This window comes from Mycobacterium sp. E2238, from assembly GCF_001672665.1.
Classification (GTDB): Bacteria; Actinomycetota; Actinomycetes; order Mycobacteriales; family Mycobacteriaceae; genus Mycobacterium.
Genome location: NZ_LZKF01000148.1, coordinates 1 through 54,263 on the forward strand (window position 1 = coordinate 1; position 54,263 = coordinate 54,263).

The window sequence follows — 54,263 nt, forward strand, 5'->3', positions numbered from 1 at the left end:
GCGCAGGCGATGGCGACGCGCTCACCCATGTCGATGCGGTCGGTCACGGCGCCGCCCTCGACGATCCGCTCGAACTGGTGGGCCAGCGTCATCGAGGCCCAGACCGCGCCGTCGGCGTCGAGCGCGATGCCGTCGGGTGGCCCGTCCAGGCCGTCGGCGAAGACGCGGCGCTCGGCCAGCCCGCCATCCGGACCGATCGTGAACGCGGTCAGCCGCCGGCCGACCGACTCGGCGACGATCAGCTTCTGCCGGTCCGGTGTGATCACCATTCCGTTCGGAAAGTCGAGGTCTTCGGCTACGACCACGGCGCTGCCGTCCGGATCGAGCCGGATGATGGCGCCGCAGCTGAAAGCCTGGCAGCCGATGTACGCACGGCCGGCGTCGTCGATGACCATGTCACCGAGGTTGACCGGTGTCAGTTCGAGCGGATCGTCGAGGGCGGCGCCGTGACCGACCGCATCGACATGGGTGAGCGCGTCGCCATCGCCTGCGCGCTCGGCGGCCCCGAACGCCGCACGCTGTTCTTGTTGTCCAGCACCGACGCGTTTCCCCGGCGCCTGGTCGGCACCCGGCTGTCCCGGCTGGATGCCGTCACGGTGACCACGCCCGGCGCCGGACTCCCCTGACGAGAGGTTGATGATGACGGACTCCTACTACGAGCTCATCGACGGCGCCGACCCGTTAGGCGAGAAATTCCGCGCCACCGACCTGGCGCGCGGCACCTGGTCGGCGGCGATCCAGCATGGCGGGCCGGTGTCGGCGCTGCTGGTGCGGGCGCTGGAGCGATGCGAACAGCGCGACGACACCCGCCTGTCCCGCGTGGTCATCGACTTGCTGGGCGGGGTGCCCGCCGAGGGCGACCTGTGGGTCAGCTCGCAGGTGCAGCGGGGCGGGAAACAGATCGAACTGGTCAGCGCCGAGATGCTGGCGCCGGGTCCCGATGGCGAGCCCCGGCCGGTGGCCCGGGCCAGCGGATGGCGGTTGCAGACGCTGGACACGCGAGCGGTGGCTCACGCCGCGCCTGAAATGCCCGGGCCGCGCAGCCAGGCGCGCAACCGCAACCTCAAGGCACGGGACTGGGACCGCAACTACGTGCACAGCCTGGACTGGCTGTGGCTGACCGAGCCGCTGAGCGAGGGTCCGGGCGAATCGTGGATCCACCCGAACGCGGACCTGGTCACCGGCGAGAGCATGACACCGCTGGAGCGCCTCTTCTCGGTGGCGGACTGCGCCAACGGCATCGGCAGCAAGCTGGACATCAGCCGGTGGACGTTCCTCAACACCGACCTGGCCGTACACGTGTTCCGGGTTCCCGACGGCGACTGGATCGGCATCCGCGCCGAGACCAGCTACGGCCCCGACGGCATCGGGACCACGATCGGCACACTGTTCGACGAGCAGGGCGCGGTCGGTGCCATCCAGCAGTCGGTGCTGGTGCGCCCGCGCCCGGGCAAGTCGGGCCGGGAAGCGAAATGACGTTGAAGCACTTCGTAGAGTTGCAGATATGAGCCGTCCGGCCCAGACCGCAGAGCCTGACACCTCGACGCGTCAGCGCATCCTCGACGCCACCGCAGAGGTCCTCGGCCGCAACGGCAAAACCAAGCTCAGCCTGTCCGACGTCGCCGCCCAGGCCGGCGTTTCGCGGCCGACGCTCTACCGCTGGTTCGCGTCCAAAGAGGAGTTGCTGTCGGCCTTTTCGAGCTACGAGCGGCAGATCTTCGAGAGCGGCCTGGTCCGCGCGACCGCCGGTCTGAAGGGGGTCGACAAGCTCGACGCCGTGCTGCGGTTCATCGTCGAGTACCAGCACTCGTACTCCGGCGTGCGCATGGTCGATGTCGAGCCCGAGCACACCATCGCCCAGTTCTCCTGGGTCATCCCGCAGATGCGCGAGGGCCTGCAGCGGCACCTGCCCGGCCCCAACGCGGCGGTGAAGGCGGCGACCGTGATCCGGATCGCGATATCGCACTACATCGTCCGCAGCGACGACGCCGACCAGTTCCTGGCCCAGCTGCGGCACGCCGTCGGGATCAAGGCGCCTTCGGATTAGTCGAGCCGCACCTCGACCTTGACGCGGCCCTTCTCATCGCGGCTGGCGATCGCATGGCCGGTGCGGTCGGCGCCGTCGAAGTTGAGCAGCGTGATCGGACCGCCCTCGCCGAGGAAGTTTCGCCACCATGTCTTGCTATCGGGCGACATGACGTTGATGACGATGCCGTCGCCCGAGCGGCGGTACCCGACCGGGGTCTGGATCGTCTTACCCGAACGCCTGCCGACGTAGCGAATCTTGATCAGCCCGCGTCGTACCAGTGGCCCGACGACGGGCGCGTCGATCATGCCATTGAACAAATTGTTGACGATTCCGACGATGGGCGTGCTGAAGATCCCGGATGCCATGGAGCCCAGCGTATGTCAGACGGCGCAAGAACGATTAGTCGAACAGCACCGCCGCATTCAGGTAGCCGGTCGGGTCCAGCGCGGCCTTGATCGTCCGCATCGCCGCGACGTCCGCCGGTTCGCGTGACATGCCCAGGTAGTGCCGCTTACGGGTGCCGACGCCGTGTTCGGAGCTGACGTTGCCGCCGGATCGCGCGATCAGTTCCATCATCGGTTGGTACAGCGCCTTCTCCCGCTCGACCGGGCAGCGCAACACGTTGAGATGCAGGTTGCCCTCGCCGATGTGGCCGAACAGCAAGGGCAGCGCCCCCGGCGCGAGCGCCCCGACCAAATCGACTGCCGCCTTGGCGAATTCGTCGATCGACGACAGCGGCAGGGAGATGTCGAACTTCAGCGGCGGCCCGTACACACCCAGTACCTCGGCGAGTGATTCGCGCACCTGCCACAACCGCTGCTGCGCGCCGACATCCACCCCGACCGCGGGTTCGGAGGACACCCGCACGCCGTCGAGCAGTTCGGCGAGCCGGTCAGTCTGGTCGTGGTCAGCGGCGAGCTCCACCAGCAGCAGCCAGTCGCCCTCGACCGGTGCGCCGACCCCGAGGTGCTCGCCGGTCAGCGCGGCGGCCCGGCCGTCGATCAGTTCCAGCGCCGCGATGCCGTCCACGTCCCGAAACGCCCGGCCGGCATCCACGAGAGCATCCAGCTCGGCGAATCCGCAGATCGCCGTCACCTGCCGCGCCGGGGTGGGGTGCAGGCGCAGGTCCAGCGCGGTGATGACGCCCAGGGTGCCCTCGGCGCCCACGAACAGCGACGACAGGTCGTAGCCGGTGTTGTCCCGGCGCACCCGGCTGTGCCGGTGCAGCAGCGACCCGTCGGGGAGTGCCACCTGCAGGCCGAGCACCTGCTCGCCCATGTTGCCGTAGCGGACCGTGCGCAGGCCGCCGGCGTTCGTCGAGGCCATCCCCCCGACGGTCGCGGTGTCCCGGGCAGCCAGGTCCACGCCGAAGAGCAGGCCCGCGGCGCCCGCGGCCCGTTGCACCGCCGCCAGCGTCGCCCCGGCGCCGACCTGGACGCGTCGCTCGACGGTGTCGACGTCATCGAGGGCGTGCAGCCGCTCGGTGGACAGCAGCACGTCGTCGTGCTCGGGAACGGTGCCGGCCACCAGCGAGGTGCGGCCGCCCTGCACCGTCACGTGCGCCCCGGCGTCCCGGCACAGCCGCAGCACCTCGGCGACCTGCTCGGGTGATCCCGGGCGCACCAACGCGCTGGCCCGCCCCCGGTACCGACCCGTGTGGTCGACGCTGCGCCCCGCGAGCACGTCGGGATCGGTGACGACGTGGTTCGATCCGACTACGTCGGCCAGGCTGCGCAGCATCGACACCATCCCCTACGCCGAACGTGCACTGACGGCGAAAAATAAGCCCAATTCTCGCCGTGAGTGCACGCTCGGCGACGAACCGCCGCTAGAACTCCTTGTGATTCACGTCGGTGATCAGGCCACCGTCCATTATGAATTCGCTGCCGGTGGAGTAGGACGACTCGTCACTGGCCAGGAAAAGGATGAACGTCGCGACTTCCCGAACCTCGCCCGGACGCCCCAGCGGGATCGTCACCATGTCCTCGGGCAGGTGGGCGGTCATCGGCGTGCGGATGAACCCCGGGTGCACGGAGTTCACCCGAATGTTGTGCGGCGCCAGCTCCAATGCCGCCGACTTCGCCAGTCCGCGCACGCCCCACTTGGACGCGACGTAGGGGTGCACCATGGGCGCGCCGCGCAGGCCCTCGATGGAGGACACGTTGATGATCGAGCCGCCGCCCGCCGTGATCATCGGCTCGACCGCAGCCCGCATGCCCAGGAAGGTTCCGGTCAGGTTGACGTCAATCACCTTCTGCCACTTGGCCAGATCGAAGCTTTTCAACGGGCCGAGCGCGACGGTGCCGGCGTTGTTGACCAGCACATTGAGCTTGCCGAATTCGCCGACCGCGGTGGCGACGGCGGCGTCCCACTGGTCGGGCTGGGTGACGTCGAGATGCACATAGCGCGCGGAGTCGCCGATCTCGTCGGCCAGCGCCTTGCCCTGGTCGTCGAGAATGTCGCCGATGACGACCTTGGCGCCTTCCTCGACGAGCAGGCGCGCGTCTTCGGCTCCCATACCGCCAGCGCCGCCACTGATCAGCGCTACCTTGCCGTCTACCCGACCCACGCGGGTCTCCTTTCGTTTAGGTGGTCACCAAAGTGCTTGGTGCGTAAAGGCCCTTGCCGGTTACCAGCGGCAGGTCGAGGGTGCTCCGGATGCCCGGCGGTGCCGCGATCACCGCCGGGATGGCGTTGACGATGCGGCCCGCGGCGCCGGCGATCGCGGCGTGGTTGTGGTCGCCCTTGCGACTGCTCGGGACGATGTCGACGGCGTACGACGGCTCCCCGGTGATCTCGACGCGGTAGGAGCCGTCGCCCGCGGCGGGCTGGGGTAGGTCGGGGCGCAGGTCCGGCCGCAACCGGGTGACGTGTTCGATGACGATGGCGGGGTGGCCCTTGACGATGCCGCGAATCTCGAACTGCAGTACGGCCACCGTGCCCTTGGCCACGTGGCCGACCGCGATGTCGAAATCCTCGGGCGCGGGCTCGCGCTGGTAGGACTCGGTGATCTCGTCGACCTCGATGCCGAGACCGGCCGCCAGCTGACGGATCGCGGTTCCCCAGGCGATGCTGAGGATGCCCGGCTGCAGCAGCATGGGGATCTCGTCCATGGGCTTGGCGAATCCCATGTAGTCCATGACCTCGGTACCGTTGTACGACGCGTAGTCGTGAATCTCCATGCAGCGCACCTGATCGATGCGCTGGCAGGTCCCGGCCAGCACGAACGGAATCAGGTCGTTGGCGAATCCCGGGTCCACACCACTGATGAAGATGCTCGAATTGCCTTGCTTGGCAGCGTCTTCCACGCGAGCGATGTACTTGTCGGGCATCACGCCCCACGGGTATTGCAGGAGCCCCGGCGAGGAGCCGACGACGTTGATGCCGGCGGCCAGGATGCGCATCACGTCGGCCATCGCGTCGGGCAGCCGGGTGTCGCCCATGGCGCAGTAAACGACGCACTCGGGCTTCGCGGCGATGATGGCATCCAGATCCGCGACGGCCTTGACGCCGGTCACGGCGCCCGCATCCAAGCCGACACCGCACAGCTCGCCGGCGTCCCTGCCGACCTTCTCCGGGGTGGACACGCAGACGCCCGTCAGCTCGAATTGCGGGTTGGTGATCAGTTCGGCCAGGGCTAACCCTCCGACGTTTCCGGTACCGACGTGCGCGACGCGGATCGCCATGAGAGTCTCCGTCCTCTGAGCGCTCAAAACTTTTCTAGACACTAGTCCACAAAATTTGTGGCGCATACCGGCGGACCGACCCTCGACTCCTCGGGCAGAATTACTCGCCGATGACAGAACGCGAAGACGTCCAATTCCCCTCCGGTGGCGATCTGATCAGCGCCTGGCTCTACCGGCCCGCTGGCGCCGATCCCGCCCCGCTTCTGGTGATGGCGCACGGCCTGGGCGGGGTGCGCACGATGCGGCTCGACGCCTACGCCGAGCGATTCAGCGCGGCGGGTTACGCCTGCCTCGTGTTCGACTATCGCAATTTCGGCGACAGCGAGGGCCGGCCGCGCCAGGTGCTCGATATCGGGCTGCAGCTGGCCGACTGGGCCGCGGCGGTCGCCTACGCCCGCACCCTCCCCGGAATCGATCCCAAACGAATCGCGTTGTGGGGCACTTCTTTTGCCGGCGGACACGTGATCGCCACGGCGGCCCGGCTGCCGGGTATCGCCGCGGCGGTCGTCCAATGCCCCTTCACCGACGGCCTCGCGTCCGCGCGCACCATCAGCAACCCGTTGATCACGGCACGCATCACAGCGCGGGCGGTGCGCGACGCCGTCGGGGCCCGGTTGGGCCGCGCCCCGGTTATGGTCGCGACCGCGGGCCGGCCCGATGAGGTCGCGTTGTTGAACGCTCCCGACGCGTATGCGGGCTATCTGCGCCTGGTTCCCGACGGTGTGGAGCTACGCAACGAAGTCGCCGCCCGCATCGCGTTGCAGGTCTTCACCTATCGTCCGGGACGTCTCACGCCCAAGATCACCTGCCCGATCCTGTTCTGCGTGTGCGAAGCCGACTCGGTGGCTCCGGCGGCGGCGACGCTGCGCCATGCGGCCAAGGCCCCTCGCGGTGAGGTCAAGCTTTATCCCGAGGGCCATTTCGCGATCTACGTCGACGAGGCGTTCGAGCGTGTCGTGGCCGACCAGCTCGCCTTCCTCGACAAGCACCTGAAGGGCGCGGCGTCGCCGGGCTAGGGGCGATCGCGAGCGCGGCGTAGTCGGGCGAAGCGGGTCGCCCCCATGGGGCTAGGGGCCGAGCGGAGAACTCGTGCGGATCGCTTCGTCGCGGATCAGGCCGCGCAGTAGTGCGGTGCTGAACTCGGCCGCGATCTCCTTGGCGCTGCGCCGACCACTCGGCCGCAGCCACCGGTAGGCGCCCAGCGTCATGCCGATGTATCCGAGCGCCAGGACGTGGGAGTCGCACGGGTAGAACTCGCCGCTGGCGATCCCGCGGTCGATGAGGCCGTGCACGTGCTGGTAGACCTGGGCTTCCTTCTCGCGGACCTCGGCCACCTGTTCGCTGGTGAACCATTCGGTTATGTACGGCTGCTCTTGGAAGTACACGGCGGCGCGCTCGGGATCGCTTGCGATGCCGGTGAGCAGGCGGACGGTGTACTGGTAGAGCGCCTCGCGGGCCGTCCAGGACGGGTCGTCGTGGACGGCGGCCAGCGTGCCCTCGGCGGCCTGCCGGTAGATGTCGAACAAGATCAGGGATTTGCTGGCGTAGTAGTGGTAGACCGTCGCCTTGTTCAACCCGATCACGTCGGCGACGTCGTCCATCCGGGTCCCGTGGTAGCCACGGGCGGCGAACAGCTTGGTCGCAACAGCCAGCAACTCCTCGCGCCGCGTAAGTCCGCTCTCGGATGGCATCTGTTCTCGCTATCTTCAATGCCGGGCCGGATGTCGGGTGCCAGGCAAGGCCCATTATCAATCAACTGGTTGGACAGTCTAGGCAAACGCCAGGTGTCGTCCCGACGAGGATGGGACTAGACTCGCTTCACGAAAGCTCAAGTCGCGACTGGAGGGGTGGCCTCATGGATCCGAACCCGGACTACGACGCTAGCGACGAAATCGAGTTCTTCTTCCGCTACGTGCCGTGGGGTCTGCGCGGCGTCGTCGACGGCAACGGCTACCCGCCGCCCGCCTACCCGCCGGTCTAGCCGGCGCCGCTAGAGCGCTTTCAGTTCCTCGGCGACCTCGGTCACCGACTTCTTCGCATCCCCGAACAGCATCGTCGTCCCGTCGGCGTAGAACAGCGGGTTGTCGATGCCCGCGAACCCGGAATTCATCGACCGCTTGAGGACGATCACCGACTTGGCTTTGTCCACGTTCAGGATGGGCATGCCGTATATCGGACTCGATTGCTCGTTGCGGGCCGCCGGGTTGGTGACGTCGTTGGCGCCGATGACGATCGCGACGTCGGTACGGGAGAACTCGTCGTTGATGTCATCCATGTCCTTCATGGCGTCGTAGTCGACTTCCGCCTCGGCCAGCAGCACGTTCATGTGACCGGGCATCCGCCCCGCGACCGGGTGAATGGCGTACTTCACCGGCACGCCCTTTTCCTCGAGCAGGCTGGCCATGTCCTTGACGGCGTGCTGGGCCTGCGCGACCGCCAGCCCGTAGCCGGGCACCACGATCACCTGGTTGGCGTACGCCATCTGGATCGCGGCGTCGGCGGCCGAGGTCGCCTTGACGTGTTTGTCGCCGCCGTCCCCGCCGGCGCCCGGGGCCACGCCCCCACCACCGAAACCGCCGGCGACGATCGCCGGGATGGAACGGTTCATCGCCTTGGCCATCAGGTTGGTCAGGATCGAACCGGACGCGCCGACGATCATGCCGGCCACGATCATCGCGGTGTTGTTGAGCGCCAGACCGGCCGCCGCGGCCGACAGCCCTGTCATCGCGTTGAGCAGCGAGATGACCACCGGCATGTCGGCGCCGCCGATGGGCAGCACCACCATCAGGCCGAGCACACCCGCGGCGACGAGGAGGCCGATCATCCACCAGAGCGACGCGCCACCTGTCCCGGGATGGGCGTGGATGCCGACGATGACCGCGGCGGCCACCGCCGCCGCCAGCAGCAGCAGGTTGATCGGTTGCTGAACCTTGCCGAAGCCGATCGGCGAGCCGGAGATGATCTCCTGCAGCTTGCCGAAGGCGATGATCGATCCCCAGAACGAGATCGACCCGATGATCGCGGCGAACAGCGACGCGACCACGATGTGAACGGTCGGCGACTCCCCGTGTTGGAACGCCGAAAATCCTTTGGTCTCAATGAATTCCGCCAGCGCGATGAGCGCGACGGTGCCGCCGCCGACGCCGTTGAAGAACGCCACCAGCTGCGGCATGGCGGTCATCTTGGTCAGCCGCGCCGGCGGCACACCAAGCACGACGCCCACGACCAGGCCGGCGATGATGAGCACCCACGACTCGGTGTGCCGGATCTTGATCAGGGTCGCGGCGACCGCGATGGCCATGCCGACCGCGGCGATCAGGTTGCCCCGCACCGCGGTCTTGGGCCCGGTCAGGCCCATCAAGCCGTAGATGAAGAGGGCGAACGAAATGATGTAGAGAACGGTGACCAAATAGTTCATTTCGCCGCCAGGTCTTCGGTCTTCACGGGCGCGGCCTTCTTCTTGCCTTTGAACATGCCCAGCATCCGGTCGGTGACGATGAAGCCGCCGATCACGTTGAGCGTCCCGAACACCACCGCGACGAACAGGATGATCTGCACCGCCAGCGATGGATGTTCAACCTCACCGAAGACCACCAGCGCGCCGAGCACCACGATGCCGTGGATGGCGTTGGTCCCCGACATCAGCGGCGTGTGCAGCGTGTTGGGCACCTTGGAAATGACCGCGAACCCGACGAACCCGGACAGCACCAGGATCGCCAGATTGGCCAACAGCTCGTCGTACATGTCTAGGAGTCCTCTTTTCCGGCCCGCGTGACACAGGCCGCCGCGACGACCTCGTCGTCGAAGTCGGGGGCCAGCTTGCCGTCTTTGATCAACAGGTCCAGGAGCGCCGTGATGTTTTTGCTGTAGAGCTCGCTCGCGTGCTCGGGCATGGTTGCCGGCAGGTTCAGCGGCGAGGCGATGGTGACGTCGTGCTTGACGACCGTCCGCCCCGGTTCGGTCAGTTCGCAGTTGCCCCCGGTCTCCCCCGCCAGGTCGACCACCACGCTGCCGGGCTTCATCGACTCCACCGCCGCGGCGGTCACCAGCCGCGGCGCGGGGCGCCCCGGGACCAACGCGGTGGTGATCACCACGTCGAACCCGGCGATCGCCTTCTCCAGGGATTCCTGCTGCTGGGCGCGTTCTTCCTCGGTGAGCTCGCGGGCGTACCCGCCCTCACCGGCCGCGTCGATGCCGATGTCGAGCCACTGGGCTCCCACCGAACGGACCTGGTCGGCAACCTCCGGGCGCACGTCGTAGCCGGAGGTGCGCGCGCCCAGCCGCTTGGCCGTCGCCAGCGCCTGCAATCCGGCCACCCCGACGCCGAGCACCAGCACGCTCGCCGGCTTGACGGTGCCGGCCGCGGTCGTCAGCATCGGGAAGAACCGGGTCGACTCGGACGCCGCCAGTAACACGGCCTTATAGCCGGCGACGTTGGCCTGCGACGACAGCGCATCCATGACCTGGGCGCGCGAGATCCGCGGGATCGCCTCGAGCGCGAACGCCTGCACCCCGGCCTCGGTGAGCGCGCCGATCGAGTTGTCGGCGTTGCGCGGCGCCAGGAACCCGATCAAGGTCTGCCCGCGGCGCAACCTGCCGACCTCCTCTTTGGTCGGCGGCGCCACCTTGACGACGACGTCGGCGGCCCAGGCGTCCCCGATGCTGGCGCCGGCCTCGGTGTAGAGCTGGTCAGGGAGCAACGCGCCCTCGCCCGCGCCCGACTCGACCACCACGGCCACACCGCCGCTGATCAGCGCCGCCACCGCCTTGGGTACCAGCGCGACCCGTCGCTCGTCGGACCCGGACTCGGCGACCACCCCTACCGTCGTCTGCGCATCTGTCATGGCGCGTACATCTGCTTTCCCGCACTTTCCTGCCGTTTGATGTGCCGCTGGCTGGCCGCACGCTTCGCTACCTTAACGCCTGCCGGGTTTCGCCCCGGACGTGCGATCGACCGGGCGGGACACCGCCGGCGCGGCAGATGGACTCCCGTCGATGGTTCGTTACCCGAGGCGCACGCAGTAGCGGCCGCGGCGTTGTGGACCCACAAGACCGCGTTGTGGCCGGTTGGCTACCAGAGCGGGATGTCCTGCCCGTGTTCCGCCGCCGGCCGGGGCCCGAAGTAGCGGCGTTCGGACTCGTCGATCCGCACGTCGTTGATGCTGGCCTCGCGGCGCGCCATCAACCCCGACGGCGAGAACTCCCACAGCTCGTTGCCGTAGCTGCGATACCACTGGCCGCTGGCGTCGTGGCACTCGTACTGAAACCGCACGGCGATCCGGTTGCCGTGGAAGTCCCACAAACTTTTTCGCAACGCGTAGTCGAGCTCGCGCTGCCACTTGCGGGTCAGGAACGCCACGATCGCTTCCCGACCCACGACATGTTCGTCGCGATTGCGCCACTGCGAGTCAGGCGTGTACGCCAGGCTGACGCGGTGCGGATCGCAGGTGTTCCACGCGTCCTCGGCGGCCTGCACCTTCTCCAGGGCGGTCTCAGCGGTGAACGGGGGGAACGGCGGACGGGATTCGGTCATGGCGTCCATCGTGCGCCGTCGCGATCGCGGACCACACCTCGAGCCTGCAATCAGGCATACTCCTCGCGGCGTGTCGTGTGCGTGGTTTCAGTGTCGCGAAGGTGACCAATAAGGCTCGGCCATATGGGCCGTCGCGGCACGTGTCCTATGGTGGCGGCATGGACTTCGCGATGTCGGCCAAAGCCAACGATTACCACAAGCGATTGACCGACTTCATGACCGAGCACGTCTTCCCGGCCGAGGCCGAATACGACAAGTACCGAGACGAGGCCGGCCCCAACGATCACACGGTCCCGCCGATCATCGAGGAGCTCAAGACCAAGGCCCGGGAGCGCGGCCTGTGGAACCTGTTCCTGCCGGCCGAGTCGGGTTTGACCAACCTGGAATACGCGCCCCTGGCCGAGATCAGCGGCTGGAGCCTGGAGATCGCCCCCGAGGCGCTCAACTGCGCGGCGCCCGACACCGGCAACATGGAGACCCTGCACCTGTTCGCCACCGAGGAACAGCGCAAGCAGTGGCTGGAGCCGTTGCTCAACGGTGAGATCCGCAGCGGCTTTTCGATGACCGAGCCGGCGGTCGCCAGCAGCGACGCCCGCAACATCGAGACCTCCATCGTGCGCGACGGTGGCGACTACGTCATCAACGGCCGCAAGTGGTGGACGTCGGGGGCGTCCGACCCGCGCTGCAAGATCCTCATCGTGATGGGCCGCACCAACCCCGAGGCGGCAAGCCACCAGCAGCAGTCGATGGTGCTGGTGCCGATCGATACGCCGGGCGTGACGGTGGTCCGCTCCACCACGGTGTTCGGCTTCCAGGACCAGCCGGGGCACTGCGAGATCATCTACGACAACGTCCGGGTGCCCGTCACCAACCTGCTGGGCGAAGAGGGCGGGGGCTTCGCGATCGCGCAGGCGAGGCTGGGCCCGGGCCGCATCCACCACTGCATGCGTGCGCTGGGCGGCTCCGAACGGGCGCTGGCCCTGATGGTGGACCGGGCGCAGAACCGGGTGGCATTCGGCCGCCCGCTGGCCGAGCAGGGCGTGGTGCGCGAGGCGATTGCCAAGTCCCGCAACGAGATCGATCAGGCGCGGCTGTTGTGCGAGAAGGCGGCGTGGACGATCGACCAGCATGGGAATAAGGCCGCGCACACGCTGGTCTCGCAGATCAAGGCGGTCGCGCCCCAGGTGGCGTGCAACGTGATCGACCGTGCTATTCAGGTGCACGGGGCCGCGGGCGTCAGCGAGGACACGGTGCTGGCCCGCATGTACGCCTGGCACCGGGCGATGCGCCTCTTCGACGGTCCCGACGAGGTACACATGCGGACCATCGCGCGCGCCGAGCTCGGCCGGGAGAAGTCCCCGCTCGCCGCGGCGGTCACCTCGCATGACTGAAACACTGCGGGAGCTGTCCGGCGCGTGGAACTTTCGCGATGTCGCCGATGAGACACCCGGGCTACGGCCCGGACGGCTGTTCCGGTCCGGTGAGCTGAGCCGCCTCGACGACGAGGGCCGCGCGACACTGCGCGAGTTGGCCATCACCGACGTCGCCGATCTGCGCGCCGCACGCGAGGTTGCCCGCCGCGGACCGGGATTGGTTCCCGACGGCGTCGACATCCATCTGCTGCCCTTTCCCGACCTTGGTGACGCAGAGCAGACCGAAGACGACGCGCCACACGAGACCGCGTTTCGGCGGCTGTTCGCTGGCGATCCCGACCAGTCCGACGAGGCCGTCAACGAGGCGGCCGTCCGCCACATGATCGACGAATACCGGCAATTCCCGTTTCGCAACGGAGCGCAACGCGCTGTGCACCATGTCTTTTCGTTGCTGGCGGCCGGGCGTGCGGTGCTCACCCACTGCTTTGCCGGCAAAGACCGCACCGGCTTTGTGATCGCCACGGTGCTGGAGACGGTCGGCATCGATCGCGACACCATCGTCGCCGACTACCTGCGCAGCAACGCAGCGGTACCTCAACTGCGAGACCACATCTACGAGATGATCCAGCAGCGCTCCGACGTCGAGCTGACCCCGGAGGTCGTGACGTTCACCAAGGCGCGCCTCGCCGACGGTGTCCTCGGCGTCCGCCCGGAGTATCTGGCGGCCGCGCGCCAAGCGATCGATGAGACGTACGGCTCGCTGGACGCCTATCTGCGCGACGCAGGCATTGCGCAGACGGTTGTGGACCGCCTGCGCAACGAACTGCTCGTCTGACCCGGCCCGCTACAGCTTGAAGTTGGCCTGCTTGGCCGCCGACAGGTCGTCGATCTCCGACCAGTGTGAGGCGACGTCCTCGACCGTCGGCGGCTTGTCGAAGTTGGCGCCCTCGTTCTGGAACAGCGCCACCCGCTGCACCTTGCCTCCGCCGACGACGAAAACCGAAGCGGTGTTCGGGTTTTCCTCGGTGCACAGGTAGGCCACCACCGGCGCGACATACTCGGGCGTCAGCTTCTCGAGCACCTCCTTGGGCAGGATGTCCTCGGTCATCCGGGTGGCCGCGATCGGCGCGACGGCGTTGGCGTGGATGTTGTACTTCGCCCCCTCCTGCGCCAGCGTGTTGATCATGCCGACCAGGCCCAGTTTGGCCGCGCCGTAGTTGGTCTGCCCGAAGTTGCCGAACAGGCCGCTGGTGGAAGTGGCGACGACGACCCGGCCGTAGCTCTGCTCCCGGAAATGCGGCCAGGCGGCGCGCAGCACGTTGTACCCGCCGTACAGGTGCACCTTGAGCACGGCGTCCCAGTTCTCGAACGTCATCTTGTGGAAGGTGCCGTCACGCAGGATCCCGGCGTTGCTCACCACGCCGTGCACGGCGCCGAACTCGTCGAGTGCCGTCTTGATGATGTTCGCGGCGCCCTCGGGCTCGGCGACGCTGTCGTAGTTGGCGACCGCCCGGCCACCGGCGTCCTTGATCTCGTTGACGACCTGGTCGGCCATGTTGTGGCCGGCGCCCGTGCCGTCCCGGGACCCGCCGAGGTCGTTGACGACGACGTTGGCCCCCTCGCGGGCCAGGGTCAGGGCGTATTCACGGCCCAGCCCCCCGCCGGCTCCGGTGACGACGATGACACGATCCTGCACTCCGGGCATCAGGTTCCTCTCTGAAGTGAAAACTACGGCCTAGCAAGCGAATTGGAGCAGTGGTCAGAACATCCGGCGGGCCATCTTGAAGGCCCGCGCCGTGTACGGCGGGTAGATGAAGCTGGACAGGTCGGGCCGGGTCGGCTTGGTCAACACCGACTTGCGGTGGCTGAACTCCTCGAAGCCGTAGCGCCCGTGATAGGCGCCCATGCCCGATGCGCCGACACCGCCGAAAGGCAGCTTGGCCGTCGACACCTGGAAGGCGAGGTGATTGACGAGCATGCCGCCCGCCGGCACCTCCTTGATCACCCGCTCGCGGGTCTCGCGCGTCTTGGTGAACAGGTAGGCGGACAACGGCTTGGGCCGCGAGTTGATGAAACGTATTGCGTCATCCAGGGATTGGACGGTGATGACCGGCAGCACGGGACCGAAGATCTCGTTCTGCATCAGCGGTCCGTCCGGGTCGGGGTCGACCACGACCGCGGGCTGGATGCGCAGGCTCGACGGGTCACATTTGCCGCCGACGACGACCGTGCCGTCCCCGCCGGCCAGGTAGCCGCTGATCCGGTCGAACTGACGCTGGTTGACGATCCGCATTCCGTCGGGCTTGTCCGACGTGAACTTGGTGATGGCCGCGCCGATCTTGCTCACCAGTTCGTCGCGGATCTTGGCGTCCGCCAACACGTAGTCGGGGGCCACACACGTCTGGCCGGCGTTTAGCAGCTTCATCCAGGCGATCCGCTTGGCCGCCACGTCCACGTCCGCGTCGGCCGCCACGATCACCGGGCTCTTGCCGCCGAGTTCCAGCGTGCACGGCGTCAGATGCGGCGCGGCGCCTTCGTAGACCTTGCGACCGATCTCGGTGCCGCCGGTGAACAGCAGGCGGTCCAGGCCCTGCGCGATGAGTTCCTGGCTGACCGAACCGTCGCCCTCCACCACGGCGATCGCGTCGTTGTCGAGGTATTCGGGCACCAGCTCGGCCATTAGCTGCGCGGACGCGGCGGCGATCTCCGAGGGCTTGAGGATGACGGCGTTACCCGCGGCGATCGCGCCGACCGCCGGGCCCAGCGTCAGATAGAACGGGTAGTTCCACGCACCGATGATCAGCACGGTGCCGTAGGGCTCGTATTCGATCCAACCGCGGCCGGGGAGCTGCGGCATCTCGAGCAGCTGATACCTGCGGCGCGTCCACTTGCGAACCCGCTTGGCCGCATACTTCGCTTCGCCTGCCGTCGTTGCGATGTCGGCGATGAACGCCTCGAACGGGCTGCGGTCGAGATCGGTGGCGAGAGCGTCCGCGATGGCCGCCTCGTTCTCTTCCATCAGCTTGGCCAGCTGCAATAACTGGCGTTTGCGCCACTCGACGTCGCGGGTGCGCCCGCTGGCGAAGGTCTTGCGCAACCGCGCCACGGTCGCGGGGATGTTCGCCGGCTGAGGTGCCGGCGCGCCATTGGCGGCGGATGTCGTGGGTGTAACCGATTCGGTGGTCATCGTTGTCCTTCCCCTGCTTCGGCCATCCCCGTGCGCCCGCTGCTCGTCTCACGAGCGCTCATGGGTGATAACCGCGATCCTAACCATCCGGTTGGGAGAGCAGTAGAAAGGATCTGACCCGGCGAACCGGCTCAGGGTTTGGCCGCCGTCAGGAAGCTGTTCGCGAACGGCCGGTCCGCCGGTTGCATCACCGCGGTGGCGCCGACGCTGGTGGCGACGTCCCAGGAGTCGTCCAGCGTGCGGGGCATTACAGCCGCTCGGCGATGACGAAGTCGGAGAAGGCGTCCTTGTCGTCGGCCAGGGGGACGTTCTCGATCCAGCGGCCCAGCCGGCGCATCTCGTCCGTCGAGCGCTGCGCCCGAGCACGCCAGCCGTGGTTGTTGAGCCAGTCGGTGACGTTCGCCCGGTGCTCGTCGCGGTACATCAGCTCGCCGACGTCGACGGTCTCTTCGATGCCCAGTTCGTCGGCGACCCTCCTGAACCGCTCGCGCATCTGCTGCCGGCGCTCGTCGGCGTGTGCGGGCGCGGTCTCCGCCGAGACCCGGCTTCCGGCCGGGCTCAGCTCGCCGATCTGGGTGAACAACCGGTCTTGTGCCTCGGCCGGCAGGTACATCAGCAGGCCCTCGGCCAGCCACGCGGTCCGCGCCGTCGGGTCGAAGCCCGCGTCGCGCAGCGCGGCCGGCCAGTCCTGCCGCAGGTCGATGGCCACCGCGCGGCGCTCCGCCGAAGGCGCCACGCCGTTTTCCGCCAGCGTCGCGGACTTGTACTCCAGGACCTGGGGCTGGTCGATCTCGTACACCACGGTGCCGGCGGGCCAGTCCAGGCGGTATGCCCGCGAATCCAGGCCCGACGCCAGGATTACCACCTGCCGGATTCCGGCGGCGACGGCGTCCTTGAAGTAGGTGTCGAAGAAATGGGTGCGCACCGCCTGATAGCCGCGCATGTGCTCGAGCTGCGCCGCGGAGTCGGCGTCGAGGGATTCGATCTTGGCCGCGACGTCGGGGTCGAGCATGTGCTCCCACAAGACCCCGGCACCGGCGTTGGTGACCAGAAGTTTGGCGTACGGGTCGCGGATGAGGGCGTCGGTCCGTTCGGTCTCGACGGCCCGGGCGGCGGCGACCATCACCGCGGTACTGCCGACGCTGGTCTTGATGTCCCAGGTGTCGTCGTGGGTGCGCAGTGAGCTCATTGGGTTGCTCCTTGATCCTCGGAAGTCAGGCGGTCGGCTCGCCGAGGTGCGCCCGCAGCAGCGCGCTGCGCACGGCGTCTTCGGCCAGGTCTTCGGGTACCGGGCGGCCCAGCCGGGCCATTTCGTCGCGGTTGTCCACGGCCTGCACCTGCCAGCCGTGGTCGGTCAGCCACTGGGCCGCGTCCGAGCGGTCCGGCTCGTGATAGGTCAGCGCCTGCACGTTGACGTCCAGGCCGAGCCGCTCCCGCATCCGCAGCCAACGCTGTGAATTGCTTCGCGAGTTGAGGCCGAACGCCTCGATGGCGACCCGGCTGCGCGGGGCGCTGAGAGCCGTGAACATCTCGAACAGGCGGTCTTGCGCGTCACTTGGCAGGTACGGGAGCAAGCCCTCCGCGAGCCATGCGGTCGGTTGCGTGCGGTCGAAGCCCGCCGCGGCCAACGCCGCGGGCCAGTCGTCGCGCAGGTCGACGGGGACCGGGCGGCGGCTGGCGGCGGGGGCGGCGCCGTGCTGCTGCAGAATTTCCGTCTTGTATTCGAGCACCTTCGGCTGGTCGATCTCGTAGACCGCGGTGCCGGCCCGCCAATCCAGGCGGTAGGCCCTCGAGTCCAAGCCGGCGGCCAGGATGACAACCTGGCGAATCCCGGCCTTCACGGCGTCGGCGAAGTACTCGTCGAAGAAGTGGGTGCGCACGGCTTGGTAGTCGATGCCGATCCGATGCGCGCGGCGGCCCTGCTCGTCGCCGTCGAGCCAGGCCAATTCGGGGTCGGTGAGCCGGGCCCATGCCGGGCCAGCCGACGAGACCAGGACGCGAGCGAACTCGTCGCGGATCAAGGGGTTGCTTCCCGCGGTTTCCGCCGCGCGCGACGCGGCGACGCCCAGCGCGGTGGCGCCGACGAGTTCGGTGATGGCCCAGCTGTCGCCGGCGGATCTCAAGGAAGGCGGTAACGACGCGTCCAGATCAGTCATGACGGGCGCCATGTTACCGGGATAAGTTAGTTAGCCTATACGCTTTGTGCGCAACTTCACTGTCCGCGCGAGGGGCTAAGCTCCCGGCCGCAGAAGTCCGCCTTCCATCAGCTGGCGCAGCATTCCGGTCACGGCCAGCATCTGCTGGGGGCTCTCCACCCACCCCGCGTACAAGCCGACGCCGCACATGATGACGACCAGCGACTCGATCAGCGCCGACGCGTCGATGTCAGCGGCGACCTCGCCGCGCTCGATCGCGTCCCCGACGACTCGGTCCAGAAATTCCCGGACCGCCCGGACTGACTCGTTTTCGGTCTTGTTCCATTCCGGGTGCCGCTGCGACTCGAGCACCCCGGAAATTATCAGCGCCGACCCGGCGGGATTCTCGGAATTCGCTTGCACCGCGGCGGTGATGAATGCCGTCAGCTGCGCCGCCAGTGTGGTTTCGCGGTTGGCAACTTTGATGCCGGTTCCGATGATGGCTTCGTTGGTTTGCTCCAATACCTCGCGATACAGGGCGCGCTTGCTGGAGAAGTAATGGTTGATGGCCGGGCGCGTCAGATCGGCGCGGGCCGCGATAGCCTGGAACGTCGCGCCGTCGTAGCCGCGCTCGCTGAACACCAGGCGGGCGGCCCGCATGATCCGCTGGCGCGTCTCATCCGCCTTTGCGGCAGGGGGGCGTCCTGGCCTGCGACCCGCCCCTGAAGACATCGTTAAAGTGTGCCACCGCCACGGTGCGGCATTAGCGCATTTGGCGGAATGCTGCCAAACTTCCCGGCCTGGTAGTCCTGCACCGCCTCGACCAATTCCGCGCGCGAGTTCATTACGAAAGGCCCGTAGTGGAATACCGGCTCGCGAATGGGTCGGCCGCCCAGAATCAGCACATCCATCGCGGTGGTGCGCGACGATTCCTGCGCCGGGTCGGCGCCCACCGTGATCCGATCCCCGGGGCCCAGCACCGCCAATTGGCCCTCGCGAATCGGGTGAGCGACCGGGCCGACGTATCCGCTGCCGGACAACACGTATACGAGCGCATTGAAATCGCGTAGCCACGGCAGGTTGAGTCGGGCGCCGGTTTCGATCGTGGCGTGGGCGAGCGTGATCGGCGTGTGAGTGATCCCTGGGCCGCGATGACCGCCGATTTCGCCCGCGATGATGCGGACCAGCGCCCCGCCGTCCTCGGACGAGATCAGCTTCGCGTCGCCACCTTCGATGGCCTGATACCGAGGCGGCGCGAATTTGTCTCGCTTCGGCAGATTCACCCACAACTGGATGCCATGAAAGAGGCCTCCGCTATCGACCAGTTCCGCGGGCGGCGTCTCGATATGCAGGATCCCCGAACCGGCGGTCATCCACTGCGTCGCGCCGTCGGTGATCAGGCCGCCACCGCCATGGGAGTCCTGGTGGGCGAACTTGCCGTCGATCATGTAGGTGACCGTCTCGAACCCGCGGTGCGGGTGCCAGTCCGTGCCCCTCGGCTCGCCGGGCTCGTACTCCACCGCGCCCATCTGGTCCATGTGCACAAAGGGGTCCAGGGCGGCGGCGCCGACCCCGGCGAAGGCGCGGACGACGGGAAAGCCCTCGCCCTCGTAGCCGCGCGGTCCGGTGGTGATCGACCGGACCGGGCGCTCGGTGTCGGCGGGTGCGGCGAAAACGACGCGGGGCAACGTCAACGTGTTGGCCGTGACAGCGGGCATGTGACCTCCAGAAATGAGAACTACCCCGCATAACCGGACTACGGTCCAGTTATTCCCCGGCGCTGCCGTCGCGGCGAATAGTTGCGTAGTGCAATATTTGCTGCAGTAGATGGTCGCAGCGGCGTGCCCGATCCGGAGGCGGTCGACAAGCAAAGTGGGGCCGTCGGGGGAAGGATGCGTGGATGGGGCAAAAAGTGGCGGCCACGGGTACGGTTCGGCCGATCCGGCCCGTGTCCAGAGCCGTGGGCCAGTTCGCCGGTTGGCTGCGCGCGAACCGGCTCGGGCTGTTCTGTGTGGCGATCGTCGTCGGGCTCGGCGCCGGCCTCGGCGCGGTGGCGTTCCGCTACCTGATCTACGGCTTCACCTGGTTGGCGACCGGACACGACGAATTCGGCCAGGACGGTTGGGTGGGCAGCGACCATTTACCCTGGCTGGGAATTGGCTTCTTCGTGATCATCCCGGTCATCGGCGGACTGCTCTACGGGCCGCTGATCTCGCGGTTCGCCCGGGAGGCTCGCGGCCACGGCGTCCCGGAAGTCATGATCGCGGTGGCGGAGAACGGTGGCCGCATCCGTCCGCAGGTGACCGTCGTGAAGGCGCTGGCCTCCGCCCTGTGCATCGGTACGGGCGGATCGGTCGGCCGTGAGGGACCCATCGTGCAGATTGGCGCGGCGCTCGCCTCCGGTTTCGGCCAGTGGGTGCGGATGCCGGAAAACCGGCTGCGGGTCCTGGTGGCCTGTGGCGCGGCGGGCGGCATCTCGGCCACCTTCAACGCCCCGATCACCGGGGTGTTCTTCGCCGTCGAGCTGATCCTGCGCGAACTGTCCGTCGAGGCGATCTTCACGATCATGCTGTCGTCGATGGTCGCCGACGTGGTTGCCCGTGTGTTCTTCGGCTCGGCGCCCTTCCTCACCCAGTTGCCCGCAGGCATCGAGCTGAATCACATAGCCAACTACGTGCTGGTGGCGCTCCTCGCGGCGATCGCCGGACTGATCGGGATCCTCTTCAAGAATGTCCTGTACAAGACCGAAGACCTTTGCGACCGAGTGTGGGGTGGCCGCCCGGATTGGGCACGGCCGGCGGTCGGGGGGATCGTGCTCGGCCTGCTGCTGCTCGCGGTGCCGCAGCTCTACGGTGTCGGCTACCCGGTGATGTACGCCGCCTTCGCAGGCCACTACGCGCTGTGGCTCTTGGTGGTCCTCGCCGCCGGCAAGATGCTGGCCTGCAGCCTGACCATCGGGATCGGCGGCTCGGGCGGGGTGTTCGCTCCCTCGCTGTTCGTCGGGGCCACTTCCGGCATGGCCTTCGGCCTGTTCGTGCAGCACACCATCGGGACGGCCGTCGGGCACCCCGCCCTGTACGCCATCGTCGGCATGGGCGCCGTGTTCGCCTCCGCGGCGCGCGCCCCGCTCACCGCGCTGGCGAGCACGGTCGAAATGACCGGCGATTTCAGCCTTACCCTGCCGGTCATGTTGGCCGTGGCGGTCGGCACCACCGTGTCACGGGGGGTTTCCTACGGCACCATCTACACGACGAAGCTGCTGCGCCGGGGCATCGACATCGACCGCCCCACTCCCACCCATGCGTTCGCCGACCTCACCGCGGCCGACGCCATGCACCCGTTCGCCGTCCCACTGGACCTGACCCGGCCCGTCGGCAGCGCCGGTCCGGACTTGACGGCCTTGCTCGGCCCCGTCACGCGCATGCGCGAACCGCAGGCACTATTCGCCAACGACAGCCTCGCCCAAGCCCTGCGCCAGCTCGTCCTCTACGGGCGCGACGGATTGCCCGTCATCGACACCGAGGCCCGGTCTGTCCAGGGGTGGCTGACCAATCAAAATGTGCTGCGGGCGGTCGCGACCCACTTCACCGACGTCCAGCCGGACGTCGCCGCAACTAACCCGGCTGCGGATTGGGTCGAGCCGCGACCCGCCGAACACGACCCGCACAGTGAGCTTGACGGGTATTGCATCGTCGAATACACCCTGGCCGGCGACTCGACTGCCGTCGGCCGGATTCTCGGCGATCTCGACTGGCCGGACGGTCATTTCCCCGTCTCGGTGCTGCACAATCGGCGACTCATCGACGCCGACGCCACCTTAAAGCTGAGCGCCGGCGACCGCGTAAACGTTCTTGCACCCAAAAACGGTGCGCAGCAATCGGATTCGGAAGACCGTTAGGTGCTGCGCGCGCTGCTGGCGGCGTCCTGCTCGGTGGTCGAGCCCTCGTGGGTCAACTGACCACCCGCGCTCTCCAGGTGCGCTCGGACGAACCACTGGAACTTCTCCAGGTTCCCGGCCTGATCGATCAACAGATCCTGGGTGACCGGGTCGAGCTCCTCGGTCTCCTCGATGTACTTGCGGATGTCCTCGATGACGCCGGTGTAGACGAGATCCAGTGCGGCCAGATGCGCCTGGACGGTGTCGCGGCCGACGGAGTAGTCGTCCCAGGTGCGGTCTTTGATGATCGCCCCGGGCGTGCCCTGCGGTGACCCGCCCAGGGCCGCGATGCGCTCGGCGACATCGTCGGCGAAACCGCGGACCGCCTCGACCTGCGGGTCGATCATCTCATGCACGCCAATAAAGTTGGGCCCCACCACATTCCAGTGCACATGCTTGAGCGTCAGGTGAAGGTCGTTGTAGGTGCTCAGTTGCTTTTGCAGCAGTTCGGTCAGCCGCGCTCCCTGTTTGTCGGTGAGCCCCGGGATGGTGAACTGTGTCATCGATTGCCTCCGTTTCGCACACGTCACTTCCCGGGTTGGTTACCCGAAGGCGGTTGCTGAAAACCCGGGCCCGACGAGGCGATGACCACGTTTAGAGCTCGGCGATGTGCTGCACCGGTAGCCGGGCACCCCGCCGCGGTTCGTACGCCAGCCCGCTGGCCTCGAGCAACCGGACCACCCGGTGGCGGTGCGGCCGCATCGGCTCGAGCAGCTCGAGCATGCCCGCGTCGTCGACCGGGCGGCCCGCCAGCGTCCAGCCGATCATCTTCGGGATGTGATAGTCGCCGACCGAAAGTGCGTCCGCGTCACCGAACGCCCGTTGCGCGGTCTCGGCGGCGGTCCACTCGCCCACCCCCGGCAACGACATCATCGCCGCGCGCGCCTGCGCGGGCGGACGGGACGCCAACCGTTCCAGCGAGGCGGCCCGTCGCGCACACGTCACCACGGTCCGCGCACGCCCCGGGTCGACGTTGGCTCGATGGAATTCCCACGACGGGATGTGCCGCCACTCGTCGGCCGACGGCGGCACCCGCATCCGCGCCGGCGCGGGCCCCGGCGCCGGTGACCCGTACTTGGACACCAGCAGGCGCCACGACCGAAACGCATCGGCGCCGGGCACCCGCTGCTCGATGATCGCCGGGATGAGCGCCTCCAGCACGAGCCCCGTACGGCCGAGGCGCAGATGCGGTACCCGCCGGTGCGCGGCGGCGACGATCGGGTCCCGGGGGACGAAATCGGAAGCGTCGTCCTCGTGGCCGAGCAGCGCGGGCAGCCGTTCGACGAACTCCGGTGCGCCGCTGCCCCACGCCACGCAGTGCGCGGCGTTGGCGGCCACCCGGCTGATGCGCGCGGCGACGGGCCCGGTCGGCAACAGGCTGGTCCGCCAGATCGTGCCGTCACCGGAAGACTGGAAACACGGATCCCCCAGACCCCGGCGAAGCGGCGCCAACGTGTGCCCGAAGCTGACCGCCCCGGGGAACGTGACGGTGCGCGTGCTTTCCACCGACCAACTCTCCGATTGACCGTTAACGATGTGCCAAGTCAATATTGCGATGTGATGACGCCGTTCGATGACCCGCAGGGCGAACTGGCCTGGATGTTCCTCCAGAGTACGAGCGACGGGGGCGACCTCGACGAGGGCTTCTCACTGCTCAGCGACGACTTCAGCTACTGGTCGCTCGTCACCCGGGCCTCGTGCGACAAGGAAGGTTTCCGCCAAGTTGTCGAGCGACGCAAAAAGGATCTCGAGCTGACCATCGACCTGGTGCGCTGTGTGAACGAGGGGGAAACCGTGGTGGTCGAGGCGAACGCCAGCGGCACCACCACCGCCGGCGTCGAATATGACAGCCCGTTCGTCTGCATCTTCGACACCCGCGACGGCTTGATCGTCTCGATGCGGCTGTACAGCGACACCCGGGCCCACGAGGCCGCGCTGCCCGGGTGGATTTGCTAGGACGCCGACACGCTGATTTCGGCCTTGTTCGGGTAGAACGCGACATGCCCTGCGATGGCCGCGACCGCCGGATAGGGCTGCTCGTAGGTCCAGATCACGTCCTCCACGGTTTCGCCGGCCGAGGTGGTCACGCTGTAATAGCTGGCCTCGCCCTTGAAGGGGCAATACGTGCTGGTGTCCGTGCGGGTCAGCCGGTCTTGCACCACGTCGCTCATCGGAATGTATTGCACCGCAGGCAAAGTCGCTTCGCGCAGTTCCAGCGCGGCCGTCGTGTCGGCGACCACCTCGCCGTTGACGCGGACCTGGACCCGCCCCTTCGTCGGCTCGATGGTGATCGGGTGGCCGGCACTGGGTTCTTTGATTTCGGGATGGCTCATGGTTTCCTCCTAGACGCCGATAAGGGTTTTAACACGAGCCGGCGCCCGACACTTCCCGATCAGGGCGACCCGAATGCGTAGCGGTGATACTGGGACATATTGGCCATGGCCGGAATCAGCGACATGGCCCTGCCCATCACGTGGTATGCGCGCGGAAGCCGCTCGTAGGTGTCGGATTCAAACCATCGCACCCAGGCAAGCAGTCGCGTGCCGGGCACCGCCGTGAGTATCTCGTCCGGGCCATCGATGCCCCAGCTCAACTTCGATCCGGACCGGCGCACCACCGCGTTCATCCACTGAGACTTGATACCCACTCGGTTGAACACGTCGAATTGCAGCTCGCCGCGGTCAAAGCGATCAACGACCCGCCGCAGCAGCGCGATGCCGTCCTGTTCGCACAGGTACATGGTCAGGCCTTCGGCGATCATCAGCGCGGGCCGGCTATCGGGTATCTCCGCCAGCCAGGCGGGATCGGTTATCGGCGCCGCGACGACGTGGCAGTGCTCGGTGGCCGGATAGAGCCGCGCGCGCAGTTCGGCGACGTCGGGGTAGTCGATGTCGTACCACTCCACCCCCGGGCCCGGCTGGAGCCTGAAGTATCGGCCGTCCAGTCCGCAACCCATATGCAGGACAACGGCGCTCGGATGCGCGTCAAGGAATTGGCGAGCCCAGATGTCGAAGTGCGCGGTGCGGGTCGTCACCGAGGCTGAATTGCGTGCGGTGATCGCGGTCTTCGTCCAGTCGTACTCGATCCGCTCGGCGACCTCTTTGGCATAGCGGTCGCCCAGAATCGGGTTCGGCAGGTCTGCGTCCAGGGCCTTGGCGTAGAGCGTCGCCAGCATCGTTTGCGGCGGCCCCTCGAGATCGACGTGTATGCGGTCCACGGGCCCGGCGCCTATTCGGGCTGTGCGGCCGGGCTGGCCTTTCGCGGACTGCGCATGGCGGCCCAGAACCGGGCCGCCTCGCGGATCGACTCCTCGACCGGGCGCGGCTGCCAACCCAGTTCGCGTTTGGCCTTGCCGCTGTCCACGTTGGCCTCGGCGCGCATCATGCGCACCGACGCGAGGCTGAGTTCGGAGTCCTTGCCGGTGAGCCGGGCCTTCAGGCTGCCGAGCGCGGAGAGGGCGTAAAGCATCGGGACCGATATCGAGCGTTGCGGCGCCGGCACCCCGGCCTCGTCGGCCGCGATGCGGACGACGTCGTTCAACGCGATCATCCGCTCGGAGACCAGGTATCGCTCACCGATGCGGCCGCGCTCGGCGGCCAGGATCATGGCCCGGGCGGCATCGTCGACGCCGACGACTTCCAGCTGAATGCCGTTCATCAGGAAGGGCAGCTTGCCGAAGACGGCGCCGGCGATGAAGGCGCCGTGCGGCGTGCCGCCCCAGTCGCCACTGCCGTAGGTCGTGGACACGCACATCGCGATGGCGGGCAACCCCGCCTCGGCCACGTACCGCATGACCAGGTCTTCGGCCTGCACACGGGACTGCACGTAGGGGGTCTGTCCCCGCGGGCTGATCACGTCGTCTTCGGTCGCCACGTGCCCGTGTCGCCGGCCCACCGTCGCGTAGGTGCTCGTGAAGATGAACCTGCGCAGGTCGGGTTGGCTGACGGCGACATCGAGAACGTTGCGCAGGCCTTCGACGTTGGTGCGAAACAGCGGCGCGGGGTCCCGCAGCCACGCGCGGGTGTCGACGACGCAGTAGTAGACGTCGTCCACACCGTCCATCGCCTCGCGCAATGTGGCGTCATCGAAAACGTCGCCGTGGAAGCGGGTGAGCTCGAGGTCATCGATGGAGCGGGTGTTGGCATTCGGGCGCACCATCGCCCGGACCGGGACACCGCCGGCCACGAGTTGACGGGTGACGTGCGAACCCAGAAAGCCGTTGGCGCCGATGACGAGTTTGGGTTTGGTGCTCACTGAGGTCCTCCGTATTGCTGCATCCACCTCTCGGCGTCTTCGTCGAGCGTGCCCAGCGCCTTGGCCTTGTGACACCACTTCATCCCGGCCTTCAGGAAACGCAGCGGGTTGTAGATGTCTTCTTCACGGCTCCACTGGCCGTCACCGGCGTACGTGATGATCGTGATGTTGGTGGCGCTGATGACACTGCCGTCGCCCGGGTCGCGCATCGGGTTGTCCAGTTCGAGGATGACCCGCCCGGTGGGCTCGTCGATCACCGACCACAGCGTGGGGAACGCGATCATGTGGCTGCCAGGGAACGTCGTCATCGTCTGCTTGATCCACTCGCGCACCTCGTCGCGTCCGCGCATCGTGCCCGCCGCATGCTCGACGTACTCGACGTCGGGCGTGTACTGCTCGACCCAGGCGTCCCAGTCCCGCGTCTCGGCGGCCCGGGCCACCGTCTCCTCGAACTTCTCGAAGGCGGCGGCCAGTTCGCTGCGGGAGAACGAACGGGTAGTCACTTCGCGGCACCGTTGCAGCTCATCGGCGGAGTGTAGCCTGGGCGGCATCGTGGCCCGTGAGGAGGACGAGCAATGGCAACCGAAAAAGCGATCCTTGCCGGCGGCTGTTTCTGGGGGATGCAAGAACTGATCCGCAAGCAGCCGGGCGTGGTTTCGACGCGGGTCGGTTACACCGGCGGCGACGTCCCGAACGCGACCTATCGCAATCACGGCACGCACGCCGAGGCCATCGAGATCGTTTACGACCCGGCGGTCACCGACTATCGCACCATGCTGGAGTTCTTCTTCCAGATCCACGATCCGACAACGAAAGACCGCCAGGGCAACGATCGCGGGCCCAGTTACCGGTCGGCCATCTTCTACCTCGACGAGGACCAGAAGCGGATCGCGCTGGACACCATCGCCGACGTCGAGGCCTCCGGGTTGTGGCCGGGCAAGGTGGTGACCGAGGTCAGCCCCGCCGGGGATTTCTGGGAGGCCGAGCCCGAGCACCAGGACTACCTGCAGCACTACCCCAACGGGTACACCTGCCACTACATCCGCCCCGGATGGAAGCTGCCGCGGCGGGCCACCGCGGACCAGTAGGCCGCTCCGGCTCAGCGGCGGTGCACCACGACCCGGCCGCCGTCCTTCGGCGTGTAGGCGACGCCGCGGCCGTGCCACCGCTCCCCCGGGGCCGTCGTGGTCTCAAGGGTGAAGTGACGCAACACCGTTCGCAGTACGACATCCATCTCCATGTTGGCGAACGCCGCCCCCACGCAGCGACGGGTGCCGCCGCCGAACGGGATCCACGCGAAGGCCGACGGCTTGGTCCCGACGTAGCGTTGCGGGTCGAAGCGTTCTGGATTCGGGAACACGTCGGGATTTTCGTGAATCTGCGCGATGCTCACCAGGATTGACTCGCCGCGGGGAATGACCCACTCCCCGAGTTGATAGCGGGGCGGATAGACGCGCCGGGCCGCGAAATCGATGACGGTCCGCGCCCGCTGGACCTCCAGGATGGTCGCCTGTCGCAGCTCCTGGCCGCCATTGTCGGCCTCCTCGACCAGGGCGGCCAGCACCTCCGGATGCCGCGTCAGCCGTTCGAAAGCCCAGCCCAGCGTCGAGGCGGTCGTTTCGTGGCCGGCGGCCAGCAGCGTTAGCAGTTCGTCGCCGATGTCCTTGCGCGACATGGCGGAACCGTCGTCGTAGGTGCTGCGCAGCATCAGTGCGAGCACGTCGGAGCGCTCGTCGAAGTTGGGGTCGGCCCGCTCGATTGCGATCAGCCTGTCGATGATGGTGTCGTACTGGCGGCGCCACTCGTCGAGCCGCCCCCACGGGGTGAAGCGCCCGTAATTGCGTTGCGGTTTCGGCATCGTCGCCATCCGCGAGCCCAGCGTGACCCACGGCGGGATGAGCCTGCGCAGCTCGTCGAGTTCGGCACCCTCCGCCCCGAAGACGGCGCGCAGGATGGCGTTGAGCGTGATGCGCATCATCGACGGCAGCGTCGGAAAGGCCTCGCCCTCCGGCCAGCCGGCGGTCTCGCGCAAGGTCTCTTCCTCGATGATCGCCTCGTACTTCTTCATGCTCTTGCCGTGGAACGGCGGCGCCAGCAACCGCCGCCGCCGGCGGTGGCCCTCCCCGTCGAGCGCGAACACCGAGCCGGAGCCGAACAGCCGGCTCAGGTTGGGCTGGATGTTGCCGAGCTCGTCGGGGCTGGTGGTGAAGATCTGCTTGGACAGCTGCGGGTCGGCCACCACCACGACCGGGCCGTAGATGGGGAGATTCAGCGTGAAGACGTCGCCGTGCTTGCGGGCCATCCGCTGGATCATCCCGCGCCGCGACACCGCAAAACCCAACCCCTGCAACAGCTTTGGCAGCCGGGTCGCTGGGGGTAACCGGACGGGCATGGTTGCCGGTGGGGCGGTGACGGCTTCGCTCATGACGGACTACTCCCCATTTCTCCCCCGAGTCCGGGGTGGTACCGCGGTGTACCAGACCTTTCGGGGATACGGTACTCTGTGGTACCACAGCCTGACAAGGGTGCCGTACCTACCGAAAGGCGCCGCCCGTGACCTCAGCGACGACAGCAACGGCTGACGAAGCGGTCCTCGGTGACCCTTTCCGGCTCAGGCTGCTCGACGGCCTCGCCAGCTCGATCGCCGAGCGCGGCTACCGCGCCAGCACCGTCGCCGACGTCGTTCGTCACGCCCGGACGTCCAAGCGCACCTTCTACGACCAGTTCGCGAGCAAGGAGGAGTGCTTCCTCGAGCTGCTGGGGTCCGACAACGAAAAGCTCGGTGCGTGCATCGCGGCGGCGGTCGACCCCGAGGCCGATTGGCATCAGCAGATCCGTCAGGCCGTCGAGGCCTACGTCGGCTACATCGAATCCCGGCCGGCCATCACGCTGAGCTGGATCCGGGAGCTTCCGTCGCTCGGTGCCGCCGCGCGCCCGGTGCAGCGCCGCGGGCTGCAGCTGCTGTCCAGCCTGCTGATCGACCTCAGCGCCAGCCCCGGGTTCCAGCGGGCCGAGCTGCCCCCGCTGACCGCCCCGCTGGCGGTCATCCTGCTGGGCGGTTTGCGCGAACTCACCGCCCTCGCCGTCGAAGACGGAAAGCCGGTGCGGGAAATCGTCGAGCCGGCTGTCGACGCCTCCATAGCCCTGCTCGGCCCGCGACACTAGGCTCATCGCATACCCCTCAACCAGACGGAGGACCTCGCGATGCGGCTGTCGACCCGGAATCAGCTCAAAGGGACCATCACCGAAGTCGATCTCGGGAGCGTGATGGCGATCGTGAAGGTGAAGCTCGACGGCGGCGACCAGGTCGTCACCTCCTCCGTCACCAAGGACGCCGCGACCGACCTCGGTCTCAAGGTCGGGCAGCCCGCAACCGTGTTCATCAAGTCCACGGAAGTCACCATCGGCGTCGACTGACCCATGGCGACGACGATGCGCGCCGAGCGCTTCTATGCGGACACCAAAACGGTTGCGCTCGAAGATGTTCCAATACCGGAGCCCGGTCCAGGAGAGGTCCTGGTCAAGGTCGCCTTCTGCGGCATCTGCCATTCCGACCTGAGCCTCATCAACGGCACCTTCCCGGCGCAGCGACCCGTGGTGACCCAGGGCCACGAAGCGTCGGGCACCATCGCGAAGCTGGGCCCGGAGGTGACCGGCTGGGCCGAGGGTGACCGTGTCGTGGTTGCCGCAGGCCGGCCCTGCCAGAAATGCGCGAACTGCCGGCGCGGTGATGTGGTGAATTGCCTGCGGATCCAGTTGATGGCTTTCGCTTACGACGGGGCGTGGGCCGACTACACCCTGGCGCAGGCGGCTGGCCTGACCCGGGTACCGGACAACGTGCCGCTGGAGCAGGCGGCGATCCTGGCCGACGCGGTGTCCACGCCGTTCGGTGCGGTCGTGCGGACCGGGAAGGTGGCGGTCGGCGAGTCGGTCGGCGTGTGGGGCGTCGGCGGCCTCGGCACCCACATCGTCCAGCTGGCGCGGCTGGTCGGTGCCGTGCCGATCATCGCCGTCGACGTCAACCCCGCGGTTCTGGAGCGCGCCCTGGCCGTGGGCGCGGACTACGCGTTCGACTCCCGCGACGACGGGCTACAGGACAAGATCGCGGGGATAACCGGCGGCCGGCTGCTGGATGTGGCCTTCGACGCCGTCGGGCTGAAGGCGACGTTCGAGCAGGGGCTTGACTGCCTCACCCCGGGCGGCCGGCTGGTGGGCGTCGGGATGAGCGCCGAGGCGCCGACCGTCGGGCCCACCTCCCTGTTCGGATTGACCCGCAAGCAGGTGCTCGGCCACCTGGGCTACCAGAACGTCGACATCGAGACCCTGGCGAAGCTGGTTTCGGCTGGGCGCCTTGACCTTTCACGGTCGATCAGCGAGATCGTCGCCCTGGAGGACGTGGCGCACGGCATCGAGATGCTCGAACGCCAGCAGGGCAACCCGATCCGCATCCTCGTCCAGCCCTGAGGCGCCGGCGCTTACCCTTCGCCGCGCAGGAAGGACCGCAGCCGGTCCAGCACCAGCTCCGGGCGCTGGTCGATGATCCAATGGCCGACGCCGTCGACCAGCTCCACCTCGAAATCGCTGATGTGGTCGGCATATCCGTCGGTCAGGTCGGGCGTGATCACCGGATCTTGGGTGCCGGTCAGCCAGCGCACCGGCACGTCGACGCGGGCGTCGGCGTACTCGCCGCGCATCCAGCTCAGCATCTCCCCGGTCTGGAAGCTGCGATACCAACGGGAACCCGCCTCCGCGTGGCCGGGCTGGCGCATGCACTCGGCGTAGAGACGGAGGTCCTCCTCGGGCAGCGTGTAGCCGCCACCCACCCATGCCCCGAGCAGGCGGCTGGCCCTCGAATTGGCGTTGCTGATCAGCCGCGGCCCGATGACCGGCAACGAAATCGGGATCTGATACCAGAGCCGCCAGATATTCCTAACCGCGCGCAAGTCGCGCTTCACCCACGGCGCAACGGTGTTCACGCCGAAGAAGCCGGTCACCTTCTCCGGGTGGCGCAGCATCATGATGAACGCGACCGGCCCGCCCCAGTCGTGCGCGACGAGCTTGACCGCCTTGACATTCAGGCGGTCCAGGACGGCCGCCAGATCGTCGGCCATCTCGGCCTTGGTGTAACTCGACCGGGGCGCCGAGCTCCAGCCGGCGCCGCGCAGGTCGGGGCACAGCACGCGATAGCCGTCGGCGGCCAGCGGCCCGATCAGGTTGTGCCATTCCCACCAGTTCTGGGGGAACCCGTGCACCAGCATCACCGCCGGGCCGTCGGCCGGGCCGGCGTCCGCCACGTGGATCGTCACACCGCTTCCCAGATCCACATACCTGTGTTCGACACCGTCCAGCGCGGGCATTGTGACCATGAAGTGAGAACGTAGCGGGCCGCCGCGGGTTAGGCCAGGAACCGCTCGACGTACGGCGCGAAGCGGCCGCGCAGGTCGGCCTCGTCCAGGCCGAACATCTCGCAGGACGTCGCGACGTTCCCGAGCCGGCCGCGGCGGTGACCGGCCAGGTACTCGTCGATCGCCATTCGGACTTCGTCGGTGAACGGCTCGCCGGCCAGGGCGTACACCCGCTCGGCGACACCGGTTTCGTCGGCCATGAAGTCGTCGAACCGGATGTCGATCGAGCGGTCTGGACCGATGGTTTCCCGGTCGCGGACCAGGGCGGTGAGCATGTCCTCGAGGCGGTCGATCCACGACGCCGCGATCCGCTCCACGGGCACCGGCGACCGGTGCATGCGCGCGGAGTAGGTGATCATCGCGATCATCGACAGCGCCACCGGCACCGGGTCGCGGTGCGTGAAAACCACGATGCCGCCCGGGAATACGCGATCGAGCACCGGCACCTGCTCGAGATGCTGGGGCGACTTGAGCAGCCAGCGCCGCCCGCCCCGCAAGAACTGCATGGTCTTGAGTTGCCGGGCGAGGTACGCGTAGTGCGGCGTCTGGTCGTGGGCCTGGTAGTACTCGCGCCAGCGCGGCACGTCGGCCAGCGTCTCGAAGAGCATGGTCGACAGATCGTTGGCGAGCAGTTGGATCTCTTCATGGACGTGCTCGGTGGTCATCTCGTGCATCAGCGGGAAGTGCGGCATCACGGTGTTGATGAGCCCGACCGCGACGTCCATCCGCGCCCGGCGGGGATCCGGCTCGACCCCGGCCTCGGCCGGCAACGGAAACGGTTCGACGCTTTCCCAGTACGGCATGGTGCGAAAGGTGGGCGGCGTCGCCAGCAGGTTGTGCAGATGGGTGGTGCCGGTGCGGGGCAGGCCGGCGATCACCACCGGCGGTTGCAGCTCGATCTCGTCGATCTCGGGATGCCGGCGCAGCAGGTCGGTCAACAGCAGCCGGTTCTTGAGCAACTGCAGCAGCTGCCCGTAGAAGTTCACCACGCCGGCCGGGTGGAGCCCGTCGATGTCGCGCAGCGCGGCCAGGTAGACGTCGAGCCGTTCGCGGTAGTCGCCCGGGCCGAAGTCGTCCAGGCCGGTGTCCGCGGCGGCCCTCGCATGCAACGCGTCGGCATCCAGGGGGCAGTCCGGCGCCAGCGTGGCCATCATGTCGAGCAGTTGTTGTGCCTCGGCGCTGAAACGGGGCGCGGCGAGGTCATCGAGGCGAACGGCGTCGGTCACGGCGACTTATGTTACTCTCAGTTTCGTAATGGTAGTGGATTTTGGCCGGCCCCGCGACCCGCGCATCGACGGCGCGGTGTTGACCGCGACGGTCGAGCTGCTCGCCGAGACCGGTTATGCGGGGCTCTTGGTCTCCGCGATCGCCGATCGCGCCGGGACCAGCAAGCCGGCGATCTACCGGCGCTGGCCCAGCAAGGCGCACTTGGTCCATGAGGCGGTGTTTCCCATCGGTGTCGCGACCGAGCTGCCCGATACCGGCTCACTGCCCGAAGACCTACGCGAAATGGTCCGTCGCTCAGCGGCTTTCCTGACGACGCCAGCCGCCAGGGCGGCCCTGCCGGGCCTGGTGGGCGAGATGGCCGCCGACCCGACCCTGCACTCGGCGCTGCTGGACCGATTCGCCGGCGTCATCGGCGGCGGCCTGACCGAGTTGCTGGAGCGGGCCGCGGGCCGCGGCGAGGTCCGGCCCGACGTGACCGCCACCGAACTCACCGACGCCATCGCCGGCATCACCCTGATGGGCTTGCTCACCCGCGTCGGCGAACTCGGAGACGCCTGGGTCGATCGCACAACCACGTTGCTCCTGAAGGGAATCCGCGCATGACGCACGAAACGACGGCCGCCTGGCAGGAGTTGCTCGGCACGCTTGGCACCCTGGACCGCCCCTTTCTGGAGGGCGACCGGGCCGTGACCGACGACCGCCACATCGCCGACGGCTACCGCATGCTCGCCAGCACGCTCGGCGTGGCGTTCGACGCCTACCTGTTCCCCGAGCCCGGCCGGCCCCAGTTCGTCGCGGTGAACACACCGTTCCGGCGCGACCGCCGCTGGGGTGGCGACAACACCGACGCCTACTACTTCATGTGCCCGGTCGACCCGCAGCGCCGATACCGTATCAGTGGCAATCGCGGTGACAGCGTGTACTTTTCGGTGACCGCCTACAACGAGCCGGCACCGGGCGCGTGGTCCGACCGGGTGGTCGCGATCGTCCGTGACAGCGATCTCGACGTGGGCGCCGACGGCAACTTCGCCTTCGAACTCGGCCCTACCCCCGACGCCGCGGTGCTGATGACCCGCGACTACCAGGCCGATCCGCTGACCGGGCGTCCCGTCACCTGGCGCATCGAGGCGCTCGACGATCCGGAGCCGATCCGCCACGGCGACGCCGAGACCGCCGCGAGCCTGCGGGCGGTCGCGACCTGGTTGCGCACCATGTTCGCCATCGTGCCGCTGGCCGTAGGGACGCGTGTCGACGACGAGCACGCGCTCGGGCACGAAACCGCCCATGCCGCAAACGAATTCGCCGATCCCTATCAGGTGCCCGACGCAAACTTCGGTTGGTCAGCGCGCGACGCGTGCTATTCCTACGGCAGCTTCGTGCTCGACGCCGACGAGGCGCTGGTGATAACCCACCGGCCGCCGGCGTGCCGATTCTGGAACATGGTGGTCTGGAACCAGTTCATGGCCACCTTCGGCGCCTCCGAGGGCCCGGATGCCCGCTGCTCGGTCAACGGCCACAGCGCCGCCCTCAACAGCGACGGCTCCGTGACGATCGTCTTGTCCCGCGATCGAACCGGCCACCCGAATTCGCTGACCACGCTGGGCTATCCGCGCGGCAACCTTGCCTTCCGGTGGTTCCTGGCGGACAGCGTGCCGGAGCGGCCGGAGGTGAAGCTCGTCAGGGCATCCGAGGCCCCGACAGACGTGTCCTAGACCTCGGCAACCAACTCGACGGCCCGGCCGAGCGTGCGAAGCTTCGCGTCCAGCGTGTCGCCGGCCGGGTACAGCCGCACGGTGTTCACACCGGCGTCGCGCCACACCGCGAGCCGCGCGCGGACCATCTCCTCAGTGCCGATCAGCGTGGTGGCCAAAACCATGTCGTCGGTCACCAATGCGGCCGCGCCCGCGCGGTCGCCCCGCTGCCAGCGCTCGCGCACCTCGGCGGCGATGCCGGCCCAGCCTTGCCGGCTGTAGGCCTGGTTGTAGTAGTTGGTGCTCGACGATCCCATCCCGCCCAGGCTGAACGCGAGCTCCTTTTTGCGGCCGGCCACCATCGCGCGCAGTTCGTCTTCGTCCGAGGCGAAGGCGACCTCGGCGCCCTGGCAGATGTCGACGTCGGCCCGTGTGCGGCCGGCCGCGGCCAGACCCTCGTCAAGATGCGAGAAGTAGGCGGCGCCGGCGCCCTCCGGGACGAAGCTGGTCCCCAGCCACCCGTCGGCGACCCGGCCCGTCAACCGCAGCATGGCCGGTGACAGCGCGGCCAGGTAGATCGGAATGGGATGCTCGGGCCGGGTCGACAACCGCATCGGCACCCCTTCGCCGCCGGGGAGCGGAATCTGAAAGTGCTTGCCCGAGTACGAGAGTTTCTCTCCGGTGAACACCTGCCGGACGATGTCGACGGTCTCGGAGATGCGGGCCAGGGGCCGGCTGAACGAGACGCCGTGCAAGCCTTCGATCACCTGCGGGCCGGACGCGCCCAGCCCGAGCAGGAAACGCCCGCCCGACAAGTTCGATAGCGTGATGGCGGTTTGAGCGACCATGACGGGCGAGCGAACGCCGACCTGCAGGATGCCTGACCCGAGCAGAATTCGTTCGGTCCGCGCCGCGAGGTAGCCCAGGGCCGAGGGTGCGTCGGAGCCCCAGGCCTCGGCCACCCAGCACACATCGAGGCCCAGCTTCTCCGCCTCGACGACGAAGGCCACGGTTTCACGGCCGGCGCTCGACAACTCGACCGTGGTGGCGGTGCGCATCAGCGCACCCCGTGCTCGGCCAGTCTCTTGATGGCCGCGAGCGTCTTGCCGATCGCGCCTTCGAACTCGCGCATCCGCACGAACACGATCTTCTGTTCCTTGTCGGGCATCGATTCGATCGCCACCGACAGCCCCGAACGTCCCGGACCCATCTGCATCCAGTAGCTCAGCGCCGTGCCGCCATCGCGGGACTTCAGCCGAAACCGCCACATCGCCGCGGGGTTGTCGGGTTCCCCGACGGCCCAGGCGAATTCGCGCGGCTCGTCACACGCGACGATTTGCGAGGTGGTGGTCCATCGCCCGAACGCGTCGTGCTCGTTGTGTCCGATGAAGCGGGCGCCCACCCGCGGGCCGTCGGCACCCTCGGCCCACTCCACCGCCTGCAGCTCGTTGCTGAGCGTCGGCATGAGCTTGATATCGGAGACCAGGCTCCACACCCGGGATGGGTCGGCGTCGATCCACGTCGATGCCTCCACCGTCGGTTTGTCCGCATAGCGCGCGCCGGTCCATTCCACGCAGCCCATTGTGCCCCCGCACGTGAATGCCCGGGTCACGTGCGGGGGCTATGGGCGGCCGTCAGGCAGCAGCGGGCACCGGATCGGCCGACCGGTCGGCGGTGGCCTTCCGCAGCACCGAGTCCGGGACGCTGAGCCGGACGATCTTGCGGACGACGGTGCCGAACTGCCGCAGCAGCGGGCCGCGGTTGTACGGGATGCCGTAGCGCTCGCAGATCGCCTGCACCTCGGGCGCGATCTCGGCGTAGCGCCGCGCCGGCATGTCCGGGAACAGGTGGTGCTCGATCTGGTGGGACAGGTTGCCGGACAGCAGGTGAAAGAGCTTGCCGCCGGTCAGGTTTGCCGAACCGAGGACCTGGCGGAAGTACCACTGGCCGCGCGACTCGTCCTTGGTCTCCTCAACGGTGAATTCCTGCGTGCCGTCCGGGAAGTGGCCGCAGAAGATGATCATGTACGACCAGACGTTGCGCATCAGGTTGGCCGAGAGGTTGCCCGCGAAGACGAACGGCGCGAAGGGACCGGCCAGCAGCGGGAAGGCCACGTAGTCCTTGAGGGTTTGCCGGCTCGTCTTCTTCCAGATCGCGCGCAGCACGTCGCGCTTGTCGGCGAGCGCGATTTCGCCGGAGCGGATTCGCTCGGTTTCCAGTTCGTGCAATGCGACGCCGTACTGAAACAACACCATCAGCAAGAAGGCGTAGAGGGGGTTGCCGAGGAAGTACGGCTGCCAGCGCTGGTCTTCGCTCATCCGCAGGATGCCGTAGCCGATGTCGCGGTCCATCCCCACGATGTTGGTGTGGGTGTGGTGCATGTAGTTGTGCGAATGCCGCCACTGATCGGCCGGGCACGCGGTGTCCCACTCGAAGGAGCGGCCGGAGATGTTCGGGTCACGCATCCAGTCGTATTGGCCGTGCATGATGTTGTGGCCGATCTCCATGTTGTCCAGGATTTTCGACAACCCGAGCATGGTGGTCCCCAGCAGCCAGGCGGGCGGCAGGAACAGCAGCGCGCGGCCGCCGACTTCCAGCGCGCGCTGGGCTTTGATGACGCGGCGGATGTAGTCGGCGTCCTCCGCGCCCAGGCTGGCCATCACGCGTTCCCTGATGGCATCCAGTTCGCGGCCGAATGCGTCGGCCTGTTCGGGGGTTAGGTGGATCTTGTTCTGTGTCATGGCTTTTCCTTTCCGAAGGTTAAAGCGAGAGCTCCACGTCGCCGACCGGGACGGACACGCAGATCTGCACGTCCTCGTCGGGGCCGGTCGAGACCGCGCCGGTGATCAGGTTGCGCACCGTGCCGGCGGTCTTTCGCCGCGTGCAGGTGTGGCAGATGCCCATCCGGCAGCCGTTTTCGGGTGACAGGCCGGCCGATTCCGCCTGTTCCAGCAGGGGACGTCCGTCGTCAACGACATCGACCCCGCTGTCGGAGAAGGTAACCCGCCCGCCCGCGGGGTTGGCGGGCGCATCGAAGGACGGTGGCACGAAGCTCTCGGTGTGGACGTTGTCGCAGTGGGTTTGGACGGCATCGACCAAAGGCGTTGGCCCGCAGACGAACACCGCGTCGGGTGACGGCATCGCGGCGGCCAGATGCGCGGCGCCGAACCGGCCGGCGAGATCGCCGCCGTCGGCTCGGGTGTAGCCGTGCAGCACCCGGACGCCGGTCAGCGTCGCGAGCTCATCGCGGTAGCACGCCTCGCGCTCGTTCCGGGCGTAATGGATGAAGGCAATCTCACCGCGGTGCCCCTCGGCGATCAGGGTGCGCACCATGGCCATGACCGGTGTGATGCCGCTTCCACCCGAAACGAAGAGGACCCGCCGGGGCCGCTCCACCGGCAACACGAAGTCGCCGCCGACGCCGGCCAAACCGAACACCATGCCGGGGCGGGCGTGTTCGTACAGGTAGTTCGAAACCAGCCCGCCGTCGTGCTGCCCGATCGTCAGCTCGAGATGGGCACTCCCCTCGGCGTTGGCCGGGGAGTAGCAGCGGGTGTGCCGGCGCCCGTCGATCTCGACGCTGAGGTTGACGTACTGGCCGGCTTTGACGGTATGGGCGGACGTGAAGCTGTCATTCGGAGCCAGGGTGAGGGTGACGCTGCGCGCGGTGGTGCGGCGCGTGTCGATCACCTTGGCGCGGGCCTCCCCCAGCGTCCAGGTCGGCGCCACCAGCTCGGTGTACCGGTCGACGCCGTGCGGGCCGGTGAGCAGATCGAGAAGGTCTGAACCCAAGACTCGCTTCCGAAAAGTCCGAGCGAGGGCTCGACCCGAAGTCTGAGCGGTTTGAGTGAACATATGTACACTGTGGGACCATACCCCCCGGTCAGTCAAGGGTTTCCGCAGGTCTGTGGTAGGGTTCACATAGTGAACAGCCGTACTCCTAGCTCACGGGTGCGCGGTTCTGGTCGCGAGCGCACGCGCGAAAGTCGGTCGCGTGAGGAGCGCAAGGAGGCGACCCGTCGCGCAATCATCGCCGCGGCACTCAAGCTGCTGCAGGACCGCAGCTTTTCCAGTCTCAGCCTGCGCGAGGTGACCCGCGAGGTCGGTATCGTGCCGGCCGCGTTCTATCGCCACTTCGAGTCGATGGAGGCGCTCGGGCTGGTCTTGATCGACGAGTCATTCCGCAGCTTGCGCGACACCCTGCGCGACGCGCGTGCCGGCAAGCTCGACCCGAACCGGGTGATCGAATCATCCGTCGAGATCCTGGTCGCCAGTGTTGCGCAGCGGCGGGAACACTGGCGATTCATTGCCCGTGAACGCAACAGCGGTCTCGCTGTGCTGCGTTATGCGATCCGCACCGAGATCCGGTTGATCACGTCCGAACTGGCCACCGACCTGGCGCGCTTCCCGCGGCTGCACGAGTGGACCACTGAGGATCTCAACGTGCTCGCGACCCTGTTCGTCAACGCGATGATCGTCATCGCGGAGGCGATCGAGGATGCGCAGAGCGCCGAAACGCTGGAAGACATTCGGCGGCTCGCCGTCAAGCAGCTACGGATGATCGCCATCGGCATCGCCGGCTGGAAGAGCAAGCCTTAGCGGCGCCGCACTCGGAGTGAACAGTCGAACACTGGCTACCTCACTCCGTGATCTGAGTGAAGTCCGGCGCTCCGTTCTCGTCGACGACCTCGTACAGGGACTGACCGTCTTCGGGCGCTCCGTCGATCTGGCCCCGGTGGGCGCGTCCGGGACGACCGTCGGCGAGCGCATCCCCACCTTCCGCGGGGAAGTCGGGCGAGATGTCCGGCTCCTCTTCCGCCAGCCGGGCGTCCAGCGATTCGCCCTCGCGCTCCTCCCGCGCGGTCATGCCGAACCGGTTCGCTTCGCTCCAGTCCTCGGGCGGGTCGACGACGATGTCGCCGTCGTCATTGTGCAACTCGTCGGAGTCGGTGCCTTCGCTCGCGTTCAACGTGTCACCGGGGCCGCCTTCCTCGGGGAAGTCCGAGGGGTCCACCAGCTCGTCGGCTTGGGGGTTTTCGCTCATGCGGGAACGGTTGCCCGCCGGGTCGGGGGGTTAAACCCCGCTCCTAGCGCGGCGACCGCCACATCGCCCACATGGTTGGCCCGCCGTCGTGGACGACGATCTCGCGGGTCACCGTGAAGCCGAAACGTTCGTAGTACGGCACGTTTTCGGGCTTACTCGACTCGAGGTAGGCCGGACAGTATTCGGCGTCGCAGCGATCCAGCCGCGACCGCATCAACGCCTGCCCGAACCCCCGCCCGCGCACCGACGGGTCGCTCCCGATCACGGCGAGATACCAGTGCGGCTCTTCGGGATGCATGCGCTTCATGAGCTCCTGCAGGCCGCGTGCCCTCGCCGTGCGCAGGCCGAACACCCGCAGAAACGTCGGAATCATCGCCAGTTCGCCCCGACGGGTCTCGCGCCATTGGTTCGGCGGATCCCACAGCGCGGCCGCGCCGATGTCCGGTCCGTCGCAGGCCACCTCGACGCCGCCGCAGCCCAGATGGTGGTGGCGGGTCATCGTCGCGAACAACCGGTGCAGGTTGGCGGCCCGGTCCTTCGGGTCGGGCAGCAGCCACGTTGTTACCGGGTCGTCGTAGAAGGCCCGGCCCAGGGTGAGTGAAAGGTCGCGGACGTCGGCCTTCCGCGCCGGCCGTGGCTGGGGAGTCATCCGAGTCAGGCTAGCGGGTGAACCACATTCGGGTGTCATCACCGAAGCGGCGGGTACGTTAGGGCGGTGACCGGCGTTTCGCGTCGCGCATTCGGGCGGATGGCCGCCGGGGCGGGCATGCTCGGCACGGCCGGGCTGCCGGCCGGCTGTGGGCGGCCGGAACATGACCACGGCGCCCCCGCCGCCCCGCCGCCGCCCGCGGTCAAACGGGTGGGCGTGGTGCTCTCGCACGAGCAGTTCCGCACCGACCAGCTGGTGGCGCAAGCGCAGGCGGCCGAACAGGCCGGGTTTCAGTATGTCTGGGCCAGCGACCACATCCAGCCGTGGCAGGACAACGAGGGCCATTCGATGTTCCCCTGGCTGACGCTCGCGCTGGTGGGCAACGCCACCAGCCGCATCGGGTTCGGCACCGGAGTCACCTGCCCCACCTACCGTTATCACCCGGCCGTGGTGGCACAGGCCTTCGCCTCGCTGGCCATCCTCAGCCCCGGCCGGGTGTTCCTGGGGGTCGGCACCGGGGAACGGCTCAACGAACAGGCGACCACCAACACGTTCGGCAAATACGCCGAGCGCCACGACCGGCTGGTCGAGGCGATCAAGATGATCCGCGAATTGTGGAGCGGATCGCGAACGTCGTTCGCGGGCCGCTACTTTCAGACCAACTCGTTGAAGATCTACGACACACCGGCCACACCGCCACCGATCTTCGTGGCGGCCAGCGGACCCAAAAGCGCGACCATGGCGGGTCAATACGGTGACGGTTGGATCGGTCAAGCGCGCGATGTCACGAATCCCGCGCTGGTGGCCGCATTCGGCGCCGGCGCGGAGGCCGCCGGCCGCGACCCGGGCAGCCTGGGCAAGCGCGCGGAGCTGTTCGCTGTCGTCGGCGATAACACCGAGGCGACGACGGCCGCCGGCCTGTGGCGCTTCACCGCCGGCGCCGTCGACCAGCCGAATCCGGTCGAAATCCAGCGCGCCGCCGCGGTCAATCCCATCGACAAGGTGCTCGCCAATTGGACCGTCGGCACCGACCCGGCCGCCCACATCAACGCCGTGCAAACGGTCCTCGACGCCGGCGCCGTGCCGTTTCTGCATTTCCCCCAGAGCAATCCGCTGACGGCGATCGACTTCTACCGCACCAACGTCTTGCCCAAGTTGCACTAGACGGAACCGGGCTCGACGACCTACCCCGGGCGAGACCGGTTGAAACGACGCTCTTTTGCCACAACCGCACTGGCGCCAGCGCCGCGGGCGGCCGTTTCAACGCCACGGGCCAGGGTATCCGCAGGCCACTTCGAGTGACAAGCCCAACTGGAAGGCAACGCATGGATGCAATCACTTTTCTTCGCCAGGACCACAAAAGTGTCCTCGGTCTGTTCGAGACGCTCGACGGAGCGCCGTCGGGCTCGGGCGCCCAAGCGAGCGGCCTGGAAACCGTGGTGAACAACCTCATCATCGCCGAGTCGCAACACGAAGCCATTGAGGAGCAATTCTTTTGGCCGGCGGTGCGCGAGGCCATCGGTGATGGAATCGTCGACAAGGCGATCGAGCAGGAGCAGGCCGGTAAGCAACTCTTGCAGCGGCTCGAGGACGGCAAGCCCGGCGAGCCGGACTATCACGAGGCGTTGCAGGAGTTCGTCAAAGCCGGCCGCGAGCACATCGCCTACGAGCAGGACGTGGTGTGGCCGCAGGTCGAGCTGGCGATCAGCCGACAAGAGTTGGAGAAGATCGGCGAAAAGCTGGAGCAGGCAAAGAAGATCGCTCCTACCCGCCCCCATCCGGGCACCCCGCCCAACCCGGCGGTGCTCAAGACGGTGGGGATGGGGGCGGCGGTCGTCGACCACGTGCGCGACGCGTTGACCGGCCGCGCGGAGGACAACCCGCCGGACCCGCAGGTCAAGTAGAAACTCGAAGGCCGGGCGTTGGATCCTCAACGCCCGGCCTTCTTGTCTCCAACTAGCTTGTGGGACTGTGTTGTTCGTGCGTGAAGGGTTTCTCTGCCGTGATGGCGGGCGAACCCTGCGGGTTCTGTTGCGCGCCCTGGTTCTGCCGAGTGGTGCCGCCGAGCCACTGCTGTTCGGGCTTCTCGACGTAGTCCCACTCCATACCCTTGGGCCACGGCCCCTGGCCCTCGTTCCACGGGCCGCGGATCGATTCGCCGCCACCGTTGGACATGTTGAACGCGACGTTCTGGAAGCGCGGGTCGCCCGGCAACTGCCCCGGCGGGAAGTTAACCGGTAGCTCGTTGAGCGCCGCGGTGAACTGCTGGTAGTGCGTCACCTCGCGCGTCATCAAAAAGCTGAGGGTGTCCTGCACACCGGGATCGTCCGTGTACTGCTTGAGGTACTCGTACACGATCTTCGCGCGCGATTCGGCGGCCAAGTTGCTGCGCAGATCCACCGTGGGATCGCCGTTGGCGTTGACGTAGGAGCCCATCCAGGGCACGCCCTGGGAGTTGCTCACATCCGGGCTGCCCCCGTTCAGCGCGAGATAAAGCGGGTTGACCGCGACTTGATGAATGATCTGGTCGCGACCGTCGCCGCTGGCCACCGCCGGCATCCAGTCACACGTCTCGTTGGCGATCTTCAGGTTGTCGTTGAGACCGTCCAGCAACATAGTGATCATCGACCCGACCATTTCCAGGTGACTGAGCTCTTCGGTGGCGATGTCCATGAAAAGGTCGTACAGCTTCGGGTTCTTGCCGCGCAGGACGAACGCCTGGGTGAAGTACTGCATGGCAGCCTTGAGTTCACCGTTGGCGCCGCCAAACTGCTCCTGCAGCAACGTCGCGAACCGCGGGTCCGGCTTGTCGACTCTGACCTCAAATTGAAGATCTTTGTTGTGAACGAACACTGGGGTCTCCCTAGGCTTGTCGAGAAGGTTATGGTCTCGCCGGATACCCGCGGTCTGGGTCACCAAACTGGGGCGACAGCAACCGCGCAGGCGCCTGCAAGGGGTCTGCCGGAAGGCGCCCGCGTGAGGCGGCGGGAGGCACATCGTGGACAATCCCGGTTATGGACCTATCGGACCCGAGTTCCCGGCATGAGCTGGCGATGCGGATGGCCGAGCTGGCCCGCGACACCGCCGCCCCGCGCTCGCTCGACCAGGTTCTCACCGACGTGACCACCGCCGCGGTGGAGCTGATACCGGCGGCGGACGTCGCGGGAGTGCTGCTGATCAAGGGGGGCGAGGACTTCGAGTCGGTCGCGGACACCCACAGCCTGGCCGCGGAGCTCGACAAGCTGCAGCACGACTTCAATGAGGGCCCCTGTCACGACGCCGCCCTGAAGCAGACGATCGTGCGGACCGATGACCTCCGCAACGAACCCCGCTGGCCGAGTTACGCGCCGGCTGCCGTGGAACGCGGCGTGCTGAGCAGCCTGTCGTTCAAGCTGTATACCGCCGAGCGCACGGCGGGGGCGCTGAACCTGTTCAGCTACCGGGCCGACGTGTGGGACACCGAGGCCGAAACCATCGGCACCGTCTTCGCCGCACACGCGGCGTCGGCGATCATGGCGAGCCGCCACGGGCAGCAGATGCAATCGGCCCTGTCTACGCGCGACCGCATCGGCCAGGCCAAGGGCATCATCATGGAGCGTTATGGCGTGGACGAGCTGCGCGCATTCGACCTGCTGCGCCGCCTGTCTCAAGAAAGTCAGGTCAAGCTCATCGACATCGCGCAGCGCGTCATCGATACCCGCAACGCGGACTGATTCCCGCCGCCGCCATCTACGATGGGGTGGCTTCATCGACGAGGCCGGCGCGGCGCTGCGCCGGGGAACGGGTGGCCACCGTGTGGGATTTCGAAACAGACCCGGAATATCAGGCAAAGCTCGACTGGGTCGAAAAGTTCATGGTCGACGAGCTCGAGCCGCTCGATCTGGTCGCGCTCGATCCCTATGACAAGAAGAACGCCGAAATGATGGCGATCCTGCGGCCGTTACAGCAGCAGGTGAAGGATCAGGGGCTGTGGGCCGCGCATCTGCGGCCGGAGCTCGGCGGCCAGGGCTTCGGCCAGGTCAAGCTCGCGCTGCTCAACGAGATCCTCGGCCGTTCCCGCTGGGCGCCGTCGGTGTTCGGCTGCCAGGCGCCGGATTCCGGCAACGCCGAGATTCTCGCGATGTTCGGCACCGACGACCAAAAGGGCCGCTACCTGCAACCGTTGCTCGACGGCGAGATCACCTCGTGCTACTCGATGACCGAGCCGCAGGGCGGTTCCGATCCCGGACAATTCGTCACCGCCGCCACCCGCGACGGCGACCACTGGGTCATCAACGGGGAGAAGTGGTTCTCCACCAACGCCAAGCACGCCTCGTTCTTCATCGTCATGGCCGTGACCAACCCCGAGTCGCGCACGTACGACAAGATGTCTCTGTTCATCGTCCCGGCCGAGACACCGGGCATCGAGATCGTCCGCAACGTGGGCGTGGGAGCCGAGTCGTCGGCGCGCGCCAGCCACGGGTATGTCCGCTACATCGACGTGCGCGTTCCGGCCGACCATGTGCTGGGCGGCGAGGGTCAGGCGTTCATGATCGCGCAGACCCGGCTTGGGGGTGGGCGCATCCATCATGCGATGCGCACAATCGCGTTGGCGCGCAGCGCCTTTGACATGATGTGCGAGCGCGCCGTGTCCCGAAAGACGCGACACGGGCGACTCTCCGATTTTCAGATGACCCAGGAGAAGATCGCGGACAGCTGGATACAGATCGAGCAGTTCCGGCTGCTGGTGCTGCGCACGGCGTGGCTGATCGACAAGCACCACGACTACCAGAAGGTGCGTCGCGACATCGCGGCGGTCAAGGTGGCCATGCCCCAGGTGCTGCATGACGTCGTGCAGCGGGCCATGCACCTGCACGGCGCGCTGGGCGTTTCCGACGAGATGCCGTTCGTCAAGATGATGGTGGCGGCCGAGTCGCTGGGCATCGCCGATGGCGCCACCGAACTGCACAAGATGACGGTGGCACGCCGCACCTTGCGCGAATATCAGCCGGTGACAACGCCATTCCCGTCCGCGCACATACCCACCCGGCGCGCGGAAGCCCAGGCGCGACTGGCCGAGCGGCTCGAGCATTCCGTCGCGGAGTTCTGACCCGGCTCTCCCCGGCAGCGTCACGACACATAAACCTCAGCGCCGACACGCCGTAAAGCGCCGCCGTGGTTTATGTCTCGCGGCAGTGGCTCACGAGACGTAGCGGACGATGCTCTCGGCCACACACGCCGGCTTCGGCGCGCCCTCGATCTCGACGGTGGTGGACATGGTCGCCTGCACGGCACCGTTTCCGACGTCGTCAACGCTGACCAGCGACGTCTGCGCGCGCACACGGGAGCCGACGGGCACCGGGGCGGGGAAGCGAACCTTGTTGAGACCGTAGTTGATTGCGAGCTTGATGCCGTTGACCGCGTAGATCTGGTGCTGCAGGCGCGGCAACAGGGCCAGGGTCATGAAACCGTGGGCGATCGTCCCGCCGAAAGGACCGGCGGCGGCGCGTTCCGGATCGACGTGGATCCACTGGTGATCGCCGGTCGCGTCGGCGAACAGGTTGACGTCTTCCTGGGTGATGGTCACCCAGTCGCTGTGGCCGATGGTTTCGCCGGCTGCCGCCGCGAGTTCGGCTACTGATTCGAAGGTGCGCATTGAGGTTTCTCCTTGACTCCGGGCGCTAAGGATAGCGCCGGGGGCATCCGGCATCGCCGTTCGGCCCGTCGAGTCTGCCGCGAGAACCGGAATTCGTTTCACGGTGATCGCCCGGGGAAGCCCTGTGTGCACACGCAACAACCCGAAGGGGAACGGCATGACCGAACGCAAGAAGCGCGCGATCGAATCGGAGGCGCATGGGTCACGAACGCGCGTCACCGCCGCGGAAGACGACTGGACGTCCCGGCGGCCCTCGGAACGAATCCGTGAAGCCGCATTCACGCGTCTGAACGTTCCGATCATCGGGCAGGTGCGGGTGCCGCACCCCGACCATCTCGCCTTCTATGGTGGATTGGCCGCACTCGCGGCGCTTCAGATCCTCGAGTGGCCCATGGCCCTGGTGCTCGGCGCCGGCCAGGCGCTGGCAGAAAGCCAACACAACCGCGTCGTCCGCGGATTCGGCGACGCCTTGGGCGAGGCTTGACCGATCCTGCGGGAAGTCGACAGCGCAGTGCACGCTGGTTTGGCGGCGCATGCACTGGGAACCCCGTCGGAAGTCAAGACCCGCACCGGAAGGAAGCAAATGGGAGAGCCGAAGGGCCACAAGACGGAGTCCGACGTCGAACCGGAGGCTCACGAGTCACGGTCACGCGCCGCGGCCGGCGAGGCCGACGGCTCGTACGTAGGAGCGGCCGGCTCGGACGATTCTTTCGATGCCGGGGAATCGGGTGCCGAAGCGCGGAGCCAGCAGGGCTGACTCCCGACCCCTCCGCGGACCGGTTACCGGAGTGCGCCGATCGCGGCCTGCAATTTGGTGGTGGCCTGATCCGCAACCTCCTGCAGGGCGCCCTGCTCGCCTGTCACCCGGACCATGAGTTGGGGATCCATGGCTTCGACCAGAACCGCGTCGTTTTCGGCGGGGTCGGTTCGCACCACGACGTTGCACGGCAATAATTGGCCGATCTGGCGGTGAATGCCCAGCGCGCGATGCGCCAACACCGGGTTACAGGCACCCAGGATCACATAGTCCTCCATGTCCTCCCCGAGCTTGTTCTTCAGGGTGGCCTTGACGTCGATAGTGGTCAGCACTCCGAAGCCCTGTTCGGCCAGAGCCTTAGTGGTCTGTTCCACCGCGTCCTCAAACGAGGTGTGCAATGTGGCGCTCAATCCTGATGTCATTTCTTCCTCCTCGGTGTTTCGATCTACCCGGAATTTCATTCGGCGCTAGGGCGATTCGCGCCCGGCGCGGTCACAACTAACCCGCGGCGCGCGGGCGCTGCAGCTGGCTGAATTCGGCAGTCGCGGCCAAAGTCGTGACCGCGTCGAAGAGTGCGATCGAGGCTGCCGGGTCGGGTAACGCCGTGAGGACCGGACCGAAGAACGCGTGCCCGTCGATGCGCAAAATCGGACTGCCCCCGGTTTCCCCGAGCGCATCCTGTCCCGCCCGGTGCGCTTGCCGCACGAGTCCGTCTAGGGATTCATCCCCGATTGCCGCGGCGGTGGTGTCGCGCGCGCCCACAGTGGCCAAAACGTGGGCGACCAGATCGTCGTCGAGCGGTTCGGAGCGGTCGAAGTACCGCTCACCGAAGGCGAAGTACGCGTCGGCCCACCCGGGGGCGCCCTTTTCGCGCGCTATAGCGGCCATCAGCCGGCCTACGTGTTGCGAGTCGCGCATGCGGGCCTGCTGAGGTGGCGGCAGTTCTCGTCCCTCGTTGAGCACCGCCAGATTCATCAGTTGCCAATCGACGGCAATGCCGGTCTTCTCGGCGACGGCGCGCAACCATCGTGCGGTGTTCCACGAAAACGGGCACACCGGGTCCAACCACAGGGTCACCCTCGTCGGTTCCATTGGTCTTCCCCTCTCGTCAAGGCCGGCCGTCAGGCCAGGCTCAGGAACAGCTTCTCCAGCTCATCGATCGACACGGCCGGCCCGTCGGTGGGACTACCCTCCGGTCGGGCGATGCAGTCGCGCAGCCCCGAGGCAATGATCTTGAAGCCGGCGCGATCCAGTGCCCGCGACACCGCGGCCAGTTGGGTGACGACGTCCTTACAACTGCGGCCCTGCTCGATCATCGCGATGACGCCCCCGAGCTGACCGTGCGCGCGACGCAGTCGGGCCAGGACGGCATCCATGTCGCCGGGGTCGTGAACTTCGTTAGCCATGACTCCTTCATACCATACCCTCGGGGGTATACATGGCGCGTTGGCCGATACCCCACCGGGTATGGTACTAATTGCGCTGGGTTCAAGTCGCGACTCGCGGGTACCAGTCACGCGATCACGTGCGGCGTGTGCCCGCTGGCCCTCAACTGCGGGCCAAACGGCCCTATTCGCCGCGGCGACGCGGGCTGAGACTCCGTACCAGAACGACCAGGTCACGAGGGAAGGAAACGGCAGTGTCCACGTTTCTCAGACGGGCGTGGGTGCCGCTGGTCGTCGTGACGGCAGTCGCTCTCGGTGGCATCGCCGTCGAGCGGCTCCGCGGCGTCTTCGGCTCCGACGCGATCTTCACCGCGACGGGCCGCGGCGCCGAACCACTCGAAGCCTCGCACATCAAGCAGGTGACCTACGAGGTCTACGGCCCAAGTGACACAACGGGAACCGTGAGCTACCTAGACAACAACGCGCGGCCGGAACAGGCGAACTTCACCGCTCTGCCGTGGACCTTCACGGTGACCACAACGGTGCCGGCCGTGATCGCCAGCCTGGTGGCACAGGGCAACAGCGACGACATCGGATGCCGCATCACCGTCAACGGCGTGGTCAAGGACCAGCGCTCCTCGGCCGGGCGCCACGCCCAAACTTCCTGTCTGGTGAAGGCCGCATGAACACCGAAACCGAAGCCCGTCCGAAATTCATGCGGTTCGTCCGCAAGTTCGCCTGGCCCATCATCATCGGCTGGCTACTACTCACCGTCGCCCTGAACGTGCTCGTGCCGCCGATCGAGTCGGTCGCGCGGAACCACGCGGTGACCATGTCGCCCCAGGACGCTCCGGCGATGATCGCCGCCAAGCGCATCGGCGCGACCTTCCACGAGTCCGACTCCGACAGCATCGCGATGATCGTCCTGGAGAGCGACAGACCGCTCGGCGACGAGGCGCACCGCTATTACGACGGCTTGGTGAACAAGCTGCAGGCCGACCCCAAGCACGTGCAGCACGTCCAGAACGTCTGGGGCGATCCGCTCACCGCCGCCGGTGTCCAGAGCCGCGACGGCAAGGCCGCCTACGTCCAACTCAACCTGGCCGGCAACCAGGGCAGCACCCTGGGCAACCAGTCAGTCGACGCGGTGCGGAAGATCGTCGACAAGTCAGAGCCCCCCAAGGGACTCAGGGTCTACGTCACCGGTCCGGCCCCCTTGACCACGGACATGAACGAGGCCGCCGACAAGAGCATGTTCAAGATGATGGGCGTCACCGGTGTGGTCATCATGATCATGCTGTTCATCGCCTATCGTTCGGTCAGCACCGTCCTTCTGGTCCTGGTCATGGTCGGTTTCGAAATGGGCACGGCGCGGGGGCTCGTCGCGCTGCTTGGAAACAACGAGCTGTTGGGATTCTCGACGTTCGTCGTTGCGATGCTGTCCTCGTTGGCCATCGCGGCGGGCACGGACTACGCGATCTTCCTCATCGGCCGCTACCAGGAGGCGCGTCAGGCCGGTCAAGACCGAGAAACCGCCTACTACACCATGTTTCGCGGGACCTCGCACATCATCCTGGGCTCGGGGTTGACGATCGCAGGCGCCACGTTGTGCCTTCACCTGGCGCGCCTGTCGTACTTTCGGGCGCTGGGCATCCCGTCCGCCTTGGGCCTGCTCGTCGTCGTGGCCGGAGCGATGACCGCGGCCCCAGCCGTCGTCGCGGTGGCCACCCGGTTCGGCTTGCTCGACCCGAGACGGATGATCAAGACGCGCGGTTGGCGGCGGGTCGGCACCGCCACCGTGCGCTGGCCCGGCCCCGTCTTCGCGGCGTCGCTCGTCATCGCGATCGTCGGGATCCTCATCATGCCGAGCATGAAGGTCAGCTACAACGACCGCTTCTACATACCCCACGGTCTCCCGTCGAGCGTCGGCTACGCGGCCGCGGAGCGCCATTTCAGCGCCGCCACAATGAATCCCGACATCCTCATGATCGAAAGCGATCACGACATGCGGAACGGCGGCGACATGATCATCCTCGACAGGCTAGCCAAAGACATCTTTCGCGCACCCGGAATCGCGATGGTGCAGAGCATCACCCGGCCATTGGGCGGCCCGATCGAACACACCTCCATACCGTTCCAGATCAGCGCCCAGTCGATCCCGATCCAGCAGAACCTGCAATTCATGCGGGACCGCACCGACGACATGCTCAAGATGAGCGACGACCTCGGCGCCATGATCGTCTCGATGCGGCGGATGCAGGACCTGGTCGGGCAGATGAGCGGCGCGACGCATCACATGGTCGGCGACATGCACGAGATGCAGGCCACGCTGGACGAGATGCGTGACCACCTTGCGGATTTCGACGATTTCGCCCGCCCGTTCCGCGGCTATCTGTATTGGGAACAGCACTGTTTCAACATCCCCGTGTGCTGGGCCGCGAGGTCGGTGTTCGAGGCGATCGATGGTGTGGACAAGTTCAGCGAGAACATGCGCACGCTGATCAATGACGTGAACAACGTCGACGCGATATTGCCCCAGATGCTCGCCGAGTTCCCGCCGATCATCGCCGTCGCCCAGTCGATGCAGGGCACTCTGCTCACGATGCACAGCAGCTTCTCCGGTCTGGTCACCCAAATGGCGCAGATGACCGACACGGCCAGCGCGATGGGTCAGGCATTCGACGCGTCCCGCAGCGGCGACTACTTCTACCTGCCCCCGGAAGCGTTCCAGAATCCCGACTTTCAGCGTGGCCTGAAGCTGTTCCTGTCGCCGGACGGCAAGGCCGCGCGCTTCATCATCACCCACGACGCGGACCCGGCAACGCCGGCGGGCATTTCGGCGGTCATGCCGGAACTGGCCGCCGCGCATCAAGCGGTGAAGGGTACGACGCTGACGGGCGCCAAGTTCTATCTCGCGGGCACGGCGGCCATCTACCGTGACATCCAGTCGGGCTCCCACTACGACCTGCTGATCGTGGGGCTCGCGGCGCTGACGCTGATCTTCGTCGTGATGCTGATCATCACGCGTGCCCTGGTCGCATCCCTGGTGATCGTCGGCACGGTGCTGCTCTCGCTGGGTGCCGCCTTCGGGCTGTCGGTGTTGGTGTGGCAACACCTGTTGGGCCTCGAATTGAACTGGATCGCACCGGTATTCGGCCTGATCATTCTGCTGGCGGTCGGATCCGACTACAACCTGCTGCTGGTTTCCCGGTTCCAGGAGGAGATCGGCGCCGGACTGAAGACCGGCATCATCCGCTCGATGGGCGGGACGGGTGGCGTGGTCACCTCCGCGGGTCTGGTCTTCGCCTTCACCATGATGTCGATGGTCGCCAGCGACCTGCGCTCGATCGGCCAGGCCGGCAGCACGATCGGTCTCGGGCTGCTGTTCGACACGTTGATCGTGCGCTCGCTGATGACGCCGTCGATCGCGGCACTGCTGGGGCGTTGGTTCTGGTGGCCGATGCGGGTGCGGCCCCGCCCCGCCAGCGAAATGCTGCGGCCCTTCGGGCCCCGCCGCCTCGTTCGTTCGCTTCTTCTCGGCGAGGAAGCCGACGCGCCAATCACCAAGCCCGAAAAAGCGATGGCGTCCACGGCGAGGTAACGACCAGGGACGGCAAGATGGGGTTGTGCGGCTGCTGCTGATATCCGATACCCACGTCCCCAAGCGCGCCCGCGACCTGCCCCCACGGGTTTGGGATGAGGTGGACGCGGCCGACGTGGTCGTGCACGCCGGTGATTGGGTGGCGCCCGCGCTGCTCGACGAACTCGAAACCAGGTCGGCGCGGCTGGTGGCCTGCTGGGGCAACAACGACGGGCCGGCCCTGCGGGCGAGGCTGCCGGAACGGGCGGACGTGACGCTGGCGGGTGTGCGATTCACGGTCGTGCACGAGACCGGTGCGGCGACGGGCCGCGAGGCCCGGATGTCGCGGTTGTATCCGGGCACCCAGGTCCTGGTGTTCGGGCACAGCCACATCCCCTGGGACACCCGCTCCGACACCGGCCTGCGCCTGCTCAATCCGGGCTCGCCGACGGATCGGCGCCGCCAGCCGTTCTGCACCTACATGACCGCCGACGTCGCCGACGGGACCCTCGCCGACGTGGTCCTGCATCGCCTTACGAAGTAACGGGTACTTACCTGCTGCACAGCCTCCACACATAGATAGCTCGGCTACAGAGGTATTATGGGCAAGGTGAAGTCAAGTACCGACGTGGTCACCGAGGTGTTTCGCGTCGTCGGCAGATTCCGTCGGCAACTCCGGCGGTCAGCCGGCCGCGGCTTCGATTCGTCGCGGCTGACCGAGTCGCAGTCCGAGCTGCTGTGGCTGGTGGGCAGGCGGCCGGGTATTTCGGTCAACGCCGCCGCCGCCGAACTCGGCCTGGCGCCCAACACCGCTTCCACCCTGGTCTCCAAGCTGGTATCCGGCGGGTTGCTGATGCGCACCGTCGGGGACACGGACCGCCGGGTCGGCCGGCTACACCTCGCCGAGCCCGCCCAGCAGATCGTCGACACGTCCCGGGCAGCGCGTCGAGCGGTGCTGGCCGAGGTGCTCGCCGAACTCGACGACGACCAAATCGAGTCTTTGACAAGAGGATTGGAGGTCATTGAGATGATGACCCAGACACTGCAGGAGCGACGGCCATGAGCGCAGCACTGCCGATGGCGATCGATGCCAAAGGCCTGACCTATCGGTACGGCCAGTTCACCGCCGTCAACGACGTGACGTTGCAGGTGCGGCCGGGTGAAACCATGGGCCTGCTCGGTCCCAACGGGGCCGGGAAGACGACCATGGTCCGGATGCTCACCACGCTGGCGCCGGTGCAGCAGGGTGAACTGCGCATCTTCGGGTTGGACGCCCGCCGCCAAACCACCGACATTCGCAGCAACATCGGCTATGTGCCGCAACAACTCTCGATCGAGCCCGCATTGACCGGCCGGCAGAATGTCGAATGGTTCGCGCGGCTCTACGGTGTGCCCCGGGCCGCGCGCTCCGATCGGGTCGGGCAGGCGCTGGACGCCATGGACCTGCTTGACGTTGCCGACCGGCTGGCCTCCGCCTATTCCGGCGGCATGGTCCGCCGACTCGAGGTGGCGCAGGCGCTCGTGAACCGCCCGTCGCTGCTGGTTCTCGACGAACCGACCGTCGGGCTGGACCCGATTGCGCGCGACGGCGTCTGGACACAGGTGCAGAAGATGCAGGCGCAGTTCGGGATGACCGTGCTGCTGACCACCCACTACATGGAAGAGGCCGACGCGTTGTGCGATCGCGTCGCACTGATGCACCAGGGTGAGTTGCGGGCGGTGGGCACGCCCGCCAAGTTGAAGTCGACGGTGTCGCCCCGCGCGACCCTCGAGGACGTGTTCCGCCACTATGCCGCCTCGGACTTGGCGGACGAGCCGGCCGAACCGTTCCGTGAAATCCGTTCTGCCAGAAAGGTTGCGCGCCGTGTCGGTTGATAGCGCCATGCCGGGCACCCTGGTCCGCGCGCCGCGCGGTTGGCAACGGGTCGGTGCCGTGTCGAGCCGCATCGGCGCGTTCGCGATCGTCGAACTGCAGAAGCTGCAGCACGACAGGACCGAGCTCGTCACCCGGATGGTGCAGCCGGCGCTGTGGCTGCTGATTTTCGGCACCACCTTCAGCCACCTGCACGTCATCCAGACCGGATCGGTGTCCTACCTAGCCTTCCTGGCGCCCGGGATCATCGCCCAGTCGGCGCTGTTCATCTCGATCTTCTATGGGATACAGATCATTTGGGATCGAGACGCGGGCGTCCTGGCCAAGCTGATGGTGACGCCGGCACCCGCGTCGGCGCTGATCACCGGCAAGGCGTTTGCGGCCGGGGTGCGCTCGGTTGCTCAGGTGGTCGGCGTGATGGCGTTGGCGTATCTGATGAATGTCGGCCTGACGGCCAACCCGCTGCGGATTCTGGCGGCGATGGCCGTCGTCATGCTCGGTGCCGCGTTCTTCGCCTGCCTGTCGATGACGCTGGCCGGCCTGGTGCGTAATCGCGATCGCCTGATGGGAATCGGCCAGGCGATCACGATGCCGCTGTTCTTCGCCTCCAACGCGTTGTACCCGGTCGACGTGATGCCGAGGTGGCTGCACGTGCTGAGCAGGGTCAACCCGCTCAGCTACGAGGTCAACGCCCTACGGGGGCTGCTCATCGGCACGCCATTCAACGCGGTGGACCTCGTCGTGCTGGTGGTTGCCGCGGTGCTCGGAATCGCCGCGGCGTCAACGTTATTGCGCCGACTCGTCGCCTAGGGAAGGCGTCCGGCGCTAGCCGATGTGCCGCCCGTTGGGAAGGTCGGCGTTCGGTTCCGATAGCCAATCGTTA

General features: G+C 67.3%; 62 protein-coding genes and 2 pseudogenes. 28 read left to right on the plus strand and 36 right to left on the minus strand.

What is annotated here, in order from left to right; translation table 11 throughout:
• Positions 1-419: pseudogene (locus A5711_RS12280) on the minus strand (SMP-30/gluconolactonase/LRE family protein); the annotation flags it as partial.
• Here A5711_RS12280 and A5711_RS26845 point away from each other — a divergent pair.
• The 3 genes and pseudogenes from A5711_RS26845 to A5711_RS12295 form a co-directional block, all read left to right on the plus strand.
• Positions 417-626, plus strand: a pseudogene (locus tag A5711_RS26845) (SMP-30/gluconolactonase/LRE family protein); the annotation flags it as partial. The pseudogenes A5711_RS12280 and A5711_RS26845 sit on opposite strands and share 3 nt — an antisense overlap.
• Before the next feature lie 13 nt (positions 627-639).
• Positions 640-1,476, plus strand: a complete 837-nt coding sequence (locus A5711_RS12290; RefSeq protein WP_067946796.1) for a thioesterase family protein — start codon at positions 640-642, stop codon at positions 1,474-1,476.
• 28 nt (positions 1,477-1,504) lie between these two features.
• Positions 1,505-2,047, plus strand: coding sequence for a TetR/AcrR family transcriptional regulator (locus A5711_RS12295; protein ID WP_067946798.1), 543 nt, complete (start codon positions 1,505-1,507; stop codon positions 2,045-2,047).
• On the opposite strand, the gene A5711_RS12300 is transcribed toward A5711_RS12295, so the two are convergent.
• The 4 genes from A5711_RS12300 to A5711_RS12315 form a co-directional block, all read right to left on the minus strand.
• The gene (locus A5711_RS12300) at positions 2,044-2,394 is read right to left on the minus strand and encodes a hypothetical protein (protein ID WP_067946800.1); all 351 of its coding nucleotides are present in this window, start codon (positions 2,392-2,394) and stop codon (positions 2,044-2,046) included. The genes A5711_RS12295 and A5711_RS12300 overlap by 4 nt on opposite strands.
• 34 nt (positions 2,395-2,428) lie before the next feature.
• On the minus strand, positions 2,429-3,769 hold the full coding sequence (locus A5711_RS12305) for an FAD-binding oxidoreductase (protein ID WP_067946951.1): 1,341 nt from the start codon (positions 3,767-3,769) through the stop codon (positions 2,429-2,431).
• 88 nt (positions 3,770-3,857) lie between these two features.
• A complete protein-coding gene (locus tag A5711_RS12310; protein WP_067946802.1) occupies positions 3,858-4,598 on the minus strand; it encodes a glucose 1-dehydrogenase in 741 nt (246 codons plus the stop codon).
• Positions 4,599-4,614: 16 nt separating this feature from the next.
• Complete coding sequence (locus A5711_RS12315; protein ID WP_067946804.1) at positions 4,615-5,715, minus strand: diacylglycerol kinase; 1,101 nt, start codon at positions 5,713-5,715, stop codon at positions 4,615-4,617.
• Positions 5,716-5,825: 110 nt separating this feature from the next.
• Between A5711_RS12315 and A5711_RS12320 the strand changes: the two genes are divergently transcribed.
• The gene (locus A5711_RS12320; protein WP_067946806.1) at positions 5,826-6,731 is read left to right on the plus strand and encodes an alpha/beta hydrolase; all 906 of its coding nucleotides are present in this window, start codon (positions 5,826-5,828) and stop codon (positions 6,729-6,731) included.
• A 51-nt stretch (positions 6,732-6,782) separates the two neighbouring features.
• Here A5711_RS12320 and A5711_RS12325 read toward each other — a convergent pair whose 3' ends face one another.
• Positions 6,783-7,406, minus strand: coding sequence for a TetR/AcrR family transcriptional regulator (locus A5711_RS12325; protein WP_067946808.1), 624 nt, complete (start codon positions 7,404-7,406; stop codon positions 6,783-6,785).
• A 164-nt stretch (positions 7,407-7,570) separates the two neighbouring features.
• Here A5711_RS12325 and A5711_RS26850 point away from each other — a divergent pair, with 164 nt between their 5' ends.
• Positions 7,571-7,696 (plus strand): hypothetical protein, encoded by a 126-nt coding sequence (locus tag A5711_RS26850; protein WP_090419821.1) that lies wholly within the window; start codon positions 7,571-7,573, stop codon positions 7,694-7,696.
• A 9-nt stretch (positions 7,697-7,705) separates the two neighbouring features.
• On the opposite strand, the gene A5711_RS12330 is transcribed toward A5711_RS26850, so the two are convergent.
• From A5711_RS12330 to A5711_RS12345, 4 genes are all read right to left on the minus strand, one after another.
• Positions 7,706-9,133 (minus strand): NAD(P)(+) transhydrogenase (Re/Si-specific) subunit beta, encoded by a 1,428-nt coding sequence (locus A5711_RS12330; RefSeq protein ID WP_067946810.1) that lies wholly within the window; start codon positions 9,131-9,133, stop codon positions 7,706-7,708.
• On the minus strand, positions 9,130-9,459 hold the full coding sequence (locus A5711_RS12335) for an NAD(P) transhydrogenase subunit alpha (protein WP_066949393.1): 330 nt from the start codon (positions 9,457-9,459) through the stop codon (positions 9,130-9,132). Before A5711_RS12335 ends, A5711_RS12330 begins: the two co-directional genes overlap by 4 nt.
• Before the next feature lie 2 nt (positions 9,460-9,461).
• The gene (locus tag A5711_RS12340) at positions 9,462-10,559 is read right to left on the minus strand and encodes a Re/Si-specific NAD(P)(+) transhydrogenase subunit alpha (RefSeq protein ID WP_067946812.1); all 1,098 of its coding nucleotides are present in this window, start codon (positions 10,557-10,559) and stop codon (positions 9,462-9,464) included.
• Positions 10,560-10,786: 227 nt separating this feature from the next.
• On the minus strand, positions 10,787-11,248 hold the full coding sequence (locus A5711_RS12345) for a nuclear transport factor 2 family protein (protein WP_067946953.1): 462 nt from the start codon (positions 11,246-11,248) through the stop codon (positions 10,787-10,789).
• A gap of 170 nt (positions 11,249-11,418) precedes the next feature.
• On the opposite strand from A5711_RS12345, the gene A5711_RS12350 reads away from it, so the two are divergent.
• Entirely contained in the window at positions 11,419-12,639 is a 1,221-nt protein-coding gene (locus A5711_RS12350; protein ID WP_067946954.1) for an acyl-CoA dehydrogenase family protein, read from the plus strand.
• Entirely contained in the window at positions 12,632-13,456 is an 825-nt protein-coding gene (locus A5711_RS12355) for a tyrosine-protein phosphatase (protein WP_067946813.1), read from the plus strand. Before A5711_RS12350 ends, A5711_RS12355 begins: the two co-directional genes overlap by 8 nt.
• Positions 13,457-13,465: 9 nt before the next feature.
• On the opposite strand, the gene A5711_RS12360 is transcribed toward A5711_RS12355, so the two are convergent.
• The 6 genes from A5711_RS12360 to A5711_RS12385 all read right to left on the minus strand — a co-directional run bounded on the left by A5711_RS12360 (position 13,466) and on the right by A5711_RS12385 (position 19,661).
• Positions 13,466-14,326, minus strand: coding sequence for an SDR family oxidoreductase (locus tag A5711_RS12360; RefSeq protein WP_067946816.1), 861 nt, complete (start codon positions 14,324-14,326; stop codon positions 13,466-13,468).
• A gap of 54 nt (positions 14,327-14,380) precedes the next feature.
• The gene (locus A5711_RS12365; protein ID WP_067946818.1) at positions 14,381-15,808 is read right to left on the minus strand and encodes an aldehyde dehydrogenase family protein; all 1,428 of its coding nucleotides are present in this window, start codon (positions 15,806-15,808) and stop codon (positions 14,381-14,383) included.
• Between the two features lie 247 nt (positions 15,809-16,055).
• On the minus strand, positions 16,056-16,988 hold the full coding sequence (locus tag A5711_RS12370; protein ID WP_156744908.1) for a class I SAM-dependent methyltransferase: 933 nt from the start codon (positions 16,986-16,988) through the stop codon (positions 16,056-16,058).
• A gap of 34 nt (positions 16,989-17,022) precedes the next feature.
• The gene (locus A5711_RS12375; RefSeq protein WP_067946956.1) at positions 17,023-17,964 is read right to left on the minus strand and encodes a class I SAM-dependent methyltransferase; all 942 of its coding nucleotides are present in this window, start codon (positions 17,962-17,964) and stop codon (positions 17,023-17,025) included.
• Positions 17,965-18,039: 75 nt separating this feature from the next.
• Entirely contained in the window at positions 18,040-18,675 is a 636-nt protein-coding gene (locus A5711_RS12380) for a TetR/AcrR family transcriptional regulator (protein ID WP_067946822.1), read from the minus strand.
• A 2-nt stretch (positions 18,676-18,677) separates the two neighbouring features.
• Entirely contained in the window at positions 18,678-19,661 is a 984-nt protein-coding gene (locus tag A5711_RS12385) for a pirin family protein (protein ID WP_067946824.1), read from the minus strand.
• A 182-nt stretch (positions 19,662-19,843) separates the two neighbouring features.
• Here A5711_RS12385 and A5711_RS12390 point away from each other — a divergent pair, with 182 nt between their 5' ends.
• Entirely contained in the window at positions 19,844-21,841 is a 1,998-nt protein-coding gene (locus A5711_RS12390) for a chloride channel protein (protein WP_067946826.1), read from the plus strand.
• Here the strand turns inward: A5711_RS12390 and dps are convergent.
• Both dps and A5711_RS12400 read right to left on the minus strand, forming a co-directional pair.
• A complete protein-coding gene (gene dps / locus A5711_RS12395) occupies positions 21,838-22,410 on the minus strand; it encodes a DNA starvation/stationary phase protection protein Dps (RefSeq protein WP_255395171.1) in 573 nt (190 codons plus the stop codon). The two genes, A5711_RS12390 and dps, sit on opposite strands and share 4 nt — an antisense overlap.
• A 64-nt stretch (positions 22,411-22,474) precedes the next feature.
• Positions 22,475-23,386 (minus strand): DNA-3-methyladenine glycosylase, encoded by a 912-nt coding sequence (locus tag A5711_RS12400; RefSeq protein ID WP_067946830.1) that lies wholly within the window; start codon positions 23,384-23,386, stop codon positions 22,475-22,477.
• Between the two features lie 51 nt (positions 23,387-23,437).
• Here A5711_RS12400 and A5711_RS12405 point away from each other — a divergent pair, with 51 nt between their 5' ends.
• Complete coding sequence (locus A5711_RS12405) at positions 23,438-23,836, plus strand: nuclear transport factor 2 family protein (RefSeq protein ID WP_067946832.1); 399 nt, start codon at positions 23,438-23,440, stop codon at positions 23,834-23,836.
• On the opposite strand, the gene A5711_RS12410 is transcribed toward A5711_RS12405, so the two are convergent.
• From A5711_RS12410 to A5711_RS12425, 4 genes are read right to left on the minus strand one after another with little or no spacing between them, the layout of a single operon-like run.
• Positions 23,833-24,213: a DUF427 domain-containing protein gene (locus tag A5711_RS12410; protein ID WP_067946834.1), complete on the minus strand. Its 381-nt coding sequence runs from the start codon at positions 24,211-24,213 to the stop codon at positions 23,833-23,835. The genes A5711_RS12405 and A5711_RS12410 overlap by 4 nt on opposite strands.
• A gap of 59 nt (positions 24,214-24,272) precedes the next feature.
• A complete protein-coding gene (locus A5711_RS12415; protein ID WP_067946958.1) occupies positions 24,273-25,088 on the minus strand; it encodes a class I SAM-dependent methyltransferase in 816 nt (271 codons plus the stop codon).
• A 20-nt stretch (positions 25,089-25,108) separates the two neighbouring features.
• A complete protein-coding gene (locus A5711_RS12420; protein ID WP_067946837.1) occupies positions 25,109-26,134 on the minus strand; it encodes an NAD-dependent epimerase/dehydratase family protein in 1,026 nt (341 codons plus the stop codon).
• Positions 26,131-26,637: a nuclear transport factor 2 family protein gene (locus A5711_RS12425; RefSeq protein ID WP_067946960.1), complete on the minus strand. Its 507-nt coding sequence runs from the start codon at positions 26,635-26,637 to the stop codon at positions 26,131-26,133. The genes A5711_RS12420 and A5711_RS12425 overlap by 4 nt, the downstream gene beginning before the upstream one ends.
• A gap of 72 nt (positions 26,638-26,709) precedes the next feature.
• Between A5711_RS12425 and msrA the strand changes: the two genes are divergently transcribed.
• On the plus strand, positions 26,710-27,222 hold the full coding sequence (gene msrA / locus A5711_RS12430; RefSeq protein ID WP_067946839.1) for a peptide-methionine (S)-S-oxide reductase MsrA: 513 nt from the start codon (positions 26,710-26,712) through the stop codon (positions 27,220-27,222).
• 11 nt (positions 27,223-27,233) lie between these two features.
• Here msrA and A5711_RS12435 read toward each other — a convergent pair whose 3' ends face one another.
• Positions 27,234-28,559 (minus strand): cytochrome P450, encoded by a 1,326-nt coding sequence (locus A5711_RS12435; RefSeq protein WP_067946841.1) that lies wholly within the window; start codon positions 28,557-28,559, stop codon positions 27,234-27,236.
• Between the two features lie 128 nt (positions 28,560-28,687).
• Between A5711_RS12435 and A5711_RS12440 the strand changes: the two genes are divergently transcribed.
• Genes A5711_RS12440 through A5711_RS12450 form a run of 3 tightly spaced genes read left to right on the plus strand, consistent with a single transcriptional unit; the run spans position 28,688 to position 30,598 of the window.
• Positions 28,688-29,299, plus strand: coding sequence for a TetR/AcrR family transcriptional regulator (locus A5711_RS12440; RefSeq protein WP_067946843.1), 612 nt, complete (start codon positions 28,688-28,690; stop codon positions 29,297-29,299).
• A gap of 39 nt (positions 29,300-29,338) precedes the next feature.
• The gene (locus A5711_RS12445; RefSeq protein WP_007167199.1) at positions 29,339-29,551 is read left to right on the plus strand and encodes a molybdopterin-binding protein; all 213 of its coding nucleotides are present in this window, start codon (positions 29,339-29,341) and stop codon (positions 29,549-29,551) included.
• A 3-nt stretch (positions 29,552-29,554) separates the two neighbouring features.
• Positions 29,555-30,598: a zinc-binding dehydrogenase gene (locus A5711_RS12450; RefSeq protein WP_067946845.1), complete on the plus strand. Its 1,044-nt coding sequence runs from the start codon at positions 29,555-29,557 to the stop codon at positions 30,596-30,598.
• An 11-nt stretch (positions 30,599-30,609) separates the two neighbouring features.
• On the opposite strand, the gene A5711_RS12455 is transcribed toward A5711_RS12450, so the two are convergent.
• Both A5711_RS12455 and A5711_RS12460 read right to left on the minus strand, forming a co-directional pair.
• Positions 30,610-31,500, minus strand: a complete 891-nt coding sequence (locus A5711_RS12455; RefSeq protein WP_067946848.1) for an alpha/beta fold hydrolase — start codon at positions 31,498-31,500, stop codon at positions 30,610-30,612.
• 29 nt (positions 31,501-31,529) lie between these two features.
• On the minus strand, positions 31,530-32,765 hold the full coding sequence (locus tag A5711_RS12460) for a sulfotransferase (protein ID WP_067946850.1): 1,236 nt from the start codon (positions 32,763-32,765) through the stop codon (positions 31,530-31,532).
• Positions 32,766-32,793: 28 nt separating this feature from the next.
• On the opposite strand from A5711_RS12460, the gene A5711_RS12465 reads away from it, so the two are divergent.
• Positions 32,794-33,369, plus strand: a complete 576-nt coding sequence (locus A5711_RS12465) for a TetR/AcrR family transcriptional regulator (protein ID WP_067946851.1) — start codon at positions 32,794-32,796, stop codon at positions 33,367-33,369.
• On the plus strand, positions 33,366-34,478 hold the full coding sequence (locus tag A5711_RS12470) for a DUF1214 domain-containing protein (RefSeq protein ID WP_067946853.1): 1,113 nt from the start codon (positions 33,366-33,368) through the stop codon (positions 34,476-34,478). Before A5711_RS12465 ends, A5711_RS12470 begins: the two co-directional genes overlap by 4 nt.
• On the opposite strand, the gene A5711_RS12475 is transcribed toward A5711_RS12470, so the two are convergent.
• Genes A5711_RS12475 through A5711_RS12490 form a run of 4 tightly spaced genes read right to left on the minus strand, consistent with a single transcriptional unit; the run spans position 34,475 to position 38,312 of the window.
• Positions 34,475-35,515 (minus strand): LLM class flavin-dependent oxidoreductase, encoded by a 1,041-nt coding sequence (locus tag A5711_RS12475; protein ID WP_067946856.1) that lies wholly within the window; start codon positions 35,513-35,515, stop codon positions 34,475-34,477. The two genes, A5711_RS12470 and A5711_RS12475, sit on opposite strands and share 4 nt — an antisense overlap.
• On the minus strand, positions 35,515-36,039 hold the full coding sequence (locus A5711_RS12480) for an SRPBCC family protein (protein ID WP_197500958.1): 525 nt from the start codon (positions 36,037-36,039) through the stop codon (positions 35,515-35,517). Before A5711_RS12480 ends, A5711_RS12475 begins: the two co-directional genes overlap by 1 nt.
• Before the next feature lie 52 nt (positions 36,040-36,091).
• The gene (locus A5711_RS12485; protein WP_067946857.1) at positions 36,092-37,198 is read right to left on the minus strand and encodes an acyl-CoA desaturase; all 1,107 of its coding nucleotides are present in this window, start codon (positions 37,196-37,198) and stop codon (positions 36,092-36,094) included.
• A 19-nt stretch (positions 37,199-37,217) separates the two neighbouring features.
• Entirely contained in the window at positions 37,218-38,312 is a 1,095-nt protein-coding gene (locus tag A5711_RS12490) for a ferredoxin reductase (RefSeq protein WP_067946859.1), read from the minus strand.
• Positions 38,313-38,408: 96 nt separating this feature from the next.
• Between A5711_RS12490 and A5711_RS12495 the strand changes: the two genes are divergently transcribed.
• Entirely contained in the window at positions 38,409-39,056 is a 648-nt protein-coding gene (locus A5711_RS12495) for a TetR family transcriptional regulator (RefSeq protein ID WP_197500959.1), read from the plus strand.
• A 40-nt stretch (positions 39,057-39,096) separates the two neighbouring features.
• Here A5711_RS12495 and A5711_RS12500 read toward each other — a convergent pair whose 3' ends face one another.
• Positions 39,097-39,501 (minus strand): hypothetical protein, encoded by a 405-nt coding sequence (locus A5711_RS12500; protein WP_067946863.1) that lies wholly within the window; start codon positions 39,499-39,501, stop codon positions 39,097-39,099.
• 43 nt (positions 39,502-39,544) lie between these two features.
• Complete coding sequence (locus tag A5711_RS12505; RefSeq protein WP_067946865.1) at positions 39,545-40,150, minus strand: GNAT family N-acetyltransferase; 606 nt, start codon at positions 40,148-40,150, stop codon at positions 39,545-39,547.
• Positions 40,151-40,216: 66 nt separating this feature from the next.
• Here A5711_RS12505 and A5711_RS12510 point away from each other — a divergent pair, with 66 nt between their 5' ends.
• Together A5711_RS12510 and A5711_RS12515 are read left to right on the plus strand one after the other, a co-directional pair.
• Positions 40,217-41,314 carry a F420-dependent hydroxymycolic acid dehydrogenase gene (locus A5711_RS12510; protein ID WP_067946866.1) on the plus strand — a complete coding sequence of 366 codons (1,098 nt, stop codon included), beginning with the start codon at positions 40,217-40,219 and terminating at the stop codon, positions 41,312-41,314.
• Positions 41,315-41,475: 161 nt separating this feature from the next.
• Complete coding sequence (locus tag A5711_RS12515) at positions 41,476-42,054, plus strand: hemerythrin domain-containing protein (RefSeq protein ID WP_067946868.1); 579 nt, start codon at positions 41,476-41,478, stop codon at positions 42,052-42,054.
• Positions 42,055-42,106: 52 nt separating this feature from the next.
• Here A5711_RS12515 and A5711_RS12520 read toward each other — a convergent pair whose 3' ends face one another.
• Positions 42,107-43,003 (minus strand): manganese catalase family protein, encoded by an 897-nt coding sequence (locus A5711_RS12520; RefSeq protein ID WP_067946870.1) that lies wholly within the window; start codon positions 43,001-43,003, stop codon positions 42,107-42,109.
• Positions 43,004-43,164: 161 nt separating this feature from the next.
• On the opposite strand from A5711_RS12520, the gene A5711_RS12525 reads away from it, so the two are divergent.
• Together A5711_RS12525 and A5711_RS12530 are read left to right on the plus strand one after the other, a co-directional pair.
• Positions 43,165-43,863, plus strand: a complete 699-nt coding sequence (locus A5711_RS12525; RefSeq protein ID WP_067946872.1) for a GAF and ANTAR domain-containing protein — start codon at positions 43,165-43,167, stop codon at positions 43,861-43,863.
• Positions 43,864-43,943: 80 nt separating this feature from the next.
• Positions 43,944-45,239, plus strand: a complete 1,296-nt coding sequence (locus tag A5711_RS12530; protein WP_067946964.1) for an acyl-CoA dehydrogenase family protein — start codon at positions 43,944-43,946, stop codon at positions 45,237-45,239.
• Between the two features lie 90 nt (positions 45,240-45,329).
• Here the strand turns inward: A5711_RS12530 and A5711_RS12535 are convergent, their stop codons facing one another.
• Positions 45,330-45,785, minus strand: coding sequence for a MaoC family dehydratase (locus A5711_RS12535; protein WP_067946874.1), 456 nt, complete (start codon positions 45,783-45,785; stop codon positions 45,330-45,332).
• A gap of 157 nt (positions 45,786-45,942) precedes the next feature.
• Between A5711_RS12535 and A5711_RS12540 the strand changes: the two genes are divergently transcribed.
• Both A5711_RS12540 and A5711_RS27225 read left to right on the plus strand, forming a co-directional pair.
• Complete coding sequence (locus A5711_RS12540) at positions 45,943-46,269, plus strand: hypothetical protein (protein WP_082953299.1); 327 nt, start codon at positions 45,943-45,945, stop codon at positions 46,267-46,269.
• Positions 46,270-46,368: 99 nt separating this feature from the next.
• Positions 46,369-46,542 (plus strand): hypothetical protein, encoded by a 174-nt coding sequence (locus A5711_RS27225; protein ID WP_197500957.1) that lies wholly within the window; start codon positions 46,369-46,371, stop codon positions 46,540-46,542.
• A gap of 23 nt (positions 46,543-46,565) precedes the next feature.
• On the opposite strand, the gene A5711_RS12550 is transcribed toward A5711_RS27225, so the two are convergent.
• From A5711_RS12550 to A5711_RS12560, 3 genes are all read right to left on the minus strand, one after another.
• Positions 46,566-46,964, minus strand: a complete 399-nt coding sequence (locus A5711_RS12550; protein WP_067946969.1) for a DUF302 domain-containing protein — start codon at positions 46,962-46,964, stop codon at positions 46,566-46,568.
• A gap of 76 nt (positions 46,965-47,040) precedes the next feature.
• A complete protein-coding gene (locus A5711_RS12555) occupies positions 47,041-47,634 on the minus strand; it encodes a DsbA family protein (protein WP_067946878.1) in 594 nt (197 codons plus the stop codon).
• Positions 47,635-47,663: 29 nt separating this feature from the next.
• The gene (locus A5711_RS12560; RefSeq protein WP_067946880.1) at positions 47,664-47,948 is read right to left on the minus strand and encodes a metal-sensitive transcriptional regulator; all 285 of its coding nucleotides are present in this window, start codon (positions 47,946-47,948) and stop codon (positions 47,664-47,666) included.
• Positions 47,949-48,181: 233 nt separating this feature from the next.
• On the opposite strand from A5711_RS12560, the gene A5711_RS12565 reads away from it, so the two are divergent.
• From A5711_RS12565 to A5711_RS12590, 6 genes are read left to right on the plus strand one after another with little or no spacing between them, the layout of a single operon-like run.
• Positions 48,182-48,613, plus strand: coding sequence for an MmpS family transport accessory protein (locus tag A5711_RS12565; protein WP_067946882.1), 432 nt, complete (start codon positions 48,182-48,184; stop codon positions 48,611-48,613).
• Complete coding sequence (locus tag A5711_RS12570; protein ID WP_067946884.1) at positions 48,610-51,528, plus strand: RND family transporter; 2,919 nt, start codon at positions 48,610-48,612, stop codon at positions 51,526-51,528. Before A5711_RS12565 ends, A5711_RS12570 begins: the two co-directional genes overlap by 4 nt.
• Positions 51,529-51,553: 25 nt before the next feature.
• Positions 51,554-52,051, plus strand: a complete 498-nt coding sequence (locus tag A5711_RS12575) for a metallophosphoesterase (RefSeq protein ID WP_067946886.1) — start codon at positions 51,554-51,556, stop codon at positions 52,049-52,051.
• 57 nt (positions 52,052-52,108) lie between these two features.
• Complete coding sequence (locus tag A5711_RS12580; RefSeq protein ID WP_067946888.1) at positions 52,109-52,570, plus strand: MarR family winged helix-turn-helix transcriptional regulator; 462 nt, start codon at positions 52,109-52,111, stop codon at positions 52,568-52,570.
• On the plus strand, positions 52,567-53,382 hold the full coding sequence (locus A5711_RS12585) for an ATP-binding cassette domain-containing protein (protein ID WP_067946890.1): 816 nt from the start codon (positions 52,567-52,569) through the stop codon (positions 53,380-53,382). Before A5711_RS12580 ends, A5711_RS12585 begins: the two co-directional genes overlap by 4 nt.
• A complete protein-coding gene (locus A5711_RS12590; protein WP_067946971.1) occupies positions 53,372-54,190 on the plus strand; it encodes an ABC transporter permease in 819 nt (272 codons plus the stop codon). Before A5711_RS12585 ends, A5711_RS12590 begins: the two co-directional genes overlap by 11 nt.
• Positions 54,191-54,263 lie beyond the last annotated feature (73 nt).

Bases quoted from the DNA above. Each gene is read 5' to 3' on its own strand.
- A5711_RS12290 (WP_067946796.1), top strand. From the start codon at position 640: ATGACGGACTCCTACTACGAGCTCATCGACGGCGCCGACCCGTTAGGC.
- A5711_RS12295 (WP_067946798.1), top strand. From the start codon at position 1,505: ATGAGCCGTCCGGCCCAGACCGCAGAGCCTGACACCTCGACGCGTCAG.
- A5711_RS12300 (WP_067946800.1), bottom strand. From the start codon at position 2,394: ATGGCATCCGGGATCTTCAGCACGCCCATCGTCGGAATCGTCAACAAT.
- A5711_RS12305 (WP_067946951.1), bottom strand. From the start codon at position 3,769: ATGCTGCGCAGCCTGGCCGACGTAGTCGGATCGAACCACGTCGTCACC.
- A5711_RS12315 (WP_067946804.1), bottom strand. From the start codon at position 5,715: ATGGCGATCCGCGTCGCGCACGTCGGTACCGGAAACGTCGGAGGGTTA.
- A5711_RS12320 (WP_067946806.1), top strand. From the start codon at position 5,826: ATGACAGAACGCGAAGACGTCCAATTCCCCTCCGGTGGCGATCTGATC.
- A5711_RS12325 (WP_067946808.1), bottom strand. From the start codon at position 7,406: ATGCCATCCGAGAGCGGACTTACGCGGCGCGAGGAGTTGCTGGCTGTT.
- A5711_RS26850 (WP_090419821.1), top strand. From the start codon at position 7,571: ATGGATCCGAACCCGGACTACGACGCTAGCGACGAAATCGAGTTCTTC.
- A5711_RS12330 (WP_067946810.1), bottom strand. From the start codon at position 9,133: ATGAACTATTTGGTCACCGTTCTCTACATCATTTCGTTCGCCCTCTTC.
- A5711_RS12335 (WP_066949393.1), bottom strand. From the start codon at position 9,459: ATGTACGACGAGCTGTTGGCCAATCTGGCGATCCTGGTGCTGTCCGGG.
- A5711_RS12340 (WP_067946812.1), bottom strand. From the start codon at position 10,559: ATGACAGATGCGCAGACGACGGTAGGGGTGGTCGCCGAGTCCGGGTCC.
- A5711_RS12345 (WP_067946953.1), bottom strand. From the start codon at position 11,248: ATGACCGAATCCCGTCCGCCGTTCCCCCCGTTCACCGCTGAGACCGCC.
- A5711_RS12350 (WP_067946954.1), top strand. From the start codon at position 11,419: ATGTCGGCCAAAGCCAACGATTACCACAAGCGATTGACCGACTTCATG.
- A5711_RS12355 (WP_067946813.1), top strand. From the start codon at position 12,632: ATGACTGAAACACTGCGGGAGCTGTCCGGCGCGTGGAACTTTCGCGAT.
- A5711_RS12360 (WP_067946816.1), bottom strand. From the start codon at position 14,326: ATGCCCGGAGTGCAGGATCGTGTCATCGTCGTCACCGGAGCCGGCGGG.
- A5711_RS12365 (WP_067946818.1), bottom strand. From the start codon at position 15,808: ATGACCACCGAATCGGTTACACCCACGACATCCGCCGCCAATGGCGCG.
- A5711_RS12375 (WP_067946956.1), bottom strand. From the start codon at position 17,964: ATGACTGATCTGGACGCGTCGTTACCGCCTTCCTTGAGATCCGCCGGC.
- A5711_RS12380 (WP_067946822.1), bottom strand. From the start codon at position 18,675: ATGTCTTCAGGGGCGGGTCGCAGGCCAGGACGCCCCCCTGCCGCAAAG.
- A5711_RS12385 (WP_067946824.1), bottom strand. From the start codon at position 19,661: ATGCCCGCTGTCACGGCCAACACGTTGACGTTGCCCCGCGTCGTTTTC.
- A5711_RS12390 (WP_067946826.1), top strand. From the start codon at position 19,844: ATGGGGCAAAAAGTGGCGGCCACGGGTACGGTTCGGCCGATCCGGCCC.
- A5711_RS12410 (WP_067946834.1), bottom strand. From the start codon at position 24,213: ATGAGCCATCCCGAAATCAAAGAACCCAGTGCCGGCCACCCGATCACC.
- msrA (WP_067946839.1), top strand. From the start codon at position 26,710: ATGGCAACCGAAAAAGCGATCCTTGCCGGCGGCTGTTTCTGGGGGATG.
- A5711_RS12435 (WP_067946841.1), bottom strand. From the start codon at position 28,559: ATGAGCGAAGCCGTCACCGCCCCACCGGCAACCATGCCCGTCCGGTTA.
- A5711_RS12445 (WP_007167199.1), top strand. From the start codon at position 29,339: ATGCGGCTGTCGACCCGGAATCAGCTCAAAGGGACCATCACCGAAGTC.
- A5711_RS12450 (WP_067946845.1), top strand. From the start codon at position 29,555: ATGGCGACGACGATGCGCGCCGAGCGCTTCTATGCGGACACCAAAACG.
- A5711_RS12455 (WP_067946848.1), bottom strand. From the start codon at position 31,500: ATGGTCACAATGCCCGCGCTGGACGGTGTCGAACACAGGTATGTGGAT.
- A5711_RS12465 (WP_067946851.1), top strand. From the start codon at position 32,794: ATGGTAGTGGATTTTGGCCGGCCCCGCGACCCGCGCATCGACGGCGCG.
- A5711_RS12470 (WP_067946853.1), top strand. From the start codon at position 33,366: ATGACGCACGAAACGACGGCCGCCTGGCAGGAGTTGCTCGGCACGCTT.
- A5711_RS12475 (WP_067946856.1), bottom strand. From the start codon at position 35,515: ATGCGCACCGCCACCACGGTCGAGTTGTCGAGCGCCGGCCGTGAAACC.
- A5711_RS12480 (WP_197500958.1), bottom strand. From the start codon at position 36,039: ATGGGCTGCGTGGAATGGACCGGCGCGCGCTATGCGGACAAACCGACG.
- A5711_RS12485 (WP_067946857.1), bottom strand. From the start codon at position 37,198: ATGACACAGAACAAGATCCACCTAACCCCCGAACAGGCCGACGCATTC.
- A5711_RS12490 (WP_067946859.1), bottom strand. From the start codon at position 38,312: ATGTTCACTCAAACCGCTCAGACTTCGGGTCGAGCCCTCGCTCGGACT.
- A5711_RS12500 (WP_067946863.1), bottom strand. From the start codon at position 39,501: ATGAGCGAAAACCCCCAAGCCGACGAGCTGGTGGACCCCTCGGACTTC.
- A5711_RS12505 (WP_067946865.1), bottom strand. From the start codon at position 40,150: ATGACTCCCCAGCCACGGCCGGCGCGGAAGGCCGACGTCCGCGACCTT.
- A5711_RS12515 (WP_067946868.1), top strand. From the start codon at position 41,476: ATGGATGCAATCACTTTTCTTCGCCAGGACCACAAAAGTGTCCTCGGT.
- A5711_RS12525 (WP_067946872.1), top strand. From the start codon at position 43,165: ATGGACCTATCGGACCCGAGTTCCCGGCATGAGCTGGCGATGCGGATG.
- A5711_RS12535 (WP_067946874.1), bottom strand. From the start codon at position 45,785: ATGCGCACCTTCGAATCAGTAGCCGAACTCGCGGCGGCAGCCGGCGAA.
- A5711_RS12540 (WP_082953299.1), top strand. From the start codon at position 45,943: ATGACCGAACGCAAGAAGCGCGCGATCGAATCGGAGGCGCATGGGTCA.
- A5711_RS27225 (WP_197500957.1), top strand. From the start codon at position 46,369: ATGGGAGAGCCGAAGGGCCACAAGACGGAGTCCGACGTCGAACCGGAG.
- A5711_RS12550 (WP_067946969.1), bottom strand. From the start codon at position 46,964: ATGACATCAGGATTGAGCGCCACATTGCACACCTCGTTTGAGGACGCG.
- A5711_RS12555 (WP_067946878.1), bottom strand. From the start codon at position 47,634: ATGGAACCGACGAGGGTGACCCTGTGGTTGGACCCGGTGTGCCCGTTT.
- A5711_RS12560 (WP_067946880.1), bottom strand. From the start codon at position 47,948: ATGGCTAACGAAGTTCACGACCCCGGCGACATGGATGCCGTCCTGGCC.
- A5711_RS12570 (WP_067946884.1), top strand. From the start codon at position 48,610: ATGAACACCGAAACCGAAGCCCGTCCGAAATTCATGCGGTTCGTCCGC.
- A5711_RS12580 (WP_067946888.1), top strand. From the start codon at position 52,109: ATGGGCAAGGTGAAGTCAAGTACCGACGTGGTCACCGAGGTGTTTCGC.
- A5711_RS12585 (WP_067946890.1), top strand. From the start codon at position 52,567: ATGAGCGCAGCACTGCCGATGGCGATCGATGCCAAAGGCCTGACCTAT.